Below are 42730 nucleotides of genomic sequence, written 5' to 3'. Positions count from 1 at the left end.
GAGACGGCACCCGGGGCAGGTCCCAGGGCACGGCCCGGGACAGGATCCGGGGCAGGTCCCAGGGCACGGCCCGGGACAGGATCCGGGGCAGGTCCCAGGGCACGGCCCGGGACAGGATCCGGGGCAGGTCCCAGGGCGCGGCCCAGGGCAGATCCAGGGCAGAACCCCCGGGCACGCCGCAGCGCAGGACCTCGGGCACGCCGCAAGGCAGGACCCAAGACAGGACCCCGGGCACGCCGCAGCGCAGAACCCCGGGCACGCCGCAAGGCAGAACCCAGGACAGGACCCCGGCCCGGCGCCCGGGCTTGCCCTCGGGCCCGCGCCGCGGCCCGCGCTCGGGGACGCCCCCGGACAAGCCCCAGCCCACGGCGCCCTGACACACCCTCATCGCTCCACCGCCGCTCGCCGCCTGCACTCGTGCGCCAGGTGCGGATAGGCCACGGCGATCGCCTCGTACACCCGGCGGCGCAGCAGCCGTTCGGCCTCGGCGCGGCCGGTGTCGCCGTAGAGGTCGTCGAGGAGCGTGTCGTAGCGGGAGAGGGCGTGCCGCAGATAGCCGACCTGCCAGCGGACCATGGCGCCGGCGGTGACCCCGCCGGGGCCGCGGGCGCCGAGCAGGTGGCGGTGCCGGACGGCGCGGCGCTCCAGTTCGGCGGCCGGGAGGCGGGGCACCTCGATGGGTTCGGCGCGGATCGCCGCGAGGACCGCGCGGCGGCGCCGGTCGGCCGCCACCAGGCTCGCGGCGGCGGCCCGGCCGGCGGCCTCGGCGGAGGCGGCGAACTCCGGTGTGCGCTCCACGGCTTCGACGCGCGCCAGGAGATAGAGCCGCACCGGCGCGAGCGCCCAGCGCCTCGGATCGCGGCCCTGCACATCGGCCTGGCCGAGCATCTCGCTGACCATGGCGTCGCTCCAGCCGCGCACGCGCAGCCCGGCCAGTGACACATACGTCGTACGGTCCGTCACGATTCCCCCAAAGTCGACTACGGAGAGTGATGGAACCAGTGAAGCGCACGCCACTGACAACGCCCTCTTGTCGCCGCCCCGCCCGCTGTGCGATATAGGTCTGGACCTTTCCCGGTACCCCACCCGGACGGAGGCACCCCCATGCAACGCCCGTACGTCACAGCCTCGTTGACCGCCGCCGCGCTCGGCCTGACCCTCGCCCTCGCCGCCTGTTCCGGCACCGCCGCGGCCGCCAAGGACACCCGCGCCCCCACCGCCCCCACCGGAGTCACCGCGACCGCCGGCAGCGCCACCACCGTCCACGTCATGTGGAGCGCCGCCACCGACGACCGGGGCGTCACCGGCTACGTCGTCTACGACCGGGGTCGCGAGGTCAAGGAGCTCCCCGCCGCCACCCTGATGACCGACATCACCGGCCTGGCCCCCGCCACGCGCCACACCTTCACCGTCCGCGCCCGCGACGCCGCCGGGAACCTCTCCCCGGCCGGCGCCCCGGTCGTGGCCACCACCCTTGCCGCGACCGCCGAGGACCGCACACCACCGACGCGCCCGACCGCCCTGCGCGCCACCCCCGCCGGACCCGGCGCGGCGGTCCTCAGCTGGCGGCCCGCCCGCGACGACACCTGCGTCACCGCGTACGACGTCTACCAGGCCGACTCCCGCATCCACACCGTCCCCGGCACCGCCACCACCGCCCGCCTCACCGGCCTGCGCCCCGGCACCGCCTACTCCTTCACGGTCCGCGCCCGCGACGCCGCCGAGAACTCCTCCCCGGACAGCGCCCCCGCCGACCTCACCACCGCCCCCGCCCCCGGTGCCCCGCCCGGCACCGCGCCCACCGCGGTCACCGTCCGCCCCGCCCGCGGCGCCCTCACCGTCACCTGGACCCCGCCCCGTACCGCCACCGCCGTCAGGGAACACCAGCTCTATCTCAACGGCCGCTTCGCCACCACGATCGTCTGGGGCACCCAGCCCGCCCCCGGCCCCGTCACCTACACCCTCACCGTCCCCGCCACCCCCGGTCTGCGCTACACCGTCACCCTCCGCGCCAAGCTTCCCGACGGCACCTGGGGCGACTTCTCCGCGCCCCGTACCGCGGTCACGCCGTAGCTCCCCCGGTCCCTCCCGGCCCCCTGGCCACAATTGGCCGAAACGGCCTCCTTTCCGGCCCGCCCGCCGCGCCGCACCCTGCGAACGGGGCACTTGCCGAAGGGCGTTGGGGGAGCCGATGGCCGAGCCGAGCTACGTACCCGTACTGCCCGCACGACCGAGCGCGCGGAAGGCGTACGAAGCCCTCACGCCCTCGGTGCGCGCCGCCGTCGCACCCCTGTGGGTCGTCCCGCCCCGCGACCCCGACGCCTGTCGGCGCGCCCGTCGGCATCCCTTGCACGAGACCCTCGACCACATCGCCCGGGTGCAGGAAGGCGGACCTGCGTGGGTGGACATCCGGGGCGGCGAGTCCGAGACCGACTCCCGCCCGGTCGAGGAGGCGCTGCACGAGGTGCTGACCCGCACGGCGCTGAGACCCGTGACCGGACCCGAACGCCCCGCCCGGCAGCGGGCCGCCTGCGCGGCCGCGGCCCGTGCGTGCGGCGACGGCCTCGGGATACGGATCTCCCCGGCCACCCTCGCCGACGAGCGCCTCGAAGCCCGGCTGGGACGCCTGATCGCCGACCTCACCGACCTCGCCGAGCTCGACGACCTCCCCCTGGACCTGCTGCTCGACCTCGGCGCCGTCCAGGACGACCACCACCACGGCCTCGTCGAGAAGTCGGCCCGGCGCGCCCTCGCCCTGCTCGCTCCGCTCCGCGGCTGGCGGACCGTCGCCGTCCTCGCCGGCTCCTGCCCGGGCGCCGACGCCGCCCCCGACGGCTACGGGGCAGCCTTCGCCGAGGCGGAGCGCTACGACTGGGACCTGTGGCACGCACTCGACCGTTCGCCGGACGGGCGACGGCTCCGCCTCACCTACGGCGACTACGGAGCCGGGCACCCCCGGAGCACCGCCCAGCCGGCCGACCCGGGCGGCGGATCGCCGTGGGGCCTGCTGCGTCACACGGGCGAACGCACGTTCCTCCTCGGCAGGGTGCCCACCCGCGGGGACGGGCACGCGGCCGACATCCGGCGCACGGCGGCCGAGATCGTCGCCACACCGGACTTCGAGGAGGCCCCGCACAGTGCCGCCAAGGACTGGATGCGGGCCTGCGCCGCGGGCCGGGGGCGCGAGGGCGCGGGCCATCCCGGGGTGTGGGCCTGGGCCGCGCACAACCAGCACCTCACCTTCGTCGTCCACCAGCTCCACCGGCTTCGCCGCCTGCACCGGCTCGGCCCCTTCCAGCGCGCCGTGTGACCCGCCTGGCCCCATCGCACCGCGCCCCGCCCCGCCCCGAATTACGCTGGGAAGCGTGGCCGAGATCGTGCTCACCAACACCGGTCGTGACGCGTTCCTGGAGGAGAGCCCCGAGTTCCGGGGGCCGGGAGCGGTCAGGGCCGTGGACGCCGTGCTCGCGCTGCTCGCCCTGCGCGGGGCCGACCGCGGGTCAGGGGTGCCGGAACCGACGCCCGGCCTGGTGAAGCGGCTGCTCGTGGAGGATCTGCCGGCGTTCGTGTGGGCGGCGCCGGACGAGCTGGCGGTGTACCCGGCCGTGCTGCGGGCGCTCGCCGGGCGGTTCGACGGGGAGCGGCGCACGCGGATCGAGGGGGTGATCGGGGAGGCCGTGGCCGATTTCGAGCGGGCCATGGGCGACCCCGGGAACCTGACCTGGCCCCGCTGGTACGCGCAGCTCCTGCGCGCCGACGGCACCGATCCCGGCGACCCCGAGGCCGTACGGGCCTGGCTGGCCCGGCTCGACGGGCCGCCGGTGCCCGACGGGGTGCGCCGGGCCGACCTGGTGGGCCGCACCGCCGTCGCGGACCTGGTCCTCACCGAGGTGCTGACCAGGGCGTACGTACGCGATGCCGAGCAGCCGCCAGCCGCCGGGCCGCTGCTCAGCGACCACGACGTGGCGCAGGGCATCGGCCGGGTCGCCCAGGCGCTGCTCGACCGGTGGACGGCGGCCGGACTCGCCGAGGGGCTCGCGGGGGAGTACGCGCACCTCGCGCCCGGGCCCGACGACCTGCCCCATCTCGTCCTCGCCGACGCCCTGCTCGACGAGCACCTCGACTACTACGGGGACGCCTCCGTGCCGCTCCCGCCGCCGGAGCGGGAGGCCGAGGAGACCGACACCGACGTGGAGCGGGACGCCGACCTGCTGGCCGCCGCCGTCGACGAGCTCGCCGACGAGGGAACGTACGGCGGCGAGGCAGCCCACCTGCTCTACACGCTCTACCAGCGCGGCTGCTCCGCCGAGTCGGTCGCCCGCCGGGCCGCCGAGTTCGAGGACTGGACCGTCGACCCGGCCCTGGAGGACGCGCCCGTCCGCGTACCGCCGCCCGCCTCGCCCGGCTACACCACCCCGACCGCGTCCGAACTCTCCCGCCTCCTCGGCACGCCCGGCATCACCGACACCGACCGGGCCCGGCTCGACCAGCCCGCCCACGGCCTCGCGGCCGTCGTCGACCGGCTGGCCGCGACCGGACTGGTCTTCCGGCGCGGCGACGCCTTCGGCCTCACCCCGGGCGGCTGCGCCGCGGTCCGCTATCTGCTCGCGGTACGGCGGGTCGCCGTGCCCGACGCCGAGGAGACGGCCGAGTGGGACGCGGACACCCTGGTGGCCGCCGCCGCGGGCTGGCCGCCGGCCGTCGCCGGACGCGTCCTCGGCGAGTGGCTGCACGCCCGCGGACATGGCGACAAGGCATGGTCCGGGCTGCTCGCCGCGCTCGGCACGGTCAACGCCGGCACCTCCGAAGCCGCCGCCACCCGCGGCCTGCTGGACGTCCTGGACCTGTCCGCCGCCCCGGCCCGGGCGCTGCGCGACGCCCTCGCCAACCCGGCCGCCGGCATCCGGGCGGCCGACGCGCTGCGCGACCGCGGGGAGCCGGTGGACCCGGACCGGGTGCCGGCCGCGGCGCGGGCCCTGCACGTGCTCGACGGGCTTCCCGGCAAGAAGGGACCGCTGGAGTCCCGGCGCGGCGCCTTCGACGCGGCGGCCTCGCGCTGGCCGGGCGGCTCGGCGGCGCTGGTCGCCGCCATGTGCGCCGCCGACCCGCACGAGGCCGAACGCGTCCTGAAGCCTCTCGGCATCAGCCTGCCGTGACTCGGCCTGCCGTGGGTCAGTCTGCAGTGACTCAGCCTGCCCTGTGGCAGCCTGCCCTGAGTCACCCTGCCCTCCTCCCGGCCGTGGCTCTCAGCCCGCCGTGAGGTACATCCCCGACGATCCCGACCCCGCCGTGTTCCTGCAGCTGTAGTTGCCGGAGGTCTGCGCGTTGATCAGGGCGAGACAGCGGCCCAGCGCCAGCTGCCCGTAGTAGTTGGGGTGCATGTCCTCCTGGAGCGGCCCCTGGGTCTCGTTCTGGTCGATCCAGCGCGCCCACTCGCTCGTCGTCGGCGACGCCGGCACGGTCGAGGACACCAGCTTGCTGGTCTTCGCGCACACCTCGCGGCCCTGGAGCATGTCGCGCAGATCCATGAACTGCGCGCCCTTGGCCGTGGCGACCGCCTTCAGCCGGCTCGCGATCTGCGGGACGAGGGAGTCGCGCGCCCAGTCGGAGTCGAGGTTCCAGAACGGGCAGCCGCCGGTGTTCGTACGGCTCCAGCCGCTCTCGCCGTAGCGGTTCTCGGCGGCGCGGGGGATGGGGGAGGGGTACGACTGGAGCACGATCCGGTAGTCGCCGGCGGCGTAGCCGGCGCCCGTCATCACGGCTCTGATCTCGTCGATCGACTTGCCGACGTCCGCCATCACGCCGTCGATCTTGGAGTCGACGACGGCCTGCTGGTCGTCGTGGCAGTAGGAGTACCAGACGATGTAGTCGGTGGCGCAGGTGCTGATGATGTCGGCGAAGCCGAGGTCGTTGCCCCCGATCGACAGGGCGATCAGCTTGACGTCGTGGGTGGCGGCGACGGCCGCGAGCTGGTCGGCCTGCGGGGCCTCGCCCTTGAACGCGGTCCCGCCGGAGGTCGTACGGAACACGTTCTTCGTGACGGCCCCGGAGCAGGCGATGTTGATCAGATTGGTGGCGATCGGGCCGGCGCTGTTGACCTCGGCCGAGTCCGAGCGGTGACAGCCGTTGGCCTCGGTCGTGCCGTACACCCGGCTCGGGTCGTACGTGCTGCCGTTCCAGGCGCGGTCGGTGCCGTTGCGGCTGCCGGTGGTGGTCAGGCTGTTGCCCTGCCAGCGGCCGGCCTCGCCGGAGATGTAGCTGTCGCCCATGGTGACGACGGTGGAGGGGCCGGAGCCGGGGGCGGCGACGGCGGGGGACGGAGCGGCCAGGAAGGCGAACCCGGCGGTCAGGCACAGGGTGAGCAGACCGCGCAGCGCGCGGTGGGGGGACGATGACATGGCTGTGCTCCTGCGAGGTGCGGTACGCGAGGTACGCATCGACGTGGGGGACAGCCGCCGGCCGGTGGCATGGCGGAATTTCGCACGGGCCGACTTGTTACCGCTAGGTAGTTGCGTATTTCGGTTGAGTTACGTGACTTGTGAAACGCCATGGATCGAAAACCGGCCACGTCTTCCGCAAACAGCAAAAGGCCCCGCCCCCGGTGCTGTGCGAACACCGGGGGCGGGGCCTGCTCGGGGGAGCTGTTCGGCCGCTGTGCGGTCAGCCGACCAGCTGGTCGTACGCGGGGAGGGTCAGGAAGTCCGCGTAGTCGGCGTCGAGGGAGACGTGCAGCAGGAGGTCGTGGGCCTGCTGCCACTTTCCGGCCGCGAAGGCGTCCTCGCCGATCTCCTCGCGGATCGCGGCCAGCTCCTCGGCGGCCACCTTGCGGGCCAGTTCCGGGGTCGCCTTCACGGTCTCGCCGGCGTGCTCGAACTCCACACCCGCGTTGATCCACTGCCAGATCTGCGAGCGCGAGATCTCGGCCGTGGCCGCGTCCTCCATCAGGTTGAAGATCGCGACGGCGCCGAGGCCGCGCAGCCACGCCTCGATGTAGCGGATGCCGACCTGGGTGGCGTTGCGCAGGCCCTCGTACGTCGGACGGGCGTCCAGCGAGGCGATGTCGATGAGCTCCGGGCCCTCGACGTGGACGTCCTCGCGCAGCCGGTCCTTCTGGTTCGGCTTGTCGCCGAGGACCGCGTCGAACGAGGCCATGGCGATCGGCACCAGGTCGGGATGGGCGACCCAGGAGCCGTCGAAGCCGTCGCCGGCCTCGCGGTCCTTGTCGGCCTTGACCTTCTCGAAGGCGACCTTGTTGACCTCCGCGTCCTTGCGGGACGGGATGAAGGCCGCCATGCCGCCGATCGCGTGCGCGCCGCGCTTGTGGCAGGTGCGGACGAGGAGTTCGGTGTACGCGCGCATGAACGGGGCGGTCATCGTGACCGCGTTGCGGTCCGGGAGGACGAACTTGGCACCGCCGTCACGGAAGTTCTTGACGATGGAGAAGAGGTAGTCCCAGCGGCCCGCGTTCAGTCCGGCGGCGTGGTCGCGGAGCTCGTAGAGGATCTCCTCCATCTCGTACGCGGCCGTGATCGTCTCGATGAGGACCGTGGCGCGGACCGTGCCCTGCGGGATGCCGACGTAGTCCTGGGCGAAGACGAAGATGTCGTTCCAGAGGCGGGCCTCAAGGTGCGACTCGGTCTTCGGCAGGTAGAAGTACGGGCCCTTGCCGAGGTCGATCAGGCGCTGGGCGTTGTGGAAGAAGTAGAGGCCGAAGTCGACCAGGGCGCCGGGGACCGGGCGGCCGTCGACGGTGAGGTGACGCTCCTCCAGGTGCCAGCCGCGCGGCCGCATGACGACCGTGGCGAGCTGGTCGGCCGGCTTCAGGGCGTACGACTTGCCCGAGCGCGGGTCCGTGAAGTCGATGTTGCGGGTGTAGGCGTCGATCAGGTTGACCTGGCCGAGGACCACGTTCTCCCAGGTGGGCGCCGAGGCGTCCTCGAAGTCGGCGAGCCAGACCCTGGCGCCCGAGTTCAGCGCGTTGATCGTCATCTTGCGGTCGGTAGGGCCGGTGATCTCGACCCGCCGGTCGTTCAGGGCCGCCGGGGCCGGCGCGACCTTCCAGGACTCGTCGGCGCGGATGGCCGCGGTCTCGGGCAGGAAGCCCAGGGTGGAGGTGCGGGCGATCTCGGCGCGGCGCTCGCCACGGCGGGCGAGCAGCTCGTCCCGGCGCGGGGTGAACCGACGGTGCAGCTCGGCCACGAAGGCGAGCGCGGCGTCGGTGAGCACCTCCTCCTGGCGCGGCAGGGGTTCGGCTTCGACGACGACCAGGGAGGACGGCGCTGGTGCGGACATGAACTGTCACTTCCTTCAGCGGGCTTCACGGGCGGTGCGTGCCGGCCGCCGGGCGTCGTCGTGTGGCACGCCGTGCCACAGGCGCCGAGATACGGCCGGGAGCGCCGTCACGGAGGATCAGGCGCTTCTGAACAGTGGATACTAGTTTCCTCATGGTGGAAGTTCAATGGTTTGTTGATGTCGAGATTCTTTGGGTCGACACAACGTGGCTCTGAGTGTCACCGCGCTCACTCCCCTTCCCGTTCCGGTCCCGGTCCCGTTCCCGGTCCCGTTCCGCTCCGGCTCAGGCCAGACGCCAGAGGTCCGCCTCGGTGTCGATGTCATAGGGCTCGGCCACATCCGAACAGTCCACGAGGGTGATCGCATCCCGGTGCGCCTCCAGGTACTCCCGCGCGCCCCGGTCCCCGACCGCCCCCGCCGCGATCCCGGCCCAGTGGCCCGCGCCGAACAGCGCCGGATGGCCGCGCCTCCCGTCGTACGAGGCGGCGGCGAGAGTGTCGCGCCCGCGGTACGCGGCCCGCACCCGGGCCACCGCCGGTGCCCCGATCCCCGGCTGGTCCACCAGCGCCACGAGCGCCGCGTCGACCCCGCCCGGACCGGCGGCGAGCGAGGCGAGCCCGGCCCGCAGCGAGGACCCCATGCCCTCGGCCCACTCCCGGTTCTCCACGAGCGCACACCCCGGCAGGCTCGCCTCCCGCCGTACGTGCTCCGCCGCCGCGCCCAGCACCACGTGCACGACCTCGCAGCCGCCCTCCCGCAGCACCCGCGCCGCGCGCTCGACCAGCGGCCGGCCGCGGTACGGGAGCAGCGCCTTCGGCCGCCCGCCGAGGCGCCGGCCGCCCCCCGCGGCGAGCAGGAGCCCGGCGATTCGGGGCCTCGTCACGGGGGCGGCCGCGGCCTCCTCCGTCGTCTCTTCTGCTGTCTCTTCCGTCATGGGGAGTGCATACCGCATCAGGCCCCACCACCCGGATGCCTGAATGTGTGTCCGCCTGCTGGCGCGCCGGGCGCGCGAGGGAGTTAACTGGCCCGCGACCCCGAGCGCCCGACCACCGCCCAAGGGGTCGCACAGCGACGTGCACGTGCACAAGGGGGGCCGGAGGCTCCCTGGGGGGAGAACCATGTTGCGAAGCGTGGGGCAGAGGCGAGTGACCGCTGACGGCGTGGACCCGAGGGTGGCCGAACTGCGCGCCGCCGTGTCCCGGCTCAGGCGCGAACTCGCCGGACACCGGCCGGAGTTCGCCGACCGGGGGATCGCCGAGGACGAGCTCGCCGCGCTCGACGCGATGGCGCTCAGCGGCGCCCCCGAGGTGTGGCGGCTGCGCCGCTCGCTGCTCCTGATCGCAGGCGCGATCGGCTCCGTCAGCGCCCTCACCGAGGGCCTCGCCGCCGTCCGCCGCGCCGTCGAACTGTTCGGCCCGGCGACGCCCAGCCAGCCGGACGCCTGACCGGCGAGCCCCCGGGAGGACCTTCGGGTACCCGGGAGGGGTTCATCGGGTGCTGGGCGGCCCGCCCGGATTGCGGAGAGACTTTTCTGCGCAGGTGGGCTCTGCCCGGAATCCGACCGGAGGGTGGTGGCGAGCGTGGTGGCGGTGCGCGACGACGCCCCGCAGGAACCGGCCGCGCCGGGACCCGACGGGCAGGAAGCGGCCGCGCCGGGCCCGCCCGGGCCCGGACCGGCCGGCCGGGACGCCGCCCGGGACGGACGTGGCGTCGCCGGTGCCGACCGGGACCATGGGCGGCACGGACCGGGCGCCCGGCACGCCGCCCGAAACCCCGCTCGGGATGCCGCCCGGGACGCCGACCGGGACCCTCGCCGGGACGCCGCCCGAAACCCCGCTCGGGATGCCGCCCGGGACCCGGGCCGGGACGCCGACCGGGACCCTGGCCGGGGCGCCGCCCGAAAGGCCGGCCGGGACGCCGCCCGGGACGGACTGGCCGTCCCCGGTGCCGACCGAGACCCTGGGCGGAACGGACCGGGCGTACCCGCCGTGGACCCACAGGGACCGGCCGTCCCCGGCGCCGGCCGGCGCCGGCACGGATCTGGCGCCCGCTCAGTCGAACGGCCCAGTCCTGGCGCCCTCGGCGCCGAACCGTACGGATCTGGCGCCCGCTCAGTCGAACGGCGCAGTTCTGGCGCCCTCGGTGCCGGGCGGCACGGCCCTGACGCCCCGGGTGTCGAGCCGCGCAGTCCTGGCGCCCTCGGCGTCGACGCGCTGGGCGACTCCGAACGTCCCCGTCCCCCTGCCCTCGGCGACCCCGAACGGCCCCGCCCCGGTGCCCTCGGCGTCGACCCGCTGGGCGACCCCTTTCTGCGGACCCGGTTCGTGCCGCCCGCGCTGCCCGCGACGTTTCTGCGGCGCGGACGGCTGGACGAGCGGCTCGGGCAGGTGCCGCGGACGCCGCTGACGGTGGTCGAGGGGCGCGCCGGGGCGGGCAAGACGCTGCTGGTGGCGGACTGGGCCGCGCGCCTGGACCGGCCGGTCGCATGGCTGACGCTCGACGCGGCGATCCAGGGGCCCGGCATGTTCTGGGCGCACTTCCTCCAGGCCCTGCGGGCGGGCGGGACGCCGATGCCCTCGTCTATCGGCTCGCCCGCCCGGGCGGGCCGGGCCGACCACGCGCTGCTGTCCCGGCTCGCCGCGGAGCTGGCCGCCCGCGACCGGCCCGCGATCGTCGTCGTCGACGAGTTCGACCGGATGACCGCACCGGAGATCGCGAGACAGCTGGATTTCGTCCTGCACCACGGCGGAGCGGGACTCCGCCTGGTCCTGGTCACCCGCACCGAGCCGCTGCTGCCGCTGCACCGCTACCGGGTGGCCGGGGAGATGACCGAGATCCGGGACGCCGACCTCGCCTTCACCGTCGAGGAGGCGGTCACGCTGCTCGAACTGCACGGCCTCGGCCTGTCCGACGCGGCGGCCGGAGCGCTGGTGGAGCGCACCCGGGGCTGGGCCGCCGGCCTGCGGCTGTGCGCCATGGCCGCGCGGCTGAGCCCGGACCCGGAGATCTACCTGAAGGAGTTCGAGGCGGGCCGCAGCACGATCGCCGACTTCCTGCTCGCCGAGGTGCTCGACCGGCAGCCGCCCCGGACCCAGGACCTGCTGCTCCGGGTCAGCGTCCCCGACCGGTTCCGGCCGGAGCTCGCGGACGCGCTGACCGGGCGGCACGACGCGGCACCGATCCTGGCCGGGCTGCTGCGCGACAACGCGTTCGTGGAGGACTTCGGGCAGGGCTGGTACCGGCTCCATCCGCTGTTCCGGGAGATCCTCCGGGCCCATCTGCGGCGCCGCTCGCCCGGTCTGGAACGGCACGTGCACCGGCGGGCGGCCGGGTGGCTGCGGCACTCCGGGACCCTGCCGGAGACCCTCGCCCACGGTGCCGCCGCGGGGGACCTGGCCTTCGCCGCCGGGGCCCTGGTCGACGACCTGGCGATCGGGCAGCTGTTCACCGGCCCGCGCGCGGACGAGCTGGCCGAGCTGTTCGCGGGCCTGGAAACGGAGACCGAGACGGAGACGCCGAGCCCGGCCGCGGACCTCGTCCGCGCCGCGCGCGAGCTGTCCCGCCACGACCTCGCCCGCGGCTTGGCCCACCTCGGCCGCGCCGAGGAACAGCTGACCGCCGGCACCGGCGACTCCCCGGCGGCCCGGCTCGGCCGCGCGCTGCTCGCGGCACTGGCGGGCCGGCTGTCGGGTTCCGTGCGGCAGACGGAGGAGGCCGCCCGGTCCGCCGCCCAGCTGCTGGGATCGGTGCCCGTCCCGCTCCTCGACGCTCATCCCGAACTCCTCGCCCTGCTGCGCATCCACCTGGGCGCGACCCGGCTGTGGGCCGGACTCCTCGGCGACGCACGGGCCGTACTCACCGAGGTGACCCGCGGCCCCGGCGACGCCGCCACGGCGCTGCCACGCCGGGACTCCCTGGAGCACCTGGCGCTCATCGACTACCTCGACGGCCGGCCCGGCCGGGCCGAGCGCAGGATCCGCGCGGCGACGGCGGAGGCGGAACGTTTCGGCCTCGCCACGCCGGCCGGCTCCGGCCTGGGGCGGTCGGTCCTCGCCGCGGTCGCCGTCGAGCGGGACGAGCCGGCCCGTGCCGAGGAACTGCTCGGCCGGCCGCCCGACGGACCGGCGCCGGACCCGGTCACCGCCGCGGCACGCCGCCTCGCCACGGCCCGGCTGCTCCTGGCCCAGGGGCGCACCCGCGCCGCGCTGGCCGCCGCGCGGCAGGACGTCCCCGCCGCCGAGGACTCCCCGTGGGCCGAGGGCCACGCCGCCCTGATCGTCTCGGCCGCCCACCTCGCGGAGGGCCGCCCGGAGGCCGCCGCCGAGGTCCTCCGGGCGGTGGCCGGGGACCAGCCGATGTGCCTCGTCGGCGCGGCGCGGGCCCACCTCGCGGCCGGTGACCGGACCGAGGCCCTCCTCCTGCTGGACGGCCTCGACGGCCTCGACGGCCCGGCCGGCATCGCCGGTCTCTCCGGCCACGCGCACGCCGGCCCGGCGGTGACGGTGCGCGCCGCGCTGGTGCGGGCCCGGGCCGCGAAGCTGGAGGGCGACCTCGGCGCCGTACACACCCTGCTCGACCGGGCCCTGCGGGAGGCCAGGCCCGAGGAGCTGCGGCGTCCCTTCCTGGAGGCGGGGCCCTGGATCGATCCCTTCCTGGCGGCGGCGCCCCTGCGGACGCTCGCCGCGGGCTGGCTCCTGCCGGAGGCCGGGCCGGACGGCGGGGCGGCCGGTCCGGCGGCGGAGGAGCCGCTGGTGGAGCCGCTGAGCGAACGGGAACACGAGGTGCTGGAGCGGCTCGCCCGGATGATGTCGACCGAGGACATCGCCGCCGACCTGTACCTGTCGGTCAACACGGTGAAGACCCATCTCAAGAGCGTCTACCGGAAGCTGTCGGTGCACCGGCGCAACGAAGCGGTACGCCGGGCCCGCGACCTGGGCCTGCTCTGACCCCGGGAAGCCCGCTCTGATCCCGAGAACCGGCTCTGAGCCCGAGAAGCCTGCCCTGGTCCGAGAAGGGCGTCTCTCCGGCCCCGCTCACCCGTCGCGGGTGAGGCGGCCCGCGGCCGTTTCGGGTGCGATGGCAGCGGCGGGGCGTGTCGGGCGCCGTGACGCGCGCGGCCCTCGCGACCCGTCCCGTGACCCGGCCCGGTGAGGTGGACACGATGAGACAGTGGGGTGCTCTGATCGTCCTGGGGACGGCCCAGTTCCTGATGGTGCTCGACACCGCCGTCATGAACGTCTCCATCACGCAGTTGGTCGAGGACTTCGACACCGAGGTGACCTCGATCCAGGCCGTCATCACCCTGTACGCCCTGGTCATGGCCGCGTTCATGATCGTCGGCGGGCGGATCGGGGACATCCTTGGGCGCCGCCGCGTCTTCCTGATCGGCATGGGCGTCTACGGTGTCGGATCGGCCCTTACCGCCGTCTCGCCCACCCTGTGGGTCCTGGCGCTCGGCTGGTCGGTCATCGAAGGGCTCGGCGCCGCCCTGGTGCTGCCGTCCATGGCGGCCCTCGTCGCCGAGTCCTACCGCGGCCGGGACCGCTCCGTCGCGTACGGCGTCATCGGCGGCCTCGCCGGCGCGGGCATCGCGGTCGGACCGCTGCTGGGCGGCTGGGTGACCACGTACCTCACCTGGCGGCTGGTCTTCGCGGGCGAGGTCGTGGTGGTCCTCGGCGTCCTGCTCTTCCGGCGGGCGATCAAGGAACGGCCCGCGGAGGGCAGGCGCCCCGGCCTGGACGTCGTCGGCGCCCTGCTGTCGGCGGCCGGACTGGGCCTCGGCGTCCTCGGCGTGCTCCAGAGCACCACCTGGGGCTGGGTGGCGCCGCTCGATCCCCCGTTCACGGTGTTCGGCTTCGCCCCCACCCTGTTCGTGGTCGCGGCCGGAGTGGGCCTCCTCTACGCCTTCCAGGCCTGGGAGCGGCGGCGGGAGGCCCGCGGTGAGGACCCCCTGGTGCACCTGGCCCTGTTCCGCAGGCCCGTGCTGCGCTCCGGGCTGATGACCCTGCTCAGCCAGAACCTCATCCTGCTCGGGCTCTTCTTCACCATCCCGCTGTACCTGCAGGTGGTGCAGGGCTTCGACGCCTTCCAGACGGGACTGCGGCTGCTGCCGGTCTCGATCACCATGCTGTTGGCCTCCCTGGCCGGGGCCGGGCTCGGACGCAGGATCGCACCGCGCCGGATCGTGCGGGTGGCGCTGCTGCTGCTGGCTGCGGCGATCGCCTGGCTCCTCGCCTCCATCAAACCCGTCATCGACGACGCCCAGTTCTTCGGGGCCATGGCGCTGCTCGGCCTCGGCATGGGCATGCTCGCCTCGCAGCTCGGCAACGTCGTCCAGTCCACCGCCGGGGAGCAGGAGCGCAGCGAGGTCGGCGGTCTGCAGTTCACCGCCCAGAACCTGGGCTCCTCGCTGGGCACCGCCCTCATCGGCTCGATCCTCATCGGCGCCCTGGCCCATGCCTTCACCGCGCAGGTCCAGCAGAACCCGGCGATCTCCGACGAGGCCCGCCAACAGACCAGCGTCGCCCTGGAATCCGGGATCAGCTTCGTCTCCACCGACCAGGTGCACTCGGCCGCCGAGCAGGCCGGACTGCCGCCGGGCGACGTCGACGCCGTCACGGACTCCTATGCCCAGGCCCAGCTGAACGGTCTGAAGGCCGCCATCCTCGCGACCGGCGGCATCACGCTGGCGAGCTTCCTGGTGACGCGCGGCCTGCCCGCCGCGAGCCCGGCCGCGAGCGCGGGCGAGACGGCTCCGTCCGGAGGCCCGCCCAGCCCGACGGCCCCGCCGAGTCCGCCGGCGCCGCCGAGCCCGGCCGCCCCGCCCAACCCGACCTCGCCGAAGCGGGGCCGCCGAGAGCCCGGGGGGTCGTGATGTTCGGATCCGGACGCGTGGGTCACCCGCGCGGGGTGAGGCCGACGGAGGTCCCCGGGGCGGACCATCGGAGCATGCAGTACGAGATCCGCGTCGACGGGCACATGTCGGAGACGCTGGTCAGCGCCTTCCCCGAGCTGGAGCACGTCGTGATCTCCGGCCAGACGGTGCTGTACGGCCCCGTCGTGGACGAGGCGCACCTCTACGGACTGCTGGCCCGCTTCCAGTCGCTCGGCCTCCACGTGGTGGAGCTGCGGCGTCTCCCCGACTGACCACCCACGGGGCCCCACACAGGACCCCACACGTGACCCCACACGTGACGCCACACTCACCCGTACCGGGTGAGGTCATCCCCCGAGAGGCCCCGCACCCTGAAGACAGCCCGGAACGGCGCCCGGCACCCGGGACCCGGTCCGGACGGAACGGAGCAGAAGATGGGCACCTATCTCGCCTACGACTACCCGCTGCTGAACACCTTCTGGACCATGCTCTGGTTCTTCGTGTGGATCCTGTGGATCATCCTGCTCTTCAGGATCATCGGCGACATCTTCCGCGACGACGAACTCGGCGGCTGGGGCAAGGCCGGCTGGCTGGCGTTCGTCATCCTGCTGCCCTTCCTGGGCGTGTTCGTCTACCTCATCGCGCGGGGCAAGTCGATGGGGCACCGGGAGATCACGCACGCGCGCAAGCAGCAGGAGGCGTTCGACTCCTACGTCCGCGAGACCGCGGGCACCTCCGGCGGCACCAGTCACGCCGACGACCTCGCGCGGCTCGCCGATCTCCGCAGCCGCGGTGACATCACCGAAGAGGAGTTCCGCCGCGCCAAGGAGATCGTCCTGAGCGGCGGCAGCCCGTCCGCGTCGACCGGAACCGGCGCGTCCGCCCGGCAGTAGCCCGGGAGGACAGGGAAAGGGACAGCGAAAGGAACCGTGATGGCCACCACACACTCTCCCCGGATGCACTCGGCCAAGTACGCCTGGGCCGAGGGGCTCACGGCCTTCGCCGCCGTCATGCTCGCCCTCGCGGGGCTGCTGGGCATCTTCCGCGGCATCATGGCGATCGCCGAGGACGACATCTTCGTCACCACGCCCAACTACGTCTTCAAGTACGACCTCACCGGGTGGGGCTGGGTCCACCTCGGTCTCGGCATCGCCGCCGTGCTCGTGAGCTTCGGACTCTTCCGGGTGGCGACCTGGGCACGGATCGCCGGCGTGGCCATCGCCGGGCTCGTCATCATCGCCAACTTCCTCTCGCTGCCGTACTCCCCGGTGTGGTCCGTCATCGTGATCGCGATGTCCGGGTTCGTCATCTGGGCCCTGTGCGTCAACCGGAGCGGGAAGGAGCAGCTGTGAAGGACCTGAAGTTCGAGCAGAAGCGCTCGCTGAGCCGCGCCGAGGCCGCGGAGCTGCTCGCCGGGCTCGCCGAGGCGTTCCGGGAGGGCGGCGAGGCCGAGCTCACGCTGGGCCCGGGAGTGGAGCTGAGCCTCCGGGTCCCCGACGAGTTCCGCACCGAGGTGGAGTTCGAGGTCGACGAAGGCGAGATCGAGCTGGAGATCGAGCTGAAGTGGCCGATGGGTGGCGGGCGTGCCACCCCCGCCTCCTCGGCCCGCAAGGCAGCCAAGTCCGAGGCAGCCAAGTCCGAGGCAGCCAAGTCCGAGGCAGCCAAGTCCGAGGCAGCCGAGTCCGAGGCCGCGACCGGGCCGGCCGAAGAGGAACCCGAACCCGCCGCCTCGGCCGAGCCCTCCGCTCCCCGGAGCCGGAAGACCACGTCGGCCGCCAGGTCGAAGCGCTCCCCGGCCAAGCGGACTCCCGCCAAGCGGACCGCGGCCAAGCGGTCCTGAGCCGGCCGCCCAGCGGCACCGCCGATCCGGCCTACCGCCGGATCAGCCGCCGGGCGGTCGCGGCCGCCACCGCGGCCGTGCGCGAGTCCACGCCCAGTTTGGCGAAGATGTGCACCAGATGGGACTTCACCGTCGCCTGGCTCAGGAACAGCGCCTTGCTGATCTGCTGGTTCGACAGTCCCTCGCTCACCAGCTGGAGCACCTCCAGCTCCCGCTTGGTCAGCGCCTCCGCCGGGGTGCGCATCCGGTCCATCAGCCGGTGCGCCACCGCCGGGGCGAGCGCCGACTGGCCGGCCGCGGCCGTCCGTACCGCCGCGGCCAGCTCCTCCGGCGGGGCGTCCTTCAGGAGGTAGCCGGAGGCGCCGGCCTCCACCGCCGCGAGGATGTCGGCGTCCGTGTCGTACGTGGTGAGGACCAGCACCCGCGGCCCGCCCCGTACGGCGGTGATCGCGGCCGTCGCCTCCGAGCCGTGCATGCCGGGGCCGAACTGGAGGTCCATCAGGACCACGTCCACGCCGCCGGCCGCGGCCAGTTCGACCGCCCGCTCGGCCGTCGCCGCCTCGCCGACCACGGCGAAGTCCGGCTCGGTGTCGAGGACGGCCCGCAGCCCGGCCCGTACCACCGGGTGGTCGTCGGCGAGCAGCAGTCGGATGGTCATGCGGCGGACTCCAGGGTGGTCATGCGGCGGACTCCAGGATGGTCGTGCGACGGATTCCAGGATCGTCGTGCGGCGGACACCAGGACGGTGACGCGTCAGGCTCCGGGGTGGTCATGCGTCAGGCTCCGGTCGTGGTGCCGGCGGGCAGCGGAAGGGAGACGGCCACGGCGGTGCCCTGGCCGGGGGCGGACTCGACGGTGAAGGAACCGCCCAGCGACTCCGCGCGCGAGCGCATCGCCGGCAGCCCGAAGCCGCCGTCCGACGAGGGGCGCACCGAGCGCGGCTCGGCCGGGTCGAAGCCCTTGCCGTCGTCCACCACGTCCAGCGTCACCGAGCCGCCCATGAACGACAGGGTGATCTCCGCCCGCGAGGCGGCGGCGTGCCGCACCGTGTTCGCGAGCGCCGACTGGGCGATCCGCAGCAGCGCCACCTCGTACGGGGTGGGCAGCTCGGCCGGTGTCCCGCTCACCGAGAACCGCACCCGCGGCCCGTCCGGAGCGGCCGGCGGGCCGGCCGTCTCGCACAGCCGCTCCAGGGCCCCGGCGAGCGAACCGTGCTCCAGATCGGGCGGGGTGAGCGCCCGTACGAAGCGGCGCGCCTCCGCCAGGTTGTCCTGCGCGGCCCGCCGGGCCGCGTCGATGTGCCCGGCGGCCGGCGAGCCCTCCGGCAGCGCGCGCTCGGCGGCCCGCAGCAGCAACTGGATCGACGACAGCCCCTGCGCCAGGGTGTCGTGGATCTCCCGGGCGAGCCGCTCGCGCTCGGCGAGCGTCCCCGCGTGCCGTTCGGCCGCCGCCAGCTCGGCCCGGGTCGAGATCAGCTCCTCGATCAGCCGGCGCCGCCGCTCGCTCTCCCGGTACAGCGCCTGGTAACCGAGCACGGTCGCCACGGCCACCGCCCCGCCGAGCAGCGGTCCGATGAACACGCCCGGGCTGAGGGCCGCGCCGTGCCGGACGTACGACAGGATCGCCGCGCACGCGGTGAGCGCCACCGCCGGCAGCGACCAGCGCACCGGCAGCAGGTGCAGTTGCAGGAAGTACAGCGGGAAGGCCAGCCACAGCCCCTCGGGCGTCAGCCACAGCAGCACCAGCCAGGACAGGCACAGCGCACCGAGCCAGACCGCCGCCCCGCGCTGCGAGCCGCGCACGGCGGGCAGCAGCGAGCCCGCCGCGTACACCGCGCCGGTGAGCACCGCCGCCACCACGCCCGCGGTCGTCTGCGAGCGCACCGCCGCCAGGACGAGGAGCCCCGCCATCAGCAGATGAAGACAGAGGCGCAGCGCGCGCAGGGCAGGGGTGAGGGAGCGGGGATCCATGATGGTTCCAGGGTAGGCGGGGCCGCGGGCCGCTCCGGACAATCCGGACTCAACCGAAAGTTTGATTACGGAGCCATCCGTGGCGCGATGCCCGCCCGGGGCCCTGACCAGCAGGCTTGGCCCCATGTTCGTGGCATGGAGAGACCTGAGATTCGCCAAGGGGCGTTTCACCTTGATGGGCACCGTGATCGTCCTGATCACCCTGCTCGTCGGACTGCTTTCGGGACTGACCGCCGGGCTCGCACGGGAGAACATCTCGGCGATCACCGGCCTCCCGGCGGACCGGCTGGCCTTCGCCGCGCCGCCCGCCGGCCAGTCGGTCTCCTTCACCAACTCGGCCGTCACCGCCTCCCAGTGGCGTGACTGGGCCGCCCGGCCCGGCGTCGAGCGCGCCGCGCCGCTCGGCATCCGCACCCTCAACGCCACGGCCGGCGACCGCACCGCCGCCCTCTCCGCCTTCGGTACGGAGCCGGGCGCGGGCCTCGCGCCGGAGGGCTCGCGGCTCGGGGCGGGCAAGGTGGTCCTGTCCGAGTCGGCGGCGGAGGAACTGGACGTCACCGCCGGGGACGCGGTGCGCCTCGGCCCCCTGGACGCCACCGTCGTCGCGGTCGCCGGGGACGCCTCGTACAGCCACACGCCCGTCGTGTGGACCTCCCTCGACGACTGGCAGAAGGTCGGCCGGGCCGGCACCGGGACCGAGCAACAGGCCACCGTGATCGCGCTGAGCGGCTCCGGCGCCGACTGGGCGGCCGGGGACAAGGCCCTCGGCACGGCCGCGAAGACCGTCGACGAGGCCCTCGGCGCCATAGGGTCCTACCAGGCCGAGAACGGCTCGCTCCAGCTGATGCGCGGCTTCCTCTTCGCGATCTCCGCGCTGGTCATAGGAGCCTTCTTCACCGTCTGGACCATCCAGCGCAGCGCCGACGTGGCCGTCCTCAAGGCGCTCGGCGCCTCCACCCCGTACCTCCTGAAGGACGCCCTCGGGCAGGCCGTGGTGATGCTCGGCGCGGGCACCCTGCTCGGCACCGGGCTCGCCTCCGGCATCGGCGCGCTGATCAGCGGCGGCGACGTGCCGTTCGTGCTCCAGCCGCTCACCGTGCTCGGCCCGGCCGCCGTGATGATCGTGCTCGGTGTGCTCGGCGCGGCCCTGTCCATCCGGCGGATCACCGCCGTCGACCCCCTGACCGCGCTCGGGAGTGCCCGATGAGCCTGCTGCTCGACAACGTGACCCTGACCTACCCGGACGGCGACGGCCGGCTCACCGCCCTCGACGCCGTCTCCCTGGAGGTGCCCGCCGGCAGCCTCACCGCCGTCGTCGGCCCCTCCGGCTCCGGCAAGTCCAGCCTGCTGGCCGTGGCCGCGACCCTCGTCACGCCGGACACCGGCCGGGTCGTCGTCGCCGGCACGGAGACGGGCTCGCTCACCCCGGCGGCCAAGGCCGAGCTGCGCCGCGAACACATCGGCATCGTCTTCCAGCAGCCGAACCTGCTGCCCTCGCTCAGCGCGCTGGAACAGCTCCAGGTGATGGCGCACCTGTCCGGGCGCGGACCGCGGACCGTCCGGGACCGGGCCGTGGAACTGCTCGACGCGGTCGGTCTCGCCGACCAGGCGCACCGCCGCCCGCACCAGCTCTCCGGCGGTCAGCGCCAGCGCGTCAACATCGCGCGGGCGCTGATGAACGAGCCCTCGGTGCTCCTGGTCGACGAGCCGACGAGCGCGCTCGACCACGAGCGGGGCGCCGCTGTCATGGAGCTGCTCGGCCGGCTGACGGCGGAGCGGGGGACGGCGACGGTGCTCGTGACGCACGACCGGACCCACCTGGGACGGGCGGACCGCACGGTGACGGTGGTGGACGGGCGGCTGAGCGAGGACACCGTGAACGTGACCGTCTGACCCGCCCGCGTACGGCAAGGGCGCCCGGAGCCGGGGAAGGCTCCGGGCGCCCTTCGCGTACGGACCGCGGGAACGGGCGGGGCTCAGACCTGGCCGTTGCCCGCCGTGTTCACCAGCGCCGCCGACAGCTCCTGGGCGACCTGCTGGAGGATCGGGACGATCTTGTCGGTGGCCGCCTCGGTGACCCGGCCGGCCGGGCCCGAGATGGAGATCGCGGCGGGAGTGGGGGAGTCGGGGACGGGGACCGCGAGGCAGCGGACTCCTATCTCCTGCTCGTTGTCGTCGACCGCGTAGCCCGTCTCGCGCACCAGGACCAGGGCGTCCAGGAAGCCTTCGGGCGTGGTGATCGTCTTCTCGGTGGCGGCGGGCATGCCGGTGCGGGCGAGCAGCGCGCGCACCTCGTCGGCGGGGGTGTCCACGAGCAGCGCCTTGCCGACGCCGGTGGAGTGCGGCAGCACCCGGCGGCCGACCTCGGTGAACATGCGCATGGAGTGCTTGGACGGAACCTGGGCGACGTACACGACCTCGTCGCCGTCGAGCAGCGCCATGTTCGCGGTCTCGCCGGTCTCCTCGACGAGCCGGGCCAGATACGGGCGGGCCCAGGTGCCGAGCAGCCGGGAGGCGGACTCGCCGAGCCGGATCAGGCGCGGTCCGAGGGCGTAGCGGCGGTTCGGCTGCTGGCGGACGTAGCCGCAGGCGACCAGCGTGCGCATCAGGCGGTGGATGGTCGGCAGCGGCAGTCCGCTGCTCGCGGAGAGTTCGCTGAGCCCGACCTCGCCGCCCGCGTCGGCCATCCGCTCCAGGAGGTCGAAGGCACGCTCGAGGGACTGGACGCCACCGCTCGCGGCGGCGGGCTTGGCGGCGTCGGTGGTGCTGGCGCTGGACGTCGGCACGGCAACGGTCCTTTCGGGGCAGGCGGGCAAGGCAGCAGCCTACCGGGCGCCCGGGCCGGGCACACGGCCCAGGTCCCGGCGTCCGGGCCGGTCAGCGGGGTGTTTGTCCGTTGTCGGCGGCTGCCCGGAGGGGTCCGGATCCGCCCCGCATGTGCGGAGCTACGTTCTACTGTACGAAATTCTCATTCCACTTCATGGAAACGTCCAATCGGCCCTCGCGAGAGCGGGGCATGCCGGGCGATCCTGAAAATGCGCCCTTGACGACATGTCGTCACGGACGCAGACTCCTTCAACAGTTCGTTGAATTTCTGCTTCGCGGAAGAAGAAGGGGTACGGGTGGACGTCAACCTGGTCCTGCGCTCGACGCGCGTCATCACCCCCGAGGGGACTCGTGCGGCCTCGATCGCCGTCTCCGGCGGCACGATCGCGGCCGTGTGGCCGTACGACGCCGAGGTCCCGGCCGGGGCCCGGCTGGAGGACGTCGGCGACGACGTCGTCCTGCCCGGTCTCGTCGACACGCATGTCCATGTGAACGACCCCGGGCGCACCGAGTGGGAGGGCTTCTGGACCGCGACGCGCGCCGCGGCCGCCGGTGGCATCACCACCCTGCTCGACATGCCGCTGAACTCGCTGCCGCCGACCACCACGGTCGAGCACCTGCGGATCAAGCAGGACGTCGCCCGCGCCAAGGCGCACATCGACACCGGCTTCTGGGGCGGCGCGCTGCCCGACAACGTCAAGGACCTGCGGCCGCTGCACGACGCCGGCGTCTTCGGCTTCAAGTGCTTCCTGTCGCCGTCCGGCGTGGACGAGTTCCCGCAGCTCGACCAGGACCAGCTGGCCGCCTCGCTCGCGGAGATCGCCGGCTTCGACGGGCTGATGATCGTCCACGCCGAGGACCCGCACGAGCTCGACGCCGCCCCGCAGCAGCCGGGCGCGAAGTACGCCGACTTCCTCGCCTCCCGGCCGCGGGTCGCGGAGAACACCGCGATCGAGAACCTGATCAACCAGGCCCGCCGGATCGGCGCCCGCGTGCACGTCCTGCACCTGTCGTCCTCGGACGCGCTGCCGCTGATCGCCGCCGCCAAGGCGGAGGGCGTGCAGGTCACCGTCGAGACCTGTCCGCACTTCCTGACCCTGACGGCGGAGGAGGTCCCGGACGGCGCGACCGAGTTCAAGTGCTGCCCGCCGATCCGTGAGGCGGCCAACCAGGACGCGCTGTGGGAGGGCCTGGCGAACGGCACCATCGACTGCATCGTCTCCGACCACTCGCCGTCCACGGCCGACCTCAAGACCGGCGACTTCGCCTCCGCCTGGGGCGGCATCTCCTCCCTCCAGCTCGGCCTGCCGGCCATCTGGACCGAGGCCCGCCACCGCGGCCACGACCTCACCGACCTCGCCCGCTGGATGTCCGAGGCCCCCGCCCGCCTCGCCGGCCTCGACCGGAAGGGCGCCATCGAGCCGGGCCGCGACGCCGACTTCGCGGTCGTCGACCCGGACGCCACCTTCACCGTCGACCCGGCCGAGCTGCAGCACCGCAACCGCGTCACCGCCTACGCGGGCAAGACCCTCTACGGCGTCGTCACCTCCACCTGGCTGCGCGGCGAACGCATCAACGACCGCGGCACCCTCACCGAGCCCACCGGCCGTCTCCTCGAAAGGAACAACTGACGTGTCCTCCATACCCAGCTTCACCGGAGACGCCAGCCCGTACGGCGGCGGTGACCCGTACGCCGACTACCGCACCGCCGACTTCCCCTTCACCCAGTACGCCGACCTCGCCGACCGCCGCCTCGGCGCGGGCGTCGTCGCCGCCAACGACGAGTTCTTCGCCGAGCGCGAGAACCTGCTCAAGCCCGAGGCCGCCGAGTTCGACCCCGAGCACTTCGGCCACAAGGGCAAGATCATGGACGGCTGGGAGACCCGCCGCCGCCGCGGTGTCTCCGCCGAGCAGCCGCACCCCACCGAGGACGACCACGACTGGGCGCTCGTACGCCTCGGCGCCCCCGGCGTGATCCGCGGCCTCGTCGTCGACACCGCCCACTTCCGCGGCAACTACCCGCAGGCCGTCTCCGTCGAGGCCACCTCCGTCGCCGGCTCGCCCTCGCCCGAGGAACTCCTCGCCGACGACGTCAAGTGGACGACGATCGTCCCGCGCACCGCCATCGGCGGCCACGCCGCCAACGGCTTCGCCGTCGACGTCGAGCAGCGCTTCACCCACCTCCGCGTCAACCAGCACCCCGACGGCGGCATCGCCCGCCTCCGCGTGTACGGCGAAGTCGCCCCCGACCCGGCCTGGCTCGGCGTGCTCGGCACCTTCGACCTCGCCGCCCTGGAGAACGGCGGCCAGGTCGAGGACGCCTCCGACCGCTTCTACTCCCCGGCCACCAACACCATCCAGCCCGGCCGCTCGCGCAAGATGGACGACGGCTGGGAGACCCGCCGCCGCCGCGACAAGGGCAACGACTGGATCCGCTACAGCCTCGCCGCCGAGTCCGAGATCCGCGCCGTCGAGATCGACACCGCGTACCTCAAGGGCAACAGCGCCGGCTGGGCCGCGCTCTCCGTCGCCGCCGAGGGCTCCGACGACTGGACCGAGATCCTGCCCCGGACCCGCCTCCAGCCCGACACCAACCACCGCTTCGTGCTCGACACGCCCGCGGTCGGCGCCCGCGTCCGCATCGACATCTACCCCGACGGCGGCATCTCCCGCCTCCGCCTCTTCGGCTCCCTCACCGAAGCGGGCACGGCGCGCCTGACGGCCCGCCACCAGGAACTGGGCGGCTGACGCCTCCCACCAAGACTGGGCGGGCACGACACCCCGCCCGGCCCGAGAGGGCGCACCGACCCGACAGCACCGGTGCGCCCTCCCACCTCTTTCCGAGGCTCGGTTCTCCCCCTGCCTTCGGCGGGGGACCCCCACGGGGCGCCTGAGCCGTCGTGTCCGTCCGGGGCCTACGCGGCGTGGCCGCCGTCCACCGCGAACTCGGCGCCCGTCACGTACGCCGCGCCCGGACCGGCCAGGAACGCCACCATCGAGGCGACCTCGTCGGCCGTGCCGAAGCGGCCGAGCGCCGTCATCTGGGCCTGGGCCTGGGCGTACGGGCCGTTCGCCGGGTTCATGTCGGTGTCCGTCGGGCCGGGGTGGACGATGTTCGCGGTGATGCCGCGGCCGCCCAGCTCGCGGGCGAGCGACTTCGTCAGGCCGACGAGGGCCGCCTTGCTCGTCGCGTAGAGCGTGCCGCCGGGGCCCGGCACCCGCTGGGTCATGCAGGTGCCGATGGTGACGATCCGGCCGCCCGCCGCCATGCGCGCGGCGGCCGCCTGCGCGGCGAGGAAGACCGAGCGGACGTTCACCGCGAGCACCCGGTCCACGTCCGCGAGGGTCAGGGACTCCAGCGGGCCGAGGACCCCGACGCCGACGTTGTTCACCAGCACGTCGAGCCGGCCGAGCGCGTCCGCCGCCCACTCCACCGCGCCGGCCGCGTCACCCGCGTCCGCCGCGTCCGCGCGCAGGGCCAGCGCCTTGCCGCCGGCCGCCTCGATCCGGGCGGCGACCTCGCGGGCCCGCTCCTCGCCCTGTACGTAGGTGAAGGCGACGTCCGCGCCCTCCTCGGCGAGCCGGACGGCCGTCGCCGCGCCGATGCCCCGGCTGCCGCCGGTGACCAGGACCGCCTTGCCGCTCATCGTGGACATGCTGAACTCCTCTTACGTCGTCGATCAGTTGCCGTCGTTGCGAGTTCAATCAAACGCGCGGCGGAGCCCTCGCGCTGGCGGGAATCGGACGGCGAGCCGATCACCGATGAGTTCCGCGGGCGGGCACGGTCTCCAGAGGTGAGACACGGCGACAAGAAGAGAAAGGGCCCCTCATGGCCACCCTGAGCCTCACCCAGTTCCTCACCCTCGACGGCGTGTACCAGGCCCCCGGCGGTCCCGAGGAAGACCCCAGCGGCGGCTTCGACCACGGCGGCTGGTCCTTCCCGTACGGCGACGAGGACTTCGGCCGCTTCATGACCGAGGTCTTCACGCGGCCCACCGCCTTCCTCCTCGGCCGCCGCACCTACGAGATCTTCGCGAGCTACTGGCCGAAGCACGACGACCCCGACAACCCCATCGCGACCAAGCTCAACACCCTCCCCAAGTACGTCGCCTCCCGCACCCTCACCACCGCCGACTGGGATCCGGCCTCGATCCTCTCCGGCGACGTCGTGCAGGAGGTCGCGGCCCTCAAGGAGCGGCTCGACGGCGAGATCCAGATGCACGGCAGCGGCGGCCTCGCGCGGACCCTGCTGGAGCACGACCTCATCGACACGCTCCATCTGCTCGTCTTCCCGGTCGTCCTGGGCACGGGCCGCCGCCTGTTCGCCGAGGGCGCCAGGCCCAGCGCCTTCCGGCTCACCGACGCGCGCACGACGCCGGCGGGCGTCACCCTCCAGACGTACGAGCAGGCGGGCCGGCCCACGTACGGCAGCTACGGAAAGGTGTAGCCACCACGGGCCGTCCCCGGTACGGTGATCACCCCCCCGTGTGCGAGCCGTCGAAGTCTCCACCCCGCCTGACCCGTTGGAGACGCCATGTCGTCGCTCGCCGCCTCCGCGACCCTCGGCGCCCCGCGCCGCGCCTGGCTCACCGACCTGCCGGTGCTGCTCGTCGCGGTGGTCTGGGGCGCCAGCTATCTCGCCGCCAAGGGCGTCACCACCGCCCACACCGTGCTCGCCGTCCTCGTGCTGCGCTTCGCGATCGTGCTGCCGGTGCTCGTCGCCGCCGGGTGGCGCAGGCTGCGGGCCCTCGACGCGGCCCAGTGGCGCGGGGCGGCGGTCCTCGGGCTGATCCTCGCCGGGATCTTCCTGCTGGAGACGTACGGGGTGGTGCACACCTCCGCCACCAACGCGGGCCTGATCATCAGCCTCACCATGATCTTCACGCCGCTCGCCGAGGCGGCCGTCACCAGGACCTGGCCCTCCCGTGCCTTCCTCGGCGCCGCCACGCTCTCCGTCACCGGCGTGGTCCTGCTGACCCAGGGCGCGGGCTTCACCGCGCCCTCGGCCGGTGACCTGCTGATGCTGCTCGCCGCGCTCGCCCGTACCGTGCACGTCCTCGCGATGTCCCGCATCAAGGCCGTGCGGAGCGCCGACTCGCTCTCCCTCACCACCGTCCAGCTCGGCGCCGCCGTCGCCGTCTTCGCCCTCCTCGCCGCCGTCCCCGGCACCGGCGCCACCCCCTGGGCGACGGCCCTCGGCTTCGGGCCGGGCGAGTGGGCCGGACTGCTCTTCCTCTCCGTCTTCTGCACCCTCTTCGCCTTCTTCGTCCAGATGTGGGCCGTCCGCCGCACCTCCCCGTCCCGCGTCAGCCTCCTCCTCGGCACCGAGCCGCTCTGGGCCGCAGCCGCGGGCATCGCGCTCGCCGGCGACCGCCCCGGAACCCCGGGCCTCGCCGGCGCCGTCCTCGTTCTCGCGGGCACCAGTTGGGGCCGCCGGGCCGCCGACGCCTCCTGAGGACTCCCGCCGGTCGCGCGGGTGGGCGAGTCCATGCGCGTACGCCCGCCGGCGCGCCCGCGCCCCGCTCAGCTCTTCACCCGGTCCGATATCACCAGGATCACCAGCCCGAGGCCCGCGATCACGATGTTCGCGAACAGCTCCCGGCCCTCCAGGAAGCCGATGTTGTCGGTCAGGAAACGGGTCGCGCCCATCAGCTTGAACCAGCCGTCGGTCAGCTCGCGGATCACCCCGCACACGCCGAAGACCAGCACCAGAAAACCCGTGACCTCGAGAAACCTCTTCATGCTCCGAGCATGATCCACACCCGCCCCCGCCCGCGTCGGCCACCGGTATCCGCTCCCCGCGACTTCCGTACGACCTTCGTACGACCGAGGTCCCCGGCTCGCGCGACTTTGGTATCGCGCGGGCCGCACGGAGCCGCGGCAGGGCGCTCACCTGCGTACATTTCCCGTATGACGCGTACCTGGCTGCTCCCCTCCCATCTGGTCGAGGCCGCCCGCACCGGGGGCCGGGGGCCGGGGGAGGGGCGGCCGCGGCGGACCCTGCGGGACTGGGTGGTCGACACCACGATCTTCCTGCTCGCGGCGTTCGTGGGGCTGCTCGCGGCCGAGACCAGCGCCACGTACAGCAGCGCGGCCGTCGCGCTGACCGACCAGCTCGTCGGCGGACTCGCCTGCTGCGCGCTGTGGCTGCGCCGGCGATGGCCCACCGGCCTCGCGGTCACGCTCTCCGTCGTCAGCGTCGTCGCCCCCACGGCGGGCGGCGCGGTGCTCGCCGCGCTGTTCAGCGTGGCCGTGCGCCGCCCCTTCAAGGAGGTGGCGTGGATCGGGCTGCTCGCCGTGGCCGCGTCCACCGTGCAGGTCTTCGTACGGCCCGACCCCAGCACCCGCACCCCGCTCGCCATCGGCATCGGCATCGTCCTGATCCTCCTGGTCACCGCCTGGGGCATGCTGGTCCGCTCCCGCCGCCAGCTCGTCGAGGCGCTGCGCGACCGCGCGCTGCGCGCCGAGGCGGAGGCGGAACTGCGGGCCGAGCAGGCGCAGCGGCAGGCGCGGGAGGCCATCGCGCGGGAGATGCACGACGTGCTCGCCCACCGCCTCACGCTGCTCAGCGTGCACGCCGGCGCCCTGGAGTTCCGGCCCGACGCCCCGCCCGCGCAGGTGGCGCGGGCCGCCGGGGTGATCCGGGACAGCGCCCACGAGGCGCTGCAGGACCTGCGGGAGATCATCGGCGTGCTGCGGTCGCCGTACGACGACGACGGCGCCGGCGGCGCCGCGAACCGGCCGCAGCCCACCCTCGCCACCCTGGACAGCCTCGTCTCCGAGGTCCGCGAGGCCGGCATGAAGGTCGTCCTCGACTCCACCGTGGCCGACCCGGACGCCGTGCCCGCCGCCACCGGCCGCACCGTCTACCGCATCGTCCAGGAAGCCCTCACCAACGCCCGCAAGCACGCGCCCGGCGCCGAGGTCACCCTCACCGTGCGCGGCCGGCCCGGCGAAGGACTCGACCTCGACGTCCGCAACCCGGCCCCCACCGGGCCCGTCCCGCCCGTGCCCGGCTCCGGCCAGGGCCTCATCGGGCTGACCGAACGCGCCACCCTCGCCGGCGGCCGGCTCAGCCACGGACCCGCCCCCGACGGCGGCTTCGCCGTGCACGCCTGGCTACCGTGGCCCGCATGACACCGACCCCGCCGCCCTCCTCGCCGTCGGCCCGGCCGCCCGTCCGGCTGCTCGTCGTCGACGACGACCCGCTGGTCCGCGCGGGCCTCGCCCTCATGCTCGGCGGCGCCGCGGACATCGAGATCGTCGGCGAGGGCGCCGACGGAGCCGAGGTCCCCGAGCTCGTCGACCGGCTCGCCCCCGACGTCGTCCTCATGGACATCCGCATGCCACGGGTCGACGGCCTCACCGCCACCGAGCGGTTGCGCGCCCGGCCCGGCGCGCCCGAGGTCCTCGTCCTCACCACCTTCCACGCCGACGAACAGGTCCTGCGGGCCCTGCGCGCCGGCGCCGCCGGCTTCGTCCTCAAGGACACCCCGCCCGCCGAGATCGTCACGGCCGTGCGCCGGGTGGCCGCCGGCGACCCGGTGCTCTCCCCGGCCGTCACCCGCCAGCTCATGACCCATGTCGCCGGCCAGGACACGCCGCACGGCCCCCGCACCGGCCCGCCGGAACCCCCGCGCCGCGCCGTCGCCGCCCGCCGCCTCGCCGGACTCGCGGAACGCGAACGGGAGGTGGCGCTCGCCGTCGGACAGGGCAGCTCCAACGCCGAGATCGCCGCGGCCCTCTACATGAGCGTCCCCACCGTCAAGACCCACGTCTCCCGCATTCTGGCCAAACTCGGCCTCAACAACCGTGTCCAGATCGCGCTCCTCGTCCACGACGCCGGCCTGCTCGACCTCCCCGACGGAGCGGGCGGCGCGTAGCCTGGGCCGATGTCCGTCATTCAACTGGGGGAATACGGAGCGGACTTCACCGCCGACCCGTACCCGTATTACGCGAAGCTCCGCGAGAGCGGCCCGGTGCACGAGGTCGTGACGCCGGACGGCATGCCGGCCTGGCTCGTCGTCGGCTACGAGGAGGCCCGCGCGGCCCTCGCCGACCAGCGGCTCTCCAAGTCCTTCTCCGACTTCGGCCCGGAACGGCCGCAGGACGAGATCATCGGACCCAACCTCCTCATCCTCGACCCGCCCGACCACACCCGGCTGCGCAAGCTCGTCGCGGGCGAGTTCACCGGCCGCCGGGTGGAGGCGCTGCGGCCGCGCGTCCAGGAGCTCACCGACGAGCTCCTCGACGCGATGGCCCCGGCCGGCCGCGCCGATCTCGTCGACTCCTTCGCCTTCCCGCTGCCCATCACCGTCATCTGTGAACTGCTCGGCGTTCCCACCGCCGACCGCGACACCTTCCGGGCCTGGTCCAACGCGCTCGTCGCGCCGACCGGAGACCCGTCCGAACAGGAGGCGGCCGCGGTCGGCTTCTACGGCTACCTCGACGAACTCATCGAGGACAAGCGGGCCGCCGGGCCGCAGGACGACCTGCTGTCCGCCCTCATCGCCACCCGTGCCGAGGACGGCGACCGGCTCTCGCTTCCCGAACTGCGCGCCCTCGCCTATCTGCTGCTCATCGCGGGCCACGAGACCACCGTCAACCTGATCGCCAACACTGTTCGCGCCCTGCTCACGCACCCCGAGCAACTGGCCGCGCTCCGCTCCGACTTCGGCCTGATCGACGCCGCCGTCGAGGAGGGGCTGCGCTACGACGGGCCGGTCGAGAACGCCACGCTCCGCTTCACCAAGGAGCCGATCACCCTCGGCGGCGCCGAGATACCCGCCGGCGCGATCGTGCTCGTCGGCCTCGCCTCCGGCGCCCGCGACCCGGGCCGCTTCCCCGAACCCGACCGCTTCGACATCGGGCGCGACCCGCGCGGCCACCTCGCCTTCGGCCACGGCATCCACTACTGCCTGGGCGCCCCACTGGCCCGCCTGGAAGGCAAGACGGCGATCGAGTCGCTGCTCCGGCGCTTCCCGCGGCTGGAACTCGACCCCGACGCGGCCCCCTGGGAATGGCTCCCGGGCATGCTGATCCGCGGCACCCGCCGGCTGCCCGTCGTCTGGTGATCTCCCCTCCCGGGGGCCGCCGTGGCCGGCCCCCGGGGCTCACCCGGCCGGGACCTCCGCCACCCGCACCGGGCGGCGCTCCCGGCGCGAGAGCTCGCACGCCTCCGCGACGCGCAGCGCGGCGAGCGCCTCGCCGCCGTCGCAGGGGTTGTCCCGCTCGCCGCGCACCAGCCCGACGAAGGCGTCCAGCTCCGCCTCGTACGCCGGCCCGAAACGCTCCAGGAAACCGGGCCACGGCTTCCCGGGCGGCGGCGGGCCCTGCGGCTCGACCGACTCCAGCGGGGTCCGCTCGTCCAGGCCGACCGCGAGCTGCGTCCGCTCCCCGGCCAGCTCCATCCGTACGTCGTACCCGGCGCCGTTGCAGCGGGTCGCGGTCGCCGACACCAGCGTGCCGTCGTCCAGCGTGAGCAGTGCGGCGGCCGTGTCCACGTCGCCGGCCTCGCGGAACATCGCGGGCCCCGCGTCCGACCCGGTCGCGTACACCTCCACCACCTCGCGCCCGGTCACCCAGCGCACGATGTCGAAGTCGTGCACCATGCAGTCCCGGAACAGCCCGCCGGACAGCGGCAGATACGCGGCGGGCGGCGGGGCGGGGTCCGACGTCGCCGTCCGTACGGTGTGCAGCCGGCCGAGCGTGCCCGCCGCCACGGCCTCCCGCGCCGCCCGGTACCCGGCGTCGAACCGCCGCATGAACCCCAGCTGCAGTTCCGTCCCGGCCGCCGCCACCGCCCGCAGCGCACCCAGCGTTCCCGGCACGTCGAGCGCGATCGGCTTCTCGCAGAACGCCGGCAGCCCCGCCGCCGCGGCCCGCCCGATCAGTTCCGCGTGCGCCGCCGTCGCCGACGCGATCACCACCGCGTCCAGCACGTGATGCCCGAACAGCGCCTCCACCGAAGGCGCCGCCTCCGCACCGAGCGCCCCCGCCACCCGCGCCGCCCGCTCCGCGTCGGCGTCCGCGAGCACCAGCGCCCCGACCTCCGGATGCCGGGCGAGCAGCCCCGCGTGAAAGGCGCCGATCCGTCCCGTCCCGACCAGTCCGATACGCATGGCCCCCAAGGTGGTGCGGAACGGACGGGGTGTCAAGGAAATGTCAGGACAACCGGACACCAACCCGTCCCGACCGCCTCCCGGCCGCCTGTCCGGTCCGCTCCCGCCTCCTTCCGGTGATCCGCCGCCGGGGCTAACCTCCCGTCCGTGTCTCCGCGAGGCCCCGAGCCGCCAGCGCACCTGCCCGGTCTGTCCGTGGACCGGGGCAGCCCCGTGCCGCTGTACTTCCAGCTCGCCCGGCAGCTGGAGACGGCCATCGAGAACGGGACGCTGAGCCCGGGCAGCCGGCTCGGGAACGAGATCGACCTCGCCGGGCGGCTCGGGCTCTCGCGGCCCACCGTGCGGCAGGCGATCGGGTCGCTGGTCGACAAGGGGCTGCTCGTGCGGCGCCGGGGAGTGGGCACGGTGGTGGTGCACAGCAGGGTGCGGCGGCGGGTGGAGCTGAGCGGGCTCTACGACGACCTGGAGGCGGCCGGGCAGCGGCCGGCGACCCGGGTCCTGGTGGACCGGCTGGAGCCCGCGGGGGCCGAGGTCGCCGCGGCGCTCGGCGTGCCGGAGGGAGCGGAGGTGCGGTATCTGGAGCGGCTCCGCTCGGCACACGGCGAGCCCCTCGCGTATCTGCGCAACCATCTGCCCGCCGGGCTGCTCGACGCGGACACCGCGAGCCTCGCGGCCACCGGCCTCTACCGGCTGCTCGGCGCCGCCGGGGCGAACCCGCACAGCGCCACGCAGACCGTCGGCGCCCGGACCGCCGGGCCGGGGGAGGCGTGGCTGCTCGGTGAGCGGGAGGGTGCGGCGGTGCTGACGATGGAGCGCGTGACCTTCGACGCGACCGGCCGCGCGGTGGAGTTCGGCCGGCACCTCTACCGGGCCTCCCGCTACTCCTTCGAGTTCCCGCTGCCCGGCCGCGGGTAGGAGACGACGGGACGCGGGCCCCGCTGAAGATCGGCGCGACCCCCATGACCGATACTGCAATGCACGCAGAAGGACACAAAGGAGGGCAGGTCCTGGTGACCAGGGTTCGCACAGGAGGGGTACGCGCGGCGGTCGGCGCCGTGCTCGCGGTGGCGCTGACCGCCGCGCTCTCGGGCTGCAGCAGCACCGGCGGCAAGCGCGCGGAGGACGCCCGCAAGGCGGCCGCGGCGCAGGGGCGGGCGGCCGTGAACACCCCCCGCTGGACCTTCGCCATGATCACCCACTCGGGCGACGGCGACACCTTCTGGGACATCGTCCAGAACGGCGCCAAGCAGGCCGCCGTCAAGGACAACATCAACTTCCTGTACGCCCACAGCGACGAGGGGCAGCAGCAGGCCCAGCTCATCGACTCGTACGTCGCCAAGAAGGTCGACGGCATCATCGTCACCCTCGCCAAGCCCGACGCGATGAAGGCGTCCGTGGAGAAGGCCGTCAAGGCCGGCATCCCGGTGATCACGGTGAACTCCGGCGCCGACGCGTCCAAGGCGTTCGGCGCGCTCACCCACATCGGCCAGGACGAGACCGTCGCCGGCGAGGCCGTCGGCACGGAGCTCGACAAGCGCGGCCGGAAGAAGGCCCTGTGCGTCCTGCACGAGCAGGGCAACGTCGGCCACGAGCAGCGCTGCGCCGGCGCCAGGAAGAGCTTCGGCGGGGACATGCAGAACCTGTACGTCGACGGCACCAACATGCCCGACGTCCAGGCGTCGATCCTCGCCAAGCTCCAGGCCGACCCGTCCATCGACGCCGTCGTGACCCTCGGCGCGCCGTTCGCCGACGCGGCCGTGCAGGCGAAGCGGACGGCCGGCAGCAAGGCCGAGGTCGACACCTTCGACCTCAACGCCAAGGTCGCCGCCGCGCTCGAGTCCGGCACCCTCGGCTTCGCCGTCGACCAGCAGCCGTACCTCCAGGGCTACGAGGCCGTCGACCTGCTCTGGCTGTACCGCTACAACGCCGACGTCCTCGGCGGCGGCAAGCCGGTCCTCACCGGCCCGCAGATCATCACCAAGGACGCGGCCGCCGCGCTCAAGGACTACACGGAGCGGGGCACCCGATGAGCGCCACCGCACCACCCTCGTCCTCGCCCTCGGACGGTCTCGACCACGTCGACGAGCGGCTCCTGCGCACCTCCCCGCTGAAGAAGCTGCTCGCCCGCCCCGAGCTCGGCTCGGTCGTCGGCGCGATCGCCGTCTTCGCGTTCTTCTCGATCGTCGCCGACAGCTTCCTGCGCCCCGCCAGCCTCGGCACCGTCCTCTACGCGGCCTCCACCATCGGCATCATGGCCGTGCCCGTGGCGCTGCTGATGATCGGCGGCGAGTTCGACCTGTCGGCCGGTGTCCTGGTCACCACCTCGGCACTGGTGTCCTCGATGTTCAGCTACCAGATGACCGCGAACGTGTGGGTCGGCGTCGGCGTCTCGCTGCTCGTCACCCTCGCCATCGGCGCGTTCAACGGCTTCATGCTGACCCGCACCAAGCTGCCGAGCTTCATCATCACGCTCGGCACCTTCCTGATGCTGACCGGTCTGAACCTCGGCTTCACCAAGCTGATCAGCGGCACCGTCTCCACCAAGTCCATCGCCGACATGGAGGGCTTCCCCTCCGCCCAGGCCCTCTTCGCCTCCACCTGGACCGTCGGCGGCGTCGAGCTGAAGGTCACCATCCTGTGGTGGCTGGCCCTGGTCGCCCTCGCCACCTGGATCCTGCTGCGCACCCGCTTCGGCAACTGGATCTTCGCGGTCGGCGGCGGCGCCGACGCGGCCCGCGCGGTCGGCGTCCCGGTCTACCGGACCAAGATCCTCCTCTACATGGGCGTGGCCTTCTGCGCCTGGATCTCCGGCCAGCACCTGCTCTTCTCGTTCGACGTCGTCCAGTCCGGCGAGGGCGTCGGCAACGAGCTGATCTACATCATCGCGGCCGTCATCGGCGGCTGCCTGATCACCGGCGGCTACGGCTCGGCCATCGGGTCCGCCGTCGGCGCCTTCATCTTCGGCATGACCGGCAAGGGCATCGTGTACGCGGAGTGGAACCCGGACTGGTTCAAGTTCTTCCTCGGCGCCATGCTGCTGCTCGCCACCCTCCTGAACGCCTGGATCCGCAAGCGCGTGGAGGCCACCAAGTGACCACGGCCCCGACCACCACCGACACCGCGAGCCCGCTCGTCGAGCTCGACGACGTCAGCAAGTACTACGGCAACATCCGCGCCCTCGAAGGCGTCTCCCTGGAGGTGAACGCCGGCGAGATCTCCTGCGTCCTCGGCGACAACGGCGCCGGCAAGTCCACCCTCATCAAGATCGTCGCCGGCCTGCACCGGCACGACGCCGGCAGCTTCCGCATCGAGGGCGACGAGGTCACCCTCGCCAACCCGCGCGACGCCCTCGACCGCGGCATCGCCACCGTCTACCAGGACCTCGCCGTGGTCCCGCTGATGCCGGTGTGGCGCAACTTCTTCCTCGGCTCCGAGCCCACCCGCGGCAAGGGCCCCTTCAAGCGCCTCGACGTCGAGCTGATGCGCGAGACCACCCGGACGGCCCTGCTGCGCATGGGCATCGACCTGCGCGACGTCGACCAGCCCATCGGCACCCTGTCCGGTGGCGAGCGGCAGTGCGTGGCCATCGCCCGCGCCGTCCACTTCGGCGCCAAGGTCCTCGTCCTCGACGAGCCGACCGCCGCACTCGGCGTGAAGCAGTCCGGGGTCGTCCTGAAGTACGTGGCCGCCGCGCGTGACCAGGGCCTCGGCGTGGTCCTCATCACCCACAACCCGCACCACGCCTATCTCGTCGGTGATCGTTTCGTGCTGCTGAAGCGCGGAGTCATGGCGGGCAGCCACACCAAGGACTCCATCACCCTGGACGAGTTGACCCGCCAGATGGCCGGCGGCAGCGAGCTGGAGGACCTGCGCCACGAGCTGGAGCGTCCCTCCGGTCCGTAATCCGTTCATCACGCGCCCCGCACACCCCACCTGGCAGAATCGAGCCGATGAGTACCTACCGTGACCTGACGCTCAGGGGCGCCTCCCGCGGCACGGTCCTGCGGACCGTCGGCACCCGGGAGCGGCGCTCCCACCTGACCGCACCCCGGGTGCCGACCGTCGGCATCGACATCGGCGGTACGAAGGTGATGGCCGGCGTCGTCGACGCGGACGGCAACATCCTGGAGAAGGTCCGCACCGAGACCCCCGACAAGTCCAAGAGCCCCAAGGTCGTCGAGGACACCATCGTCGAGCTGGTCCTGGACCTCTCCGACCGGCACGACGTGCACGCCGTCGGCATCGGCGCCGCCGGCTGGGTCGACGCCGACCGGGCCAGGGTGCTCTTCGCCCCCCACCTCGCCTGGCGCAACGAGCCGCTCCGCGACGCCCTCCAGGACCGGCTCGCCGTCCCCGTCATGGTGGACAACGACGCCAACACCGCCGCCTGGGCCGAGTGGCGCTTCGGCGCCGGGCGCGGCGAGGACCACCTCGTCATGATCACCCTCGGCACCGGCATCGGCGGCGCCATCCTGGAGGACGGCCAGGTCAAGCGCGGCAAGTACGGGGTCGCCGGCGAGTTCGGCCACATGCAGGTCGTCCCCGGCGGCCACCGCTGCCCCTGCGGCAACCGCGGCTGCTGGGAGCAGTACAGCTCCGGCAACGCCCTGGTCCGCGAGGCCCGCGAGCTCGCCGCCGCCGACTCCCCGGTCGCGTACAACATCATCGACCGGGTCAAGGGCAGCGTCCCCGACATCACCGGCCCGCTCATCACCGAGCTCGCCCGCGAGGGCGACGCCATGTGCGTCGAGTTGCTCCAGGACATCGGCCAGTGGCTGGGCGTCGGCCTCGCCAACCTGGCCGCCGCCCTCGACCCCTCCTGCTTCGTCATCGGCGGCGGCGTCTCCGCCGCCGACGACCTGCTCATCGGCCCCGCCCGGGACGCCTTCCGCCGCCACCTCACCGGCCGCGGCTACCGCCCCGAGGCCCGCATCGCGCGCGCCCAGCTCGGCCCCGAGGCCGGCATGGTCGGCGCCGCCGACCTCGCCCGGCTCGTCGCCCGCCGCTTCCGCCGCGCCAACCGGCGCCGCGTCGAGCGCTACGAGCGGTACGGGCGCTACACCCAGGCCCTGCGCGCCGCCACCGCCGACCGCAGCTCCCGCACCACCCCCCAGGATCCGCAGACATGACCGTGGCCCCGCCCCCGCCCACCCTGCCCCACCCCACCCCGGCCCCGGACGGCAGGCTGCCCGAGGACCGGCGGCACATGCTGCGCCGCCGCTTCCTCACGCTGCTCACCATCGTGCTGCTCATCGGCGTCCCGGCCGGCTATCTGGTGATCTCCGCCAACCAGAGCCGGGACAGCGGCCTCGACAAGGAGCGCGAGTCCTCACCCATGGGCCTCCAGGACAACTGGCCCTCGCAGATGAAGCGCCGGGTCTTCGAGATCCCGATCCCGTCCGACTCCTGGAACGTCGCCTACTACGAGACCAGCAACTGGAAGACCAGCCGGCTGTACGTGCAGTTCACCACCACCGCGAACGGGCTCGACACCTACCTCGCCGACAGCGGCACCAGCCGCGCCGCCCTCAAGGCCGGCCGCGTCACCATCGGCGACCACGCCTCCGGCATCGTCGGCTGGGACTTCACCTCCGGCCACCACGCCTGGTCCGGCGCCACCGTCACCCGCGAGAAGCCCCGCCCCACCAGCGACATCACCGTCAACCTGGCCGACCCGGCCTTCCCGCGCGTGTACGTGGTCTCCACGACGTCCCCCTGACCCGCACGCCCGCCCGGCCACGGAATGTGAGAGCGTGCAGGGCGTGAGTGAGACTGTGACGAACAACCTGCAATACCGACTGGACGGCCGCGACGACGCTCCGGTGCTGGTCCTGGCGCCCTCGCTCGGCGCCACCTGGCACATGTGGGACCGGCAGATACCCGAGCTCACGCGTACCTGGAGAGTCCTCCGCTTCGACCTGCCCGGCCACGGCGGCGCCCCCGCCCACCCGGCGAGCTCCGTCGCCGAGCTCGGCGACCGGCTGCTCGCCACCCTCGACGAACTCGGCATCCAGCGCTTCGGCTACGCCGGCTGCGCACTCGGCGGCGCCATCGGCATCGACCTCGCGCTGCGCGCCCCGCACCGGGTCGCCTCCCTCGCGCTCGTCGCCACCTCGCCCCGCTTCGGCACCCCCGACGAGTTCCGCCAGCGCGCGGTGATGGTGCGCGCCAACGGCCTGGAGCCGATCGCCCGCAGCGCGCCCGAGCAGTGGTTCACGCCCGCCTTCGCCGGCGCCCAGCCCGCCATCGTCGACTGGGCCGTGCAGATGATCCGCACCACCGACCCCGGCTGCTACATCGCCGCCTGCGAGGCGCTCGCCGTCTTCGACGTCCGCGAGGCCCTCGGCCGGATCGGGATCCCCGCGCTCGTGCTCGTCGGCTCCGAGGACGCCGTCACCGGGCCCGCCGAGGCCCGCACCCTCGTCGCCGGCATCGCCGACGCCCGCCTCGCCGTCGTCCCCGGCGCCTCCCACCTGGCCCCGGTCGAACAGCCCGCCGCCGTCACCGAGCTGCTCGCCGGCCACTTCGCGCCGCTCGGCCAGGACACCCACGGCGCCCTGACCGTCGTCCCCGCGCCGCCCGGCGTCCCGGTCCCGCAGGTCCCGCAGGGCCCGGCCGCCCCGCAGGTCCCCGCACCCGTCGTCCCGGCCGGCGAGACCGCCCCGGCCGTGCCCGCCGAGGAGACCGAGGGGGCGCGCCCCGACCCGTACGAGAGCGGGCTCAAGCTGCGCCGCGAGGTGCTCGGCGACGCCCGTGTCGACGAGGCCCTCGCCGAGCCCTTCGACGCGGACTTCCAGACCCTCGTCACCCGCTTCGCCTGGGGCGAGGTGTGGAGCCGCGACGGCCTCGACCGGCGCACCCGGAGCGCCGTCGCGCTCGCCGCGCTGATCGCCGGCGGCCACCACGACGCCCTCGCCGACCACACCCGGGCCGCCCTGCGCAACGGCCTGAGCCCGGACGAGCTGCGCGAGATCCTGCTCCAGACCGCCGTCTACTGCGGTCTTCCGGCGGCCGAGAGCGCGCTGCGGGTCGTCCGCCGCGTGATCGAGGAGTACACCACCCCGCAGGCGTAGCCTGCCGGGTGTGAAGCTGACCAAGAACACCCACGCCTGCGTCCGTCTGGAGAAGGACGGGCGGACGCTCGTCATCGACCCCGGGATGTTCACCGAGGAGGACGCCGCGCTCGGCGCGGACGTCCTCCTCGTCACCCACGAGCACCCCGACCACTTCGACGAGGCCCGGCTGCGCGCCGCCCTGGAGGCCGATCCGGCCGCCGAGGTGTGGACGCTGCGGAGCGTCGCCGAGCAGCTGTCCGCCGCGTTCCCCGGCCGCGTCCACACCGTCGGCCACGGCGACACCTTCTCCGCGGCCGGCTTCGACGTCCAGGTGCACGGCGAGCTGCACGCCGTGATCCACCCGGACATCCCGCGGATCACCAACGTCGGCTTCCTGATCGACGGTTCGGTCTTCCACCCGGGCGACGCGCTGACCGTCCCGGACCGGCCGGTGGAGACGCTGTTCCTGCCGGTCATGGCCCCGTGGAACAAGATCTCCGAGGTCATCGACTACGTCCGGGAGGTCAAGCCGGTCCGCGCCTACGACATCCACGACGCGCTCCTCACCGACCTGGCCCGCCCCATCTACGACCGCCAGATCGGCGCCCTCGGCGGCACCGACCACCGCCGGCTCACCCCGGGCGACTCGACCGAGCTGTGAGACGTCGCCCGGTGACTGTCACACCCCGCGGCTAGGGCCTGTCCGGCGGATCATGGCCGGGGCCGCGACTCCCCCAGAGCTTCGCCTGGGGGTGCCCCCAGCACGGCACCTCGCCGCGTTGCCGAAACGCCCCAATAGCTCCGCTATCGAGGCGCTCCGGCGCCTTGCGACGCACCGCACCAGACGCCGCGGCCTATCCGACCCTGATCCGCCGGACAGGCCCTAGGCTTGCGGACATGCGCATCGCCACCTGGAACGTCAATTCGATCACCGCCCGGCTGCCCCGGCTCCTGGCCTGGCTGGAGAGCAGCGGCACCGACGTGCTGTGCATCCAGGAGACCAAGTGCACCGCCGAGCAGTTCCCCACCGAGGAGCTGCGCGAGCTGGGGTACGAGTCGGTGGTCAACGCCACCGGCCGGTGGAACGGGGTCGCCCTGCTCTCCCGGGTCGGCCTGGAGGACGTCGTCACCGGCCTGCCCGGCGGCCCCGACTACGAGGGGCTGCAGGAGCCGCGGGCCATCTCCGCGACCTGCGGCCCGGTCCGCGTCTGGTCGGTGTACGTGCCGAACGGCCGCGAGGTGGCCCACGAGCACTACGCCTACAAGCTGCGCTGGCTGGAGGCGCTGAAGGCGGCCGTCGCCGACGACGCGGCGGCCGAGCGCCCCTTCGCCGTGCTCGGCGACTACAACATCGCGCCCACCGACGACGACGTCTTCGACATCGCCGCCTTCGAGGGCGCCACCCACGTCACCGCGCCGGAGCGGGCCGCGCTCGCCGCGCTGCGCGAGGCCGGCCTCGACGACGTGGTGCCGCGCCCGCTGAAGTACGCCCACCCGTACACGTACTGGGACTACCGCCAGCTCTGCTTCCCGAAGAACCGGGGCATGCGCATCGACCTGGTCTACGGCAACAAGCCCTTCGCCGACGCCGTCAAGGACAGCTACGTGGACCGGGAGGAGCGTAAGGGCAAGGGCGCCTCCGACCACGCCCCGGTCGTCGTCGACCTCGACGTCTGACGGTCTCCCCGACAGCAGATGATCTCCGCGTGCCGGGTGGTGCCGGGCAGGGCGCGGTGGGACGCTGTTCGGATGAACATCCCCTTCCTGGACAACTGGCGCAAGCGGCACGAAGCCGAACGGTCCCCGCTGGTCACGGTCTTCGACCGGGACCCGGCGGGCGCTGCCGAGCTGCTCGCCGAGTGCGAGCTGCTGCGCGCCCGTGCCCAGGACGCCGGGGTGCGGCTCGACGACACCCCGCGCTCGCTCGCCGCGCTCGACCAGCTGCCGCCGCGCTGGCGCGAGGACCCCGAGGAGCTGCCGTGGTTCGGCAACGACGCGGGGCTCTACCTCGGCACGGTCGTCGTACGGACCGTGGCCGGCGCCGGCTGGCGGCTGCGGCCCGACGGCCAGCCGGTGGTCCGGCTGCCCTCGGGCCGGGAGATCGACGTGGTGGCGGCCGGCCTCGACTGGGCCGCGACCGGCATCCCGGAGCTTTCCCAGGTCTACGGAGAGGCCGCCGAGTACTGACCATCTCGCCGGTCCGCGACGGCCGGTGACTCACTCCGTCCGCAACGGCACCGACAGATACGACGGGTCGTCCGCCGGGGAGGAGAAGGTCAGCCGCGCACCGATCGGGTTGTGCTCGATGTAGAGCGGGTCGACGGTGTCCACGACCAGGGCGAGCCGGTGGCCGGCCGGCACGTCGTACGCGGTGGAGAACAGCTCCAGGTCGACGCCGAACGGGCGCCCGGGCGTGCGGTCGTGGAAGGTGTACGGGGCGTTGCTCACCAGTCTGCCGAGGCCGAGCGGGCCCACGTCGTAGAGGTACGCGACGAAGGTGCCGCTCCCGGCGGTCGGCGTGACCGTGGTGTGCAGCCGCACCGTGCCGCGCACGCGCTGCGGGGCGTCGGCGCGCTCGGACTGCCAGACGGCCGCGAAGGTGCGGGGGAGCAGCGGGATCGAGGCGACGGGCGGGGTCTTGAAGAACTGGTCGAGGGTGTTGGAGAGCATCACGACGCCGCCGTCGGCGCCGGAGTCGACGCCGGTGAGGATGCGCCGGGTGTCGTCGAGGGCGAACTTCCGCCGGTTCGCCTGGACGGACTTCCAGTCGGGGTATCCCTCGTAGCCGGCGTCGGAGCGCGGCTTCAGCTGGACGGGCTGCTCGCGGTCGATGCCGTTGTCGGCGCCCTTGAGGTAGTGGTCGAACCAGCGGTGGGCGCTGGTCCAGGTGTCGTTGGGCAGTCCGAACAGGCCGGTGGCCTCGGCGGTGGCGTGGTCGCCGGGCCGGAACTCCAGACGCTTGGGAAGGTCGAGCTTCTCGTAGAAGCTCGCGTACTGGTTGGGCGGGAAGATGGTGTCGCCCCAGGCGTTGCCGAGCATGACCGCGGGGTGGCTGGCGTTGAGCGCGTCGAGGTAGGTGGTGGCGGACCGGGCGCGGCCCCAGGCGATCATCTCGTCCTCCTTCGCCAGGTTGGAGGAGAGGAAGTCGCCGAGGACCTGCCGGAGTTCGGGCCCGGGCCGTCCGGTCAGACAGCCGGCGCCGCCGAGCAGCGCGGCGGCCTGGAGGTGCTGGGTGCGGCCGCTGTAGATGGAGTCGATGAGATCGGCCCAGCCGCTGAGCGCGGCCACCGCCCGGATCCGCTTGTCGTGCGCCGCCGCGAGCAGGCTGATGCCCGCGCCGTACGACACCCCGGCCATGCCGACCTTCGCCGGGTCGGCCGGGGTGTGGGCGAGCGCCCAGTCGATGACGAGCGAGGCGTCGGCGACGTCCTTGGGGCCGGCGGTCTCGATCTCGCCGCCCGACTGCCAGAAGCCGCGGCTGTTGTAACTCACCACGACATAGCCGGAGTCGGCGAGCTTCTCGGCCTGAGCGAGGTACTCGATCTGGGGCATCGCCCAGCTCGTGGGCAGCACGATCACGGGATAGCGGGCGGAGCCGTCGGCGCCGGCCGGGGTGACGACATTGGCCTTGAGGACGGTGCCGCCCTCACCCGCGATGTCGACGAACCGGACGGCGGGGACGGACTGTTCGGCCTGAGCGGCCGGGGGGGGCGCCCCCGGGGGGCCCGGGGGGCGGGTCGGCCGCACGGGGC

The 42730-nt window shown here is 73.8% G+C and carries 41 protein-coding genes; 29 read left to right on the top strand and 12 right to left on the bottom strand.

Going from position 1 to position 42730, the window contains the following annotated elements:
• Both ACWEV0_RS24355 and ACWEV0_RS24350 read right to left on the bottom strand, forming a co-directional pair.
• Window positions 1-199, bottom strand: a 199-nt coding sequence (locus ACWEV0_RS24355; protein WP_453151546.1) for a hypothetical protein, incomplete at its 3' end; no start/stop codon positions are given.
• 185 nt (window positions 200-384) lie between these two features.
• The gene (locus ACWEV0_RS24350) at window positions 385-963 is read right to left on the bottom strand and encodes a hypothetical protein (RefSeq protein WP_453151545.1); all 579 of its coding nucleotides are present in this window, start codon (window positions 961-963) and stop codon (window positions 385-387) included.
• 141 nt (window positions 964-1104) lie between these two features.
• Here ACWEV0_RS24350 and ACWEV0_RS24345 point away from each other — a divergent pair, with 141 nt between their 5' ends.
• The 3 genes from ACWEV0_RS24345 to ACWEV0_RS24335 all read left to right on the top strand — a co-directional run bounded on the left by ACWEV0_RS24345 (window position 1105) and on the right by ACWEV0_RS24335 (window position 5156).
• Window positions 1105-2073 carry a fibronectin type III domain-containing protein gene (locus ACWEV0_RS24345; protein ID WP_453151544.1) on the top strand — a complete coding sequence of 323 codons (969 nt, stop codon included), beginning with the start codon at window positions 1105-1107 and terminating at the stop codon, window positions 2071-2073.
• A 118-nt stretch (window positions 2074-2191) separates the two neighbouring features.
• Window positions 2192-3310: a beta family protein gene (locus tag ACWEV0_RS24340; protein ID WP_453151543.1), complete on the top strand. Its 1119-nt coding sequence runs from the start codon at window positions 2192-2194 to the stop codon at window positions 3308-3310.
• A gap of 55 nt (window positions 3311-3365) precedes the next feature.
• Window positions 3366-5156 (top strand): hypothetical protein, encoded by a 1791-nt coding sequence (locus ACWEV0_RS24335; RefSeq protein ID WP_453151542.1) that lies wholly within the window; start codon window positions 3366-3368, stop codon window positions 5154-5156.
• Window positions 5157-5246: 90 nt separating this feature from the next.
• On the opposite strand, the gene ACWEV0_RS24330 is transcribed toward ACWEV0_RS24335, so the two are convergent.
• The 3 genes from ACWEV0_RS24330 to ACWEV0_RS24320 form a co-directional block, all read right to left on the bottom strand.
• Entirely contained in the window at window positions 5247-6398 is a 1152-nt protein-coding gene (locus tag ACWEV0_RS24330) for a GDSL-type esterase/lipase family protein (RefSeq protein ID WP_453151541.1), read from the bottom strand.
• 262 nt (window positions 6399-6660) lie between these two features.
• A complete protein-coding gene (gene aceB, locus ACWEV0_RS24325) occupies window positions 6661-8292 on the bottom strand; it encodes a malate synthase A (RefSeq protein WP_453151540.1) in 1632 nt (543 codons plus the stop codon).
• Between the two features lie 283 nt (window positions 8293-8575).
• Window positions 8576-9226 (bottom strand): nucleotidyltransferase family protein, encoded by a 651-nt coding sequence (locus tag ACWEV0_RS24320; protein WP_453151539.1) that lies wholly within the window; start codon window positions 9224-9226, stop codon window positions 8576-8578.
• A gap of 184 nt (window positions 9227-9410) precedes the next feature.
• Between ACWEV0_RS24320 and ACWEV0_RS24315 the strand changes: the two genes are divergently transcribed.
• From ACWEV0_RS24315 to ACWEV0_RS24285, 7 genes are all read left to right on the top strand, one after another.
• Window positions 9411-9737: a DUF5955 family protein gene (locus tag ACWEV0_RS24315; RefSeq protein ID WP_453151538.1), complete on the top strand. Its 327-nt coding sequence runs from the start codon at window positions 9411-9413 to the stop codon at window positions 9735-9737.
• Between the two features lie 879 nt (window positions 9738-10616).
• Window positions 10617-13238: a LuxR C-terminal-related transcriptional regulator gene (locus ACWEV0_RS24310; protein ID WP_453151537.1), complete on the top strand. Its 2622-nt coding sequence runs from the start codon at window positions 10617-10619 to the stop codon at window positions 13236-13238.
• A gap of 215 nt (window positions 13239-13453) precedes the next feature.
• Window positions 13454-15166, top strand: a complete 1713-nt coding sequence (locus ACWEV0_RS24305) for an MFS transporter (RefSeq protein WP_453151536.1) — start codon at window positions 13454-13456, stop codon at window positions 15164-15166.
• A gap of 74 nt (window positions 15167-15240) precedes the next feature.
• The gene (locus ACWEV0_RS24300; RefSeq protein WP_365343373.1) at window positions 15241-15438 is read left to right on the top strand and encodes a hypothetical protein; all 198 of its coding nucleotides are present in this window, start codon (window positions 15241-15243) and stop codon (window positions 15436-15438) included.
• A gap of 162 nt (window positions 15439-15600) precedes the next feature.
• On the top strand, window positions 15601-16059 hold the full coding sequence (locus ACWEV0_RS24295; protein ID WP_453151535.1) for an SHOCT domain-containing protein: 459 nt from the start codon (window positions 15601-15603) through the stop codon (window positions 16057-16059).
• A gap of 39 nt (window positions 16060-16098) precedes the next feature.
• On the top strand, window positions 16099-16518 hold the full coding sequence (locus ACWEV0_RS24290; protein ID WP_453151534.1) for a DUF7144 family membrane protein: 420 nt from the start codon (window positions 16099-16101) through the stop codon (window positions 16516-16518).
• Entirely contained in the window at window positions 16515-17006 is a 492-nt protein-coding gene (locus ACWEV0_RS24285; RefSeq protein ID WP_453151533.1) for an amphi-Trp domain-containing protein, read from the top strand. The genes ACWEV0_RS24290 and ACWEV0_RS24285 overlap by 4 nt, the downstream gene beginning before the upstream one ends.
• A 31-nt stretch (window positions 17007-17037) precedes the next feature.
• On the opposite strand, the gene ACWEV0_RS24280 is transcribed toward ACWEV0_RS24285, so the two are convergent.
• Window positions 17038-17664, bottom strand: coding sequence for a response regulator (locus ACWEV0_RS24280; RefSeq protein ID WP_403789530.1), 627 nt, complete (start codon window positions 17662-17664; stop codon window positions 17038-17040).
• A gap of 118 nt (window positions 17665-17782) precedes the next feature.
• Window positions 17783-18976, bottom strand: coding sequence for a histidine kinase (locus tag ACWEV0_RS24275; RefSeq protein ID WP_453151532.1), 1194 nt, complete (start codon window positions 18974-18976; stop codon window positions 17783-17785).
• 124 nt (window positions 18977-19100) lie between these two features.
• Here ACWEV0_RS24275 and ACWEV0_RS24270 point away from each other — a divergent pair, with 124 nt between their 5' ends.
• A complete protein-coding gene (locus ACWEV0_RS24270; protein WP_451609893.1) occupies window positions 19101-20183 on the top strand; it encodes an ABC transporter permease in 1083 nt (360 codons plus the stop codon).
• Complete coding sequence (locus tag ACWEV0_RS24265) at window positions 20180-20869, top strand: ABC transporter ATP-binding protein (RefSeq protein WP_453151531.1); 690 nt, start codon at window positions 20180-20182, stop codon at window positions 20867-20869. Before ACWEV0_RS24270 ends, ACWEV0_RS24265 begins: the two co-directional genes overlap by 4 nt.
• Before the next feature lie 83 nt (window positions 20870-20952).
• Here the strand turns inward: ACWEV0_RS24265 and ACWEV0_RS24260 are convergent, their stop codons facing one another.
• Complete coding sequence (locus ACWEV0_RS24260; protein ID WP_453151530.1) at window positions 20953-21762, bottom strand: IclR family transcriptional regulator; 810 nt, start codon at window positions 21760-21762, stop codon at window positions 20953-20955.
• A 336-nt stretch (window positions 21763-22098) separates the two neighbouring features.
• On the opposite strand from ACWEV0_RS24260, the gene allB reads away from it, so the two are divergent.
• Window positions 22099-23433 carry an allantoinase AllB gene (gene allB, locus ACWEV0_RS24255; RefSeq protein WP_453151529.1) on the top strand — a complete coding sequence of 445 codons (1335 nt, stop codon included), beginning with the start codon at window positions 22099-22101 and terminating at the stop codon, window positions 23431-23433.
• 1 nt (window position 23434) lies between these two features.
• Window positions 23435-24550, top strand: coding sequence for an allantoicase (gene alc / locus ACWEV0_RS24250; RefSeq protein ID WP_403789536.1), 1116 nt, complete (start codon window positions 23435-23437; stop codon window positions 24548-24550).
• Window positions 24551-24717: 167 nt separating this feature from the next.
• Here alc and ACWEV0_RS24245 read toward each other — a convergent pair whose 3' ends face one another.
• The gene (locus ACWEV0_RS24245; RefSeq protein ID WP_453151528.1) at window positions 24718-25458 is read right to left on the bottom strand and encodes an SDR family NAD(P)-dependent oxidoreductase; all 741 of its coding nucleotides are present in this window, start codon (window positions 25456-25458) and stop codon (window positions 24718-24720) included.
• A gap of 173 nt (window positions 25459-25631) precedes the next feature.
• Between ACWEV0_RS24245 and ACWEV0_RS24240 the strand changes: the two genes are divergently transcribed.
• On the top strand, window positions 25632-26249 hold the full coding sequence (locus tag ACWEV0_RS24240; RefSeq protein ID WP_453151527.1) for a dihydrofolate reductase family protein: 618 nt from the start codon (window positions 25632-25634) through the stop codon (window positions 26247-26249).
• An 87-nt stretch (window positions 26250-26336) separates the two neighbouring features.
• Window positions 26337-27257: a DMT family transporter gene (locus ACWEV0_RS24235; RefSeq protein WP_453151526.1), complete on the top strand. Its 921-nt coding sequence runs from the start codon at window positions 26337-26339 to the stop codon at window positions 27255-27257.
• A 68-nt stretch (window positions 27258-27325) separates the two neighbouring features.
• On the opposite strand, the gene ACWEV0_RS24230 is transcribed toward ACWEV0_RS24235, so the two are convergent.
• Window positions 27326-27544 (bottom strand): hypothetical protein, encoded by a 219-nt coding sequence (locus ACWEV0_RS24230; protein WP_453151525.1) that lies wholly within the window; start codon window positions 27542-27544, stop codon window positions 27326-27328.
• A 168-nt stretch (window positions 27545-27712) separates the two neighbouring features.
• Between ACWEV0_RS24230 and ACWEV0_RS24225 the strand changes: the two genes are divergently transcribed.
• From ACWEV0_RS24225 to ACWEV0_RS24215, 3 genes are read left to right on the top strand one after another with little or no spacing between them, the layout of a single operon-like run.
• Window positions 27713-28939, top strand: a complete 1227-nt coding sequence (locus ACWEV0_RS24225; RefSeq protein ID WP_453151524.1) for a sensor histidine kinase — start codon at window positions 27713-27715, stop codon at window positions 28937-28939.
• Entirely contained in the window at window positions 28936-29685 is a 750-nt protein-coding gene (locus ACWEV0_RS24220) for a response regulator (protein WP_453151523.1), read from the top strand. Before ACWEV0_RS24225 ends, ACWEV0_RS24220 begins: the two co-directional genes overlap by 4 nt.
• 9 nt (window positions 29686-29694) lie before the next feature.
• A complete protein-coding gene (locus tag ACWEV0_RS24215; RefSeq protein WP_453151522.1) occupies window positions 29695-30876 on the top strand; it encodes a cytochrome P450 family protein in 1182 nt (393 codons plus the stop codon).
• A 39-nt stretch (window positions 30877-30915) separates the two neighbouring features.
• On the opposite strand, the gene ACWEV0_RS24210 is transcribed toward ACWEV0_RS24215, so the two are convergent.
• Window positions 30916-31923, bottom strand: coding sequence for a Gfo/Idh/MocA family protein (locus ACWEV0_RS24210; RefSeq protein WP_453151521.1), 1008 nt, complete (start codon window positions 31921-31923; stop codon window positions 30916-30918).
• Between the two features lie 195 nt (window positions 31924-32118).
• Here ACWEV0_RS24210 and ACWEV0_RS24205 point away from each other — a divergent pair, with 195 nt between their 5' ends.
• The 10 genes from ACWEV0_RS24205 (at window position 32119) to ACWEV0_RS24160 (ending at window position 41165) form a co-directional block, all read left to right on the top strand.
• Complete coding sequence (locus ACWEV0_RS24205) at window positions 32119-32838, top strand: GntR family transcriptional regulator (RefSeq protein WP_453151548.1); 720 nt, start codon at window positions 32119-32121, stop codon at window positions 32836-32838.
• 95 nt (window positions 32839-32933) lie between these two features.
• A complete protein-coding gene (locus ACWEV0_RS24200; RefSeq protein ID WP_453151520.1) occupies window positions 32934-33953 on the top strand; it encodes a sugar ABC transporter substrate-binding protein in 1020 nt (339 codons plus the stop codon).
• On the top strand, window positions 33950-35017 hold the full coding sequence (locus ACWEV0_RS24195; RefSeq protein WP_453151519.1) for an ABC transporter permease: 1068 nt from the start codon (window positions 33950-33952) through the stop codon (window positions 35015-35017). The genes ACWEV0_RS24200 and ACWEV0_RS24195 overlap by 4 nt, the downstream gene beginning before the upstream one ends.
• Entirely contained in the window at window positions 35014-35826 is an 813-nt protein-coding gene (locus tag ACWEV0_RS24190) for an ATP-binding cassette domain-containing protein (protein WP_453151517.1), read from the top strand. Before ACWEV0_RS24195 ends, ACWEV0_RS24190 begins: the two co-directional genes overlap by 4 nt.
• Before the next feature lie 47 nt (window positions 35827-35873).
• Window positions 35874-37052 (top strand): ROK family glucokinase, encoded by a 1179-nt coding sequence (locus ACWEV0_RS24185; protein ID WP_453151516.1) that lies wholly within the window; start codon window positions 35874-35876, stop codon window positions 37050-37052.
• Window positions 37049-37642, top strand: coding sequence for a hypothetical protein (locus ACWEV0_RS24180; protein ID WP_453151515.1), 594 nt, complete (start codon window positions 37049-37051; stop codon window positions 37640-37642). Before ACWEV0_RS24185 ends, ACWEV0_RS24180 begins: the two co-directional genes overlap by 4 nt.
• Window positions 37643-37685: 43 nt before the next feature.
• Window positions 37686-38996 (top strand): bifunctional 3-oxoadipate enol-lactonase/4-carboxymuconolactone decarboxylase PcaDC, encoded by a 1311-nt coding sequence (gene pcaDC / locus ACWEV0_RS24175; protein WP_453151514.1) that lies wholly within the window; start codon window positions 37686-37688, stop codon window positions 38994-38996.
• A 10-nt stretch (window positions 38997-39006) separates the two neighbouring features.
• On the top strand, window positions 39007-39639 hold the full coding sequence (locus ACWEV0_RS24170) for an MBL fold metallo-hydrolase (RefSeq protein WP_453151513.1): 633 nt from the start codon (window positions 39007-39009) through the stop codon (window positions 39637-39639).
• Window positions 39640-39875: 236 nt separating this feature from the next.
• Entirely contained in the window at window positions 39876-40655 is a 780-nt protein-coding gene (locus ACWEV0_RS24165; RefSeq protein WP_453151512.1) for an exodeoxyribonuclease III, read from the top strand.
• Window positions 40656-40727: 72 nt separating this feature from the next.
• Complete coding sequence (locus tag ACWEV0_RS24160) at window positions 40728-41165, top strand: DUF6278 family protein (protein WP_453151511.1); 438 nt, start codon at window positions 40728-40730, stop codon at window positions 41163-41165.
• A gap of 30 nt (window positions 41166-41195) precedes the next feature.
• Here ACWEV0_RS24160 and ACWEV0_RS24155 read toward each other — a convergent pair whose 3' ends face one another.
• The gene (locus ACWEV0_RS24155; protein WP_453151547.1) at window positions 41196-42725 is read right to left on the bottom strand and encodes an alpha/beta fold hydrolase; all 1530 of its coding nucleotides are present in this window, start codon (window positions 42723-42725) and stop codon (window positions 41196-41198) included.
• Window positions 42726-42730 lie beyond the last annotated feature (5 nt).

The sequence above is a fragment of the Streptomyces sp. NPDC003943 genome, assembly GCF_053605265.1.
This window is presented reverse-complemented; position numbering and strand designations above follow the sequence as displayed.

What these genes read in the sequence shown, in the direction of transcription:
- ACWEV0_RS24225 (WP_453151524.1), top strand. Translation starts at nt 27,713, where the DNA reads ATGACGCGTACCTGGCTGCTCCCCTCCCATCTGGTCGAGGCCGCCCGC.
- ACWEV0_RS24265 (WP_453151531.1), top strand. Translation starts at nt 20,180, where the DNA reads ATGAGCCTGCTGCTCGACAACGTGACCCTGACCTACCCGGACGGCGAC.
- ACWEV0_RS24240 (WP_453151527.1), top strand. Translation starts at nt 25,632, where the DNA reads ATGGCCACCCTGAGCCTCACCCAGTTCCTCACCCTCGACGGCGTGTAC.
- ACWEV0_RS24295 (WP_453151535.1), top strand. Translation starts at nt 15,601, where the DNA reads ATGGGCACCTATCTCGCCTACGACTACCCGCTGCTGAACACCTTCTGG.
- ACWEV0_RS24230 (WP_453151525.1), bottom strand. Translation starts at nt 27,544, where the DNA reads ATGAAGAGGTTTCTCGAGGTCACGGGTTTTCTGGTGCTGGTCTTCGGC.
- ACWEV0_RS24245 (WP_453151528.1), bottom strand. Translation starts at nt 25,458, where the DNA reads ATGTCCACGATGAGCGGCAAGGCGGTCCTGGTCACCGGCGGCAGCCGG.
- aceB (WP_453151540.1), bottom strand. Translation starts at nt 8,292, where the DNA reads ATGTCCGCACCAGCGCCGTCCTCCCTGGTCGTCGTCGAAGCCGAACCC.
- ACWEV0_RS24330 (WP_453151541.1), bottom strand. Translation starts at nt 6,398, where the DNA reads ATGTCATCGTCCCCCCACCGCGCGCTGCGCGGTCTGCTCACCCTGTGC.
- ACWEV0_RS24345 (WP_453151544.1), top strand. Translation starts at nt 1,105, where the DNA reads ATGCAACGCCCGTACGTCACAGCCTCGTTGACCGCCGCCGCGCTCGGC.
- ACWEV0_RS24185 (WP_453151516.1), top strand. Translation starts at nt 35,874, where the DNA reads ATGAGTACCTACCGTGACCTGACGCTCAGGGGCGCCTCCCGCGGCACG.
- ACWEV0_RS24160 (WP_453151511.1), top strand. Translation starts at nt 40,728, where the DNA reads ATGAACATCCCCTTCCTGGACAACTGGCGCAAGCGGCACGAAGCCGAA.
- ACWEV0_RS24165 (WP_453151512.1), top strand. Translation starts at nt 39,876, where the DNA reads ATGCGCATCGCCACCTGGAACGTCAATTCGATCACCGCCCGGCTGCCC.
- ACWEV0_RS24270 (WP_451609893.1), top strand. Translation starts at nt 19,101, where the DNA reads ATGTTCGTGGCATGGAGAGACCTGAGATTCGCCAAGGGGCGTTTCACC.
- ACWEV0_RS24305 (WP_453151536.1), top strand. Translation starts at nt 13,454, where the DNA reads ATGAGACAGTGGGGTGCTCTGATCGTCCTGGGGACGGCCCAGTTCCTG.
- ACWEV0_RS24210 (WP_453151521.1), bottom strand. Translation starts at nt 31,923, where the DNA reads ATGCGTATCGGACTGGTCGGGACGGGACGGATCGGCGCCTTTCACGCG.
- ACWEV0_RS24300 (WP_365343373.1), top strand. Translation starts at nt 15,241, where the DNA reads ATGCAGTACGAGATCCGCGTCGACGGGCACATGTCGGAGACGCTGGTC.
- ACWEV0_RS24180 (WP_453151515.1), top strand. Translation starts at nt 37,049, where the DNA reads ATGACCGTGGCCCCGCCCCCGCCCACCCTGCCCCACCCCACCCCGGCC.
- ACWEV0_RS24215 (WP_453151522.1), top strand. Translation starts at nt 29,695, where the DNA reads ATGTCCGTCATTCAACTGGGGGAATACGGAGCGGACTTCACCGCCGAC.
- ACWEV0_RS24235 (WP_453151526.1), top strand. Translation starts at nt 26,337, where the DNA reads ATGTCGTCGCTCGCCGCCTCCGCGACCCTCGGCGCCCCGCGCCGCGCC.
- ACWEV0_RS24315 (WP_453151538.1), top strand. Translation starts at nt 9,411, where the DNA reads ATGTTGCGAAGCGTGGGGCAGAGGCGAGTGACCGCTGACGGCGTGGAC.
- ACWEV0_RS24195 (WP_453151519.1), top strand. Translation starts at nt 33,950, where the DNA reads ATGAGCGCCACCGCACCACCCTCGTCCTCGCCCTCGGACGGTCTCGAC.
- ACWEV0_RS24275 (WP_453151532.1), bottom strand. Translation starts at nt 18,976, where the DNA reads ATGGATCCCCGCTCCCTCACCCCTGCCCTGCGCGCGCTGCGCCTCTGT.
- ACWEV0_RS24320 (WP_453151539.1), bottom strand. Translation starts at nt 9,226, where the DNA reads ATGACGGAAGAGACAGCAGAAGAGACGACGGAGGAGGCCGCGGCCGCC.
- ACWEV0_RS24340 (WP_453151543.1), top strand. Translation starts at nt 2,192, where the DNA reads ATGGCCGAGCCGAGCTACGTACCCGTACTGCCCGCACGACCGAGCGCG.
- ACWEV0_RS24290 (WP_453151534.1), top strand. Translation starts at nt 16,099, where the DNA reads ATGGCCACCACACACTCTCCCCGGATGCACTCGGCCAAGTACGCCTGG.
- ACWEV0_RS24280 (WP_403789530.1), bottom strand. Translation starts at nt 17,664, where the DNA reads ATGACCATCCGACTGCTGCTCGCCGACGACCACCCGGTGGTACGGGCC.
- ACWEV0_RS24220 (WP_453151523.1), top strand. Translation starts at nt 28,936, where the DNA reads ATGACACCGACCCCGCCGCCCTCCTCGCCGTCGGCCCGGCCGCCCGTC.